The organism is Streptomyces sp. NPDC088745 (assembly GCF_044751045.1).
Taxonomy (GTDB): domain Bacteria; phylum Actinomycetota; class Actinomycetes; order Streptomycetales; family Streptomycetaceae; genus Streptomyces; species Streptomyces cremeus.
The window spans coordinates 330,893-388,563 of the sequence record NZ_JBIVLB010000006.1 but is presented as its reverse complement, the minus strand read 5'-3'; the positions used below and the strand labels follow the sequence as shown (position 1 = coordinate 388,563).

General features: G+C 72.6%; 38 protein-coding genes, 1 tRNA gene and 1 pseudogene (2 of these 40 running past the window's edge). 15 read left to right on the top strand and 25 right to left on the bottom strand.

What is annotated here, in order from left to right:
- The 10 genes from ACIP93_RS19150 to ACIP93_RS19105 all read right to left on the bottom strand — a co-directional run.
- Positions 1-608: the 5' portion of a 4'-phosphopantetheinyl transferase family protein gene (locus ACIP93_RS19150; protein ID WP_401760443.1), read on the bottom strand. Its footprint begins 79 nt before the window's first position; only the first 608 of its 687 coding nucleotides appear in the window; its start codon is at positions 606-608; the stop codon falls past the left edge of the window.
- Positions 605-1,723, bottom strand: coding sequence for an acyl-CoA dehydrogenase family protein (locus ACIP93_RS19145; protein WP_401760441.1), 1,119 nt, complete (start codon positions 1,721-1,723; stop codon positions 605-607). Before ACIP93_RS19145 ends, ACIP93_RS19150 begins: the two co-directional genes overlap by 4 nt.
- On the bottom strand, positions 1,716-2,912 hold the full coding sequence (locus tag ACIP93_RS19140; protein ID WP_401760439.1) for an acyl-CoA dehydrogenase family protein: 1,197 nt from the start codon (positions 2,910-2,912) through the stop codon (positions 1,716-1,718). Before ACIP93_RS19140 ends, ACIP93_RS19145 begins: the two co-directional genes overlap by 8 nt.
- Complete coding sequence (locus tag ACIP93_RS19135; RefSeq protein WP_345219741.1) at positions 2,909-3,157, bottom strand: phosphopantetheine-binding protein; 249 nt, start codon at positions 3,155-3,157, stop codon at positions 2,909-2,911. Before ACIP93_RS19135 ends, ACIP93_RS19140 begins: the two co-directional genes overlap by 4 nt.
- A gap of 6 nt (positions 3,158-3,163) precedes the next feature.
- Positions 3,164-4,450: a type III PLP-dependent enzyme gene (locus tag ACIP93_RS19130; RefSeq protein WP_401760436.1), complete on the bottom strand. Its 1,287-nt coding sequence runs from the start codon at positions 4,448-4,450 to the stop codon at positions 3,164-3,166.
- A complete protein-coding gene (locus ACIP93_RS19125; protein WP_401760433.1) occupies positions 4,443-5,978 on the bottom strand; it encodes a class I adenylate-forming enzyme family protein in 1,536 nt (511 codons plus the stop codon). Before ACIP93_RS19125 ends, ACIP93_RS19130 begins: the two co-directional genes overlap by 8 nt.
- Positions 5,975-7,153 carry a hypothetical protein gene (locus ACIP93_RS19120; protein WP_401760430.1) on the bottom strand — a complete coding sequence of 393 codons (1,179 nt, stop codon included), beginning with the start codon at positions 7,151-7,153 and terminating at the stop codon, positions 5,975-5,977. The genes ACIP93_RS19125 and ACIP93_RS19120 overlap by 4 nt, the downstream gene beginning before the upstream one ends.
- Complete coding sequence (locus ACIP93_RS19115; RefSeq protein WP_401760429.1) at positions 7,150-8,580, bottom strand: TrpB-like pyridoxal phosphate-dependent enzyme; 1,431 nt, start codon at positions 8,578-8,580, stop codon at positions 7,150-7,152. The genes ACIP93_RS19120 and ACIP93_RS19115 overlap by 4 nt, the downstream gene beginning before the upstream one ends.
- Entirely contained in the window at positions 8,577-8,858 is a 282-nt protein-coding gene (locus ACIP93_RS19110) for an acyl carrier protein (RefSeq protein ID WP_401760426.1), read from the bottom strand. The genes ACIP93_RS19115 and ACIP93_RS19110 overlap by 4 nt, the downstream gene beginning before the upstream one ends.
- A 235-nt stretch (positions 8,859-9,093) precedes the next feature.
- Positions 9,094-9,885: an alpha/beta fold hydrolase gene (locus tag ACIP93_RS19105; RefSeq protein ID WP_401760424.1), complete on the bottom strand. Its 792-nt coding sequence runs from the start codon at positions 9,883-9,885 to the stop codon at positions 9,094-9,096.
- Positions 9,886-10,294: 409 nt separating this feature from the next.
- On the opposite strand from ACIP93_RS19105, the gene ACIP93_RS19100 reads away from it, so the two are divergent.
- A complete protein-coding gene (locus ACIP93_RS19100) occupies positions 10,295-11,599 on the top strand; it encodes an acetyl-CoA carboxylase biotin carboxylase subunit family protein (protein WP_401760421.1) in 1,305 nt (434 codons plus the stop codon).
- A 278-nt stretch (positions 11,600-11,877) separates the two neighbouring features.
- The gene (locus ACIP93_RS19095; protein ID WP_401760418.1) at positions 11,878-13,077 is read left to right on the top strand and encodes an MFS transporter; all 1,200 of its coding nucleotides are present in this window, start codon (positions 11,878-11,880) and stop codon (positions 13,075-13,077) included.
- 209 nt (positions 13,078-13,286) lie between these two features.
- On the opposite strand, the gene ACIP93_RS19090 is transcribed toward ACIP93_RS19095, so the two are convergent.
- Positions 13,287-13,360 (bottom strand) — tRNA-Ala (locus ACIP93_RS19090).
- 630 nt (positions 13,361-13,990) lie between these two features.
- Between ACIP93_RS19090 and ACIP93_RS19085 the strand changes: the two are divergent.
- The 6 genes and pseudogenes from ACIP93_RS19085 (at position 13,991) to ACIP93_RS19060 (ending at position 22,217) form a co-directional block, all read left to right on the top strand.
- Positions 13,991-14,879 (top strand): annotated as a pseudogene (locus tag ACIP93_RS19085) (4Fe-4S domain-containing protein).
- 666 nt (positions 14,880-15,545) lie between these two features.
- Positions 15,546-17,585 (top strand): ATP-binding cassette domain-containing protein, encoded by a 2,040-nt coding sequence (locus tag ACIP93_RS19080; protein ID WP_401760416.1) that lies wholly within the window; start codon positions 15,546-15,548, stop codon positions 17,583-17,585.
- 68 nt (positions 17,586-17,653) lie between these two features.
- Positions 17,654-19,117: an NUDIX hydrolase gene (locus ACIP93_RS19075; protein ID WP_401760413.1), complete on the top strand. Its 1,464-nt coding sequence runs from the start codon at positions 17,654-17,656 to the stop codon at positions 19,115-19,117.
- Positions 19,118-19,450: 333 nt separating this feature from the next.
- Positions 19,451-20,773, top strand: a complete 1,323-nt coding sequence (locus ACIP93_RS19070) for a methyltransferase domain-containing protein (protein WP_401760410.1) — start codon at positions 19,451-19,453, stop codon at positions 20,771-20,773.
- Complete coding sequence (locus ACIP93_RS19065) at positions 20,770-21,609, top strand: class I SAM-dependent methyltransferase (protein ID WP_401760408.1); 840 nt, start codon at positions 20,770-20,772, stop codon at positions 21,607-21,609. The genes ACIP93_RS19070 and ACIP93_RS19065 overlap by 4 nt, the downstream gene beginning before the upstream one ends.
- A complete protein-coding gene (locus ACIP93_RS19060) occupies positions 21,606-22,217 on the top strand; it encodes an NUDIX domain-containing protein (RefSeq protein WP_401760405.1) in 612 nt (203 codons plus the stop codon). The genes ACIP93_RS19065 and ACIP93_RS19060 overlap by 4 nt, the downstream gene beginning before the upstream one ends.
- Before the next feature lie 197 nt (positions 22,218-22,414).
- Here the strand turns inward: ACIP93_RS19060 and ACIP93_RS19055 are convergent, their stop codons facing one another.
- Positions 22,415-23,185, bottom strand: coding sequence for a response regulator (locus ACIP93_RS19055; RefSeq protein WP_345219728.1), 771 nt, complete (start codon positions 23,183-23,185; stop codon positions 22,415-22,417).
- A gap of 108 nt (positions 23,186-23,293) precedes the next feature.
- Between ACIP93_RS19055 and ACIP93_RS19050 the strand changes: the two genes are divergently transcribed.
- The 3 genes from ACIP93_RS19050 to ACIP93_RS19040 all read left to right on the top strand — a co-directional run bounded on the left by ACIP93_RS19050 (position 23,294) and on the right by ACIP93_RS19040 (position 27,498).
- A complete protein-coding gene (locus tag ACIP93_RS19050) occupies positions 23,294-25,027 on the top strand; it encodes an ATP-binding protein (RefSeq protein WP_401760403.1) in 1,734 nt (577 codons plus the stop codon).
- Positions 25,028-25,035: 8 nt separating this feature from the next.
- Positions 25,036-26,232: a SpoIIE family protein phosphatase gene (locus tag ACIP93_RS19045; protein WP_345219866.1), complete on the top strand. Its 1,197-nt coding sequence runs from the start codon at positions 25,036-25,038 to the stop codon at positions 26,230-26,232.
- A gap of 789 nt (positions 26,233-27,021) precedes the next feature.
- Positions 27,022-27,498 (top strand): GNAT family N-acetyltransferase, encoded by a 477-nt coding sequence (locus ACIP93_RS19040; RefSeq protein ID WP_401760400.1) that lies wholly within the window; start codon positions 27,022-27,024, stop codon positions 27,496-27,498.
- Positions 27,499-28,412: 914 nt separating this feature from the next.
- Here the strand turns inward: ACIP93_RS19040 and ACIP93_RS19035 are convergent.
- A complete protein-coding gene (locus ACIP93_RS19035; RefSeq protein WP_345219723.1) occupies positions 28,413-29,915 on the bottom strand; it encodes a phosphatidylinositol-specific phospholipase C domain-containing protein in 1,503 nt (500 codons plus the stop codon).
- Positions 29,916-30,648: 733 nt separating this feature from the next.
- On the opposite strand from ACIP93_RS19035, the gene ACIP93_RS19030 reads away from it, so the two are divergent.
- Together ACIP93_RS19030 and ACIP93_RS19025 are read left to right on the top strand one after the other, a co-directional pair.
- Positions 30,649-31,386: a VOC family protein gene (locus ACIP93_RS19030; RefSeq protein WP_401760397.1), complete on the top strand. Its 738-nt coding sequence runs from the start codon at positions 30,649-30,651 to the stop codon at positions 31,384-31,386.
- Positions 31,387-31,649: 263 nt separating this feature from the next.
- Positions 31,650-32,483, top strand: coding sequence for a sugar nucleotide-binding protein (locus tag ACIP93_RS19025; protein WP_401760394.1), 834 nt, complete (start codon positions 31,650-31,652; stop codon positions 32,481-32,483).
- A gap of 1,014 nt (positions 32,484-33,497) precedes the next feature.
- Here the strand turns inward: ACIP93_RS19025 and ACIP93_RS19020 are convergent.
- The 10 genes from ACIP93_RS19020 to ACIP93_RS18975 form a co-directional block, all read right to left on the bottom strand.
- Positions 33,498-34,709 (bottom strand): acetyl-CoA carboxylase biotin carboxylase subunit family protein, encoded by a 1,212-nt coding sequence (locus ACIP93_RS19020; RefSeq protein WP_401760391.1) that lies wholly within the window; start codon positions 34,707-34,709, stop codon positions 33,498-33,500.
- Entirely contained in the window at positions 34,706-37,474 is a 2,769-nt protein-coding gene (locus ACIP93_RS19015; protein ID WP_401760388.1) for an amino acid adenylation domain-containing protein, read from the bottom strand. The genes ACIP93_RS19020 and ACIP93_RS19015 overlap by 4 nt, the downstream gene beginning before the upstream one ends.
- A gap of 26 nt (positions 37,475-37,500) precedes the next feature.
- A complete protein-coding gene (locus ACIP93_RS19010; RefSeq protein ID WP_401760386.1) occupies positions 37,501-38,379 on the bottom strand; it encodes an SDR family oxidoreductase in 879 nt (292 codons plus the stop codon).
- A complete protein-coding gene (locus ACIP93_RS19005; RefSeq protein ID WP_345219717.1) occupies positions 38,376-39,089 on the bottom strand; it encodes an alpha/beta fold hydrolase in 714 nt (237 codons plus the stop codon). The genes ACIP93_RS19010 and ACIP93_RS19005 overlap by 4 nt, the downstream gene beginning before the upstream one ends.
- Position 39,090: 1 nt before the next feature.
- Entirely contained in the window at positions 39,091-44,127 is a 5,037-nt protein-coding gene (locus ACIP93_RS19000) for an amino acid adenylation domain-containing protein (RefSeq protein WP_401760383.1), read from the bottom strand.
- A 226-nt stretch (positions 44,128-44,353) separates the two neighbouring features.
- Positions 44,354-48,142 carry an amino acid adenylation domain-containing protein gene (locus ACIP93_RS18995; protein WP_401760382.1) on the bottom strand — a complete coding sequence of 1,263 codons (3,789 nt, stop codon included), beginning with the start codon at positions 48,140-48,142 and terminating at the stop codon, positions 44,354-44,356.
- Positions 48,081-49,370, bottom strand: coding sequence for an MFS transporter (locus ACIP93_RS18990; protein ID WP_345219714.1), 1,290 nt, complete (start codon positions 49,368-49,370; stop codon positions 48,081-48,083). Before ACIP93_RS18990 ends, ACIP93_RS18995 begins: the two co-directional genes overlap by 62 nt.
- Before the next feature lie 1,442 nt (positions 49,371-50,812).
- On the bottom strand, positions 50,813-50,977 hold the full coding sequence (locus ACIP93_RS18985) for a hypothetical protein (RefSeq protein ID WP_401760379.1): 165 nt from the start codon (positions 50,975-50,977) through the stop codon (positions 50,813-50,815).
- A 177-nt stretch (positions 50,978-51,154) separates the two neighbouring features.
- A complete protein-coding gene (locus tag ACIP93_RS18980; RefSeq protein ID WP_401760377.1) occupies positions 51,155-51,394 on the bottom strand; it encodes a hypothetical protein in 240 nt (79 codons plus the stop codon).
- Between the two features lie 570 nt (positions 51,395-51,964).
- Entirely contained in the window at positions 51,965-52,870 is a 906-nt protein-coding gene (locus tag ACIP93_RS18975) for a glycoside hydrolase family 19 protein (RefSeq protein ID WP_380837499.1), read from the bottom strand.
- 586 nt (positions 52,871-53,456) lie between these two features.
- On the opposite strand from ACIP93_RS18975, the gene ACIP93_RS18970 reads away from it, so the two are divergent.
- Positions 53,457-55,298 carry a chitinase gene (locus ACIP93_RS18970; protein ID WP_401760375.1) on the top strand — a complete coding sequence of 614 codons (1,842 nt, stop codon included), beginning with the start codon at positions 53,457-53,459 and terminating at the stop codon, positions 55,296-55,298.
- Between the two features lie 120 nt (positions 55,299-55,418).
- On the opposite strand, the gene ACIP93_RS18965 is transcribed toward ACIP93_RS18970, so the two are convergent.
- Positions 55,419-55,562: a hypothetical protein gene (locus tag ACIP93_RS18965; RefSeq protein WP_401760373.1), complete on the bottom strand. Its 144-nt coding sequence runs from the start codon at positions 55,560-55,562 to the stop codon at positions 55,419-55,421.
- 473 nt (positions 55,563-56,035) lie between these two features.
- Here ACIP93_RS18965 and dps point away from each other — a divergent pair, with 473 nt between their 5' ends.
- Complete coding sequence (gene dps, locus ACIP93_RS18960) at positions 56,036-56,593, top strand: DNA starvation/stationary phase protection protein Dps (RefSeq protein WP_345219711.1); 558 nt, start codon at positions 56,036-56,038, stop codon at positions 56,591-56,593.
- A gap of 614 nt (positions 56,594-57,207) precedes the next feature.
- Here the strand turns inward: dps and ACIP93_RS18955 are convergent.
- Positions 57,208-57,671, bottom strand: partial view of a MarR family winged helix-turn-helix transcriptional regulator gene (locus tag ACIP93_RS18955; protein WP_401760371.1) — the 3' portion only. It continues 37 nt past the right edge of the window; only the last 464 of its 501 coding nucleotides appear in the window; its start codon lies off the right edge, out of view — the gene reads right to left on this strand; it ends in the stop codon at positions 57,208-57,210.

Below are 57,671 nucleotides of genomic sequence, written 5' to 3'. Positions count from 1 at the left end.
CCGACGGTGCCGGTGCCGGGTCGCACCGGGACGTCGAGGGACCACGGGCGGCCGGCGATGCCGGTGCCGTCGGCCTTCACGCAGGCCTCCTGCACGGTCCACACCCAGGCGAACTCCAGGGCGCGGCGATCGGCCGGCAGCGCGGACAGTTCCGCGGCGCGTGCGCGCAGGCACCGGCGGACCAGGCCGGGTGAGAGGTCCGGGCCGGGAGGGAGCTGGACGTCCACGCCCACCCGTCGGCCGGGGGCCACGGCGGCGGCCACCAGGTCACCGCCCCCGGTGTCGTCCGCCGCGTCGTGGGAGAGGCTGATTCCCAGACCGGGCAGCCCCTCCAGCAGGGGACGGCCGCGGGCACCGGCGATCAGCGGGACGTCCTGGGCCGCGGGGCACACCTCGGCGAGCAGGGCGCGCAGCAGTCCCCTGGCGGCGAGGGACTGGCGCCGCCGCCACCGGGGCCGTCCGCCCACGTCCGCGAGGTCGGCGGGGTGGGTGCTCGGGGCGGCCGCGCGCGTCCAGGCCACCCATACGCCGGTCGCCGCCTCGACGACATCGAAACCGGGCTGCCGGGCTGCCGGGCCGGGGAGCGCCGGGGCGGTGGCGGCGCTCACGGTGCCGTCCCGCCGGGCGGGGACAGCAGTGCTTCCGCCTGTTGGGCGACGGCGGCGAGGACGGTCTCGGTGCTGCCGCCGGCGATGCCGAACAAGGCGGCCTCCGCGCGCCGGTGCTGCATGCCCGCGGCGGCGAAGCCGTCCGCACCGCACAGGTGCGCGCAGACGTCGAGGACGTGGTCGGCCGTCTCCCCGGCCGCCGCCTTCACCAGCGCCGCACCGGTGTGGTCGTGCTCGGCGGCGACAGCGGGTCCCAACGTCTCGACCAGCACCTCCAGTTGACGGGTGCGGACCAAGGCGGCGGCGAGCCGCTGGCGGATCGCGGGCTGCTCCCACAGGCCGCGTTCCGCCAGCCGCTTCCGGGTGTCGGCCAGCGCCCGGCGGCAGGCCGCCACCGCCCACAGGCCGCCCGCGAGGCGTTCCACCGCGATGTGCCGGGCGAACAGGGCCAATCCGCGTCCCGCGCCGCCGACCGGTCCGTCCGCGAGCACCGGTACGCCATCGAGGTGGACGTGACCGGTGCCCGATCCCGTGAAGTAGGGACTCGGTGCCGCTTCGACGCGTACGTGCGGGTCGTCGGCGGGCACGAGGTACCAGGCGAAGTTGGTGAAGTGGGGGCCGGGGCGGCGGCGGGCCAGGACGAGCAGCAGGTCGGCGTGGACCGCGTTGGTGATCCAGCGCTTGGTGCCGTGCAGCACCGTTCCGGCGGCCGTCTCCTCGGCGTGTGTCGCCAGGAGGGCGAGGTCGGAGCCGGGGCCGCTGTCGGTGGCGGCCAGGGCTACGACAGAGCGGCCGTCGAGCATCCGCCGTGCGACGTCCGCCGCGGCGGGCCCGCGCCGGCCGGCCTCCGCGAGCAGCGGCAGCACGGTGGCGGCCTGGACGCAGACCGACAGCAGGGGTCCGGCGCCCTCGTCCGCCTCGGCGCGGACGATCAGGTCGCGGAGCCGGTCGGGGACGATCCCGTGTTCGGGCAGCTCCTCCCGGTAGAGCCCGCGCAGCGTGCCCGCCGCGCCCAAGCGGGCCCACAGCTCGCGTCCGGACGCCGCGTCGGCCGGTGCGGGCCGTGCCGTCGGGGCGGGGCGCCCGCGCTGGAGGAGTTCCACGGCCTCAGGCAAGGCGCACCTCCGCGTCGAGGAGGGTGAGCTTGCCGTCGGCCAGCAGCAGTCGGTCGTTGCTGAAGTTGAGACTCGCCGACCGCAGGTCGCGCAGGGCCCGTTCCAGCGCGAGGGGTGAGTCCCTCAGGTAGCCGTGGCGCAGCCCGACGATCTCCACGAGTTCGTGCACCGCCGCGTGGCATTGTTCGGATGCGGTCACCTTCAGTCCGTTGACCAGGAGCTGGACGCGGGGCCGGGAGACGTCCTCGTGCGTGACGGTGTCGAGGGTGTGGGCCAGCAGCGCGGCGACGGCCTCCAGCCGGTGCCGTACCCGGGCGATCCGGGTGAGCAGCAGCTCGGAGTCGAGGGAGAGGCTGCCGCGGGTCCGGGCGGAGCGGAGCATGCCGACGGTGCGTGCCAGGGCGCCCTCGGCTGTGCCCAGCCAGGCGGCGCTCCAGCCGAGGTGGGCGAGGGGGCCGAAGGTGCGGGTGACGATGTCGCGGAAACGGCCGTGCTCCCCCACGACCTGGTGCTCGGGGACGGTGCCGCGCAGGTGGAGCGCGCCGCTGTGGCTGGCTCGCATGCCGTGCGGGTCCCAGCGGCCGGCGGAGGCCACCTCGAGCTGGCTGCGGTCGGCGTACACGAGCGAGACGTCGTTCTCGTTATCGGAGTCCGGACTGCGCATGGTGACGAGGAAGCCGTCCGCGTGGGCGCCGCCGGTGACGATGGGCGCGAAGCGGTCCAGGAGCAGGTGGCCCTCGCGCTGCCGGAGGGGCGCGGTGGCGGTGAGGAGTGCGCCGCCCTTGCCCGCTTCGGTGGTGACTGAGGCCAGGTACGTCTCGCCCCTTCCGATCCGGGGCAGGAGGTCGTCGCGCAGCTTGCCGTCGGCGTGCCGCACCAGGGCGGCCACCTGCTGGCAGTGCATCGCGAAGATCATGGCGAGTGACATGTCCTCGCGGCCCAGCCGGCGGGTGGCGGTGAGCACGTCGCCCAGGTCGCCGCCGAGGCCGCCCTCGGCGGCCGGCACGAGCAGGCCGAGCAGCCGGGTGCGGCGCAACGAGTCCAGCGCCTCGGCGGGGAAGGCCGCTTCGGTGTCGGTGCGCCGCGCGTGCACCGCGGTCACCTCGGCGGCTTCCTCGACCAGTGCGGCGAACGGGAGCGGAGCCCCGCCCCGGCCGGCCGCGGCGGGCGCGGTGGAGGTGGCGGTCACGCGATCGCCTCGGAGCTGCGCGCGGCGTCCACGGCCCGCCACAGCGAACCGGCGGTCGCGAAGGTCTCCTCGTTGAGGTCGTCGTCGGACAGCGAGACGTCCATCTCGTCCTCGATGGCGAACAGCAGGTCGACGGACTTCATGGAGTCGAGCCCCAGGTCGTGCAGCCGGGTGTCGTCGGTGAGGGGCTGCTCCTGGAGGCGGGGCAGGTGGTCGCGGAGCACTTTCTCGAACACGGCGTCCATGGGGGTTCAGTCCTTCCGGGTGAGGGTGAGGCGGGTGATGTGCGGTGCGGCGTCGCCGTCGACGGCGATTTCGAGCGGGGCCGGATGGCCGAGGAAGGCGAGCAGGCTGGCGGACAGCCCGTAGGCGCCGACGTTGGGGACGGCGAGCAGGTCGCCGGGGCGCAGCGGAGGCAGTGGTGCTTGGCGCGCCCAGGTGTCGAGCGGGGTGCACAGGGGGCCGGTGACCATGGTGGGCCGCGGTGCGCCGCGTTCTGCCCCGCCGGTGAGGAGGGCCGGGTTGAGCGGGGGCAGGCGGCGCAGGCCCGCCATGCCGCCGAGGTGGTTGATGCCGGACTCCAGGACGGCGATGTCCCGGCCGTGCGACCGCTTCACGTCGAGTACGCGGGTGAGCAGGGTTCCGGCGGTGCCCACCAGGTACCGGCCGGACTCGTACGACGGGCGGGGCGCGCCGTCGCGCCAGCCGGGTGCGGAGGCGTCGAGCAGCTCGGCGAGCCCTTCGCGCAGGCCGGTCAGGTCGGCCGCGTCGCCCTCCTTGGCGAAGGGGGCGCCGAAGCCGCCGCCCAGGTCGAGGGCGGTGTCCAGCCCCGCGGTGTGCGGGGCGAGTACGGCGCGGACCCGGGCCGCCGTGGTGAGCGACTGGCGGAACTGCGCCAGCAGGTCGGGTGCGTGGGTGAGGTTGGTGCCCATGTACAGGTGCAGGCCGGTGACCTCGACGTGGGTACGGTCCCCGAAGTGCTCCGGCTCGTCGGTGATCCACCGCGCGTCGGCGCCGAACTGGGAGGCGACCCCGGTCATGGCGAGGCCCTGTCCGGCGGCGGGGCGGTCGTCGTTGACCCGCAGCAGCGTCCGTACTCGCACCCCGGCCCGGCCGGCGAGCCGGTCGAGCTGGTCGAGACCGGTCGGGGAGTCGGTGCAGAACTCGCGCACCCCTGCCCCCAGGGCCCGGTCGATGTCCTGGTCGCGCTTTCCGGGCCCGGTGTAGAGGACCTGCCCGGCGTCCCATCCCGCGGCGAGCGCCGCGTCCAGCTCGCCGGGGGAGCACACCTCGGGCAGGGTCCCGGCCTCCCTGAGGGTGCGCAGCACGCCGGGGTGGGAGTTGGCCTTGAGGGAGTAGTAGAGGTCAGCCGGGTCGGGGAGGGCCTGGCGCAGCCGGGCGGCGTTGTCCCGGACGCGTGCCAGGTCGTACACGTAGGCGGGTGTTTCGGCGCCCGTGTCCAGTGCGGCGGAGACCGCCGCCGGCAGGGCGTCGGGGAGGGCCGGGGCGTCGGGCCGAGCGCTGATCGTCTCAGACAAGGCTGGCCACCTCCCGGGCGAGGGCCTTGCGGTCGACCTTGCCGTTGCGGGTCAGGGGCAGGGCGGGCAGCGGCACGCAGCGGCCGGGCACCTTGAACTCCTCGATCTCCTCGCGCATGGCGTCCAGGACGTCCGCGGGCCCGCGGTCGGAGACCACCACCAGGATCGCGGGCACGCCTTCGGCCGGAGGCAGGACGGCGGCCTGTTCGACGCCCTCCACGCGCCGGGCGGCGGCCTCCAGCTCGGTGGCGCTGACCCGGAATCCGCGCTCCTTGTAGATGTCGTCGCGACGGCCCGCGAAGTGGACGAAGCCGTGTTCGTCGAGCCACCCGTGGTCGCCGGTTCGCAGTTCGGGGAAGAGCCCGTCGCGGCGCGGGAACCGCTGGGCGGTCAGCTCGGGACGGCGCCAGTAGCCCGCCATGACGTGCGGTCCCCGTACCACCAGCTCGCCGGTCTCGCCCGCGGGCAGTCGCCGTCCGTCCGGGTCGGCCGCGTAGATCTCGGTTCCGGGCAGGGCCCGGCCGCAGCTCCCGGGGTGCTCCACGTCCGCGTCCGGCGGGTTGATGGCGGCGCGTTTGCACTCCGTGAGCCCGAACATGAGCTGCACGCGCAGCCCCGGGACGGCGGCCCGGAGGACGGCGAGCGGCTGCGGGGGCATCGCGGCGCCGGTGTTGGTGAGCAGCCGCAGCCGCAGGCCGTGGCCGGGAGAGCGGCGCACCAGCTTGGCCAGGGTCTCGGCGACGGCGGGCACGGAGGCCAGGACGGTGGCGTCCGCGGCCTCGATGTTGCGCAGCAGGGTGGCCCCGGCTTCGGCGGGCAGCCCCAGCCGTACCGTCGCCCCGCTCAGCGCGCCGAGGAAGAGCTGGTAGAGGCCGTAGTCGAAGGAGAGGGGAAGCGGACTGTAGACCACGTCGTCGGGGCGGTACCGCAGTTCGCCCTGGATGGCGCGGACGGCGAACAGCGCCTGCTGGTGGGTGCTCACCACGGCTTTCGGAGCCGCTGTGGTGCCGGAGGTGTAGATCAGGCACACCGGGTCGACCGGGAGCGGGGCGTCCGGGCCGGTCTCGTCGGTGGCCGGTTCCGGCAGGTCCGGGGCCGGGTCCGAACCGCGGGGGGCATCGGAGAGGGCCGGGCCCGAACCGCGGGGGATGTCGGAGAGGGGGGCGGCGGCGATGCCGCGTTCGGCGGCCAGACGCCGGGCCTCCTCGTCGTCGGCGAGCAGCAGGACGGGTTCGGCGTCGTCCAGGACGTGGGCCAGGGCCCGCCCGCGGGTCTGTTCGTGCAGCAGCGCGAAGGGCGCGCCGATCCGGGAGGCGGCGTAGACCACGACGGCGACCTCGACGACCGAGGGAGCCACCACTACGACGCGTTCTCCGCGACGGACGCCGAGGTGGCGCAGCCAGCGGGCGGCCGCCCGGCTGGCGACGGCGAGTTCGCCGTGGGTGAGGCGGTCCTGCGTGGTGGTGACGGCGGGTGTGTCCGGCGTGCGGTGCGCCGCGGTGTCGATGAGGTCGTGCAGCAGGATCACGGCGTCTCCCGGTAGGCGCGGGCGGTGATGCGGCACAGGCCGCTGAGGTCGTGGAGGTTCTCCGGGACGAGATCGTCGGCGTCGAACTCGATGGCCAGCCGTCCCTCGATCCGCTCGACGATGTCGATCATGCGGAAGGAGCTGAAGCCCGGCACCTCGGTCAGCGCACGGCCCGCGAGCAGCTCGGCGGCCGGGACGCGGAGCACGGCGGCGGCCTCCTCGGCGACGGCCGTGCGCAGTGTGTCGGTGTCCGGGGGGCCGGTTTCCGCCGTCCCGGTTCCGCGGGGCGTCTCCCCGGCCGGGGCCGGTGCGGTGAACACCCGGGCGTCGGCGTACAGGAGTTCGGCGAGCCGTTCCAGCGGACCGGTGGGTTCCGGTCGGCCGCGCTGGACGCGGCGGTGGGCGAGGAAGGTCTGTTCCGTCAGCTTTCCCCAGGCCGTCAGGTGCTCTTCGACCGCGGCCCCGGGGCCGGTGGCGGCGGCCCGGTGCGCGGCGTGCAGACGGCGGGCCCGGGCCAACAGCCAGGTTTCCAGGGTGAGTTGGGCGAGGGCCTCCGCACGGTCGGGGTGCTCGCGGTAGGCGCGCACGTACGGCTCGACGGCCGCCGCGGTGGCCGGTACGACCTCGGTGGCGGCCCGCGGGACCCCGGTGTGCGTCGTGCGGTAGACGCGCGCGCCGTCGGGCAGCGCCGCGGCGAGCTCCTCCTCGGTGAGGGTCCAGGCCCCGGGCCGGGCCGGGCCGTGGGGGGTGTCGTTGTGGTAGCCGTCGCGCACCACGGCCCGCCCGGAGTCGTCCCTGGCGAGCAGGAAGCTGTGGTCCATGTGGGTGTGGCCGTGGTAGGGCACCCAGGGCAGGTGATAGGCGTCGGCGATCACGTACACGGTGTCGGGGCCGGTCGGCGGGATCGCGGCGCGGGGCGGGAGGACGTGACGTTCCGTGAGGGACAGACCGAGCGCACCGGCGGTACGCTCCACGTGCGTGTCGGTGTCGGCCTCGACCGTCGGCAGCCGCCCGGAGCCGGTGCGGGGCGCGAACTCCAGACGCGCGCCGAGGACGAGTGGCGACACGCCGTGCTCGGCACGGGCCAGCCAGGCCAGGTTGGTCTGGAGGCAGTCCATGAGTTCGGCGTGCAGATCCGCCGGTGGGGCGGTCCGCGCGACGACGGGGGCGGTCATCGCGCCTCCTCGAGGTCCGCGGCCCTGCCCGCCGCTCGTCCGGCCGTCCCGGCGGTCGGGACCGCGGGCCGGCCGGGTGCCGCGGCGGTGTTCACCGGTGCGTCGATGCGGGCGAGGCCCCCGACGGCTTCGGTGATCGCCGCCGGGTCCGGTGCGCGGTCGGTCAGTTCGCCTTCGAGGAACTGCTGGTAGGCGCCGAGGTCCAGGTAGCCGTGGCCGCTCACGCAGACCAGGACTCCGGTGCGGGCGCGGGGGGCGTCGCCGTCCGCGTCGCCGTCACCCGCCGCGCGGGCGGCGGCGGCCAGGGCGTGCCCGGACTCCGGTGCGGGCAGGGTCATCTCCGTCGTGGTGAAGGCCCGGCCCGCGGCGAGGGCGGCGACCTGGTCGACGGCGGTGGCGGAGACTTGTCCCGCGTGCCGCAGGGCGGAGATCAGTTTGGCGGCGCCGTGGTAGCGCAGGCCCGCCGAGTGGGAGTCGGGGATGGCGTACTCGCTGCCGATGGTGTACATGGCCTCCAGCGGGGACGACCCGGTGGCGTCCGTGCGGTCGTAGGCGTACACGCCGCGGGTGAGCTTCGGGGTCGTGCTGGACTCCGCCGCGATCAGGGCCGGGGGTGCGGTGCCTTCGGCGGCGGCCCGGGCGTGGAAGGGCAGGGCGATGCCGCCGAAGTTGGAGCCCGCCCCGACGCAGCCGACCACGGCGTCGACCTCGCCCCCCTGTTCGGCGAGCTGGTCGATGGCCTCCAGACCGATCACGGACTGGTGCAGGATGCTGTACGTCTCACCGCTGCCGATGCAGAACGCCGCTCCGTCCGTGCGGGCGGCGTACTCCACGGCCTCGCCGATCGCGAGCGCGAGGCTGTTGCCCGCCGACCGGCCGGAGCGGGCGACCTCGGTGAGGGTGCTGGGGCTGGAGATGACGCGCGCGCCGAGCATCCGCATCAGCACGCCCCGGTACGGCTTGCGTTCCAGACTGCCGCCGACCATGAAGACGGTGCACCGGATGCCGAAGCGGGCGCAGGCGGCGGCCAGCGCGGTGCCCCACTGGCCGGCTCCGGTGCCGGTGACCAGCTCCCGCACGCCCGCCCGGTGGTAGTAATAGGCCTGGGCGAGCGCGGTGTTGAGCTTGTGGCTGCCGGAGATGTTGCCGCCTTCGTACTTCACCCAGATCGGCACCCGGGCGCCCACCTCCTTCTCGAAGGCGCGGGCTCGCCACAGCGGTGTGGGGCGGAAGCGCCGGTAGGCGTCCGCGACCTCTTCGGGAATGTCCCAGTACTCGCGTGACTGCACGCTCTGGCGGACGAGTTCCATCGGCAGGTTCGCCTGCACACTGCCGTTGCGGCCGGCGGAGTGCGGGGTGCGGTCGGGCGGCAGCGGCTGTCCGAGGTGCGGAAGGACGCTGCGCCACTGGCGGGGGACATCGGTCATGCGGCGGCCTCGCTGCTCTGCTCGACGATCGCGGTGATGTCGGCGACGGTGGTGAAGGACTTGCCGACGAACAACTCGTCGGCGAGGGCCACGCCGGTCTCCTCCTCGACCTGGACCAGCAGGCTGATGAGGGTGAGGGAGTTGATCCGGAGACGTTCGCCGTTGAGGGGTTCGTCGTTGGTCAGGGCGCGCGGGTCGGCGGGCGGTTCGGAGGCCGCGGCGATCACCTTCTTGACGACGCTCGTGAGGTGGTGCGGCGTGTTCTGTGCGTGCTGCATGCCATTCCTTCGACGGAGTGGGAGAGGGACGCGCCGGGCATCCGGGGACGCCGTGCGCGTGTCCGGGCACGGGAGGTCGCTGCCGGAGGGCAGCCGTGCGGGGCCCGTTCGGGGGCAGCAGGGCGCCCCGCCGGAACGGGAGGGAAGGGGGAGACGGAGGAGGGGGGGCGGTCGCGCCGACCGCGGGCCGGGGCCGCGTGGTGGCGTCGTACGTGCGCCCGGGGAGCGGGAGGGGTCAGCGGACGGGAGCCGCGTCGGCTCTGCACCGTTCCGCGCCAGACGTACGGCACCGTGACCGGTCGCTGTCGAGCGAGGTGGTGAACTCCTGGATGCGCGAGGAGAGTTGCCGCAGGTGCGGGGCGCGCAGGACGCCGAAGTGGTCGGTGTCCAGACAGTGGACGGAAACGTCCGCGAGGTGCGGTGACCACCGCCGGGCCTGCTGCGGGTCGTCACTGCCCGTACAGGTGATCAGCAGAGTGCGGCCGGGATGCCGTCCCTCCGCGCGGTGGCGGGTACGGGCTTCGAGGTGGGCGTCGACGGTGCGCTCCGTCCGGGCGAGGGCGTCCGGGTCCATGTGGACCGCGGCCTCGCTCAGCACCCGGCGGCGGACGGCGGCGTAGGCCCCGGGGCCTTCAGGGGCCGGTGCCGGGCTGCTGTCGACGAGCACCAGGTCCGGCGTGCGCCCGCCGGGCAGCCGTCGCGCCGTCTCGAAGGCGAGCAGTCCGCCGAGCGACCAGCCGACGAACAGGTCGGGGCGGGCGGGGAGGGCGGTCACCGCCTCGGCGTAACGATCGGCCATGTCCGATATGCGGGTGTCGGGTTCCTCGCCCTCTTCCAGGCCGAGCGCCCGTATGCCGTGCACGGGGCCGTGGCGGGAGAGGTGGGCGACGAGGCCCAGATAGGGAAGGAGGCCGCCCCCCAGGGGCGGGAAGAGGACGGCGCTGACGCCGCCGGCCCGCTTCCCCAGCGGTGACAACAGCGGCCTTCCTAAGTCGGCCACCGTTTCGGACTTCGCGCTGCGACTCACAGATTCCTCCGGCTCGGAAGCGCGGTCGGGACCGGTCGGTCTCGACCCGATGGTGCGGGACACCGAAATGCTGCGGGGCCCTTCGGGCGAGGTGCGGCCCATCGGACACTCCGGACGTGCGCGAGCTCCGTTAACTAGTGCCGCGTGCGTCACACCTCAATCAGGAATGTGACCTACCTCTCCTTTTTTGGCGGGGCGAGAACACCTGCTTTCTCCATGGGCTCCCGCATAAGCCCATGTCACGCGCCCCGTCCCGCTCCCGGCGCCCCCGCCCGGCCGTCGGCGGACGCTTCGGGGCTCCGGCCGGCCGGGCATGAATCCCACCCAGCGGGAACACCTAATCCCGTCCCGCGCCACCCCGCATCCGTTCGGATCGACCCCCGCCGCCGTGCGGCGAGGAAGGGCTGCCATGTCTCACCTCCTCTTCGTGGAGACCACCGGCCTGGGTGTTCAAGCACTCGCCCATGCGAAGCGAAGCGGTCACACCGTGACCTACCTGCACTGCCCCCTCTACGACTTCACCGCCTCCCCCGCCCAGCGCCGGGAGGCGATCCAACTCGCCGACCACTCCGCCGCGTTCACCGATCCCCTGGACGGGGACTCGGTGCACGGAGCGCTGCTCGCCTCGGGCGCGGACCCCGAGAGCGTCGACGCGGTGCTCTCCACGCTGAGTTACGGAGCGCAGGCCGCCGCCGACCTCGCCGCCCGCATCGGCGCGCGCGGCACCTCCCCGGCCGGCACCCTCGCGGCCCGGGACAAGGGCGAATGCCGCCGCGTCCTGCGCGAACGCGGGGTGCCCAGCGTCGGCTTCCACGTGGTCACCGACGCCGCCGGGGCGTTGGAAGCCGCGGAGGCGATCGGCTACCCGGTGATCGTGAAGCCCGTCCTCGGCATCGGGAAGGCCGTGACCTCCATCGCCCCCGACCCGGCCGCCGTACGTGCCCACTTCGCCGTCGCGGCGGCGGAGCGCGACGGACTCACCGAGGGCATGGCCCGGCAGCTCGACGAGCGGTACCTGGTCGAGGAACTGGTCTCCGGGGACCTGTACTCCGTGGAGGTCGCCGCGTCCGGGGGACGTCTGGTCCCCCTCGTGTGCGCGAGCCGGAAAGTGAGCCGGGAGAACCCGGTGCTGGAACTGGGGTGCACCGTCCCCTCCGGGCTCACGGCCCCCGACGAGGCCGCGCTCGGCCGCTACGCCGTCGACGTGTGCCGCGCGCTCGGGCTCGACCTGGGCGTCTTCCACGTAGAGGTGATGCACACCCCGTCCGGCTTCCGGCTCATCGAGGTCAACCCGCGGCTGACGGGCGGCTCCCTGCCCGACACCATCAGCAGTGTCGCCGGGGTGGACGTCTTCGCCCTGCTGGTCGACCTGTTCCTCGGCGGGCCGCTGCCCGACGCCCCGCTGCCGCTGCGGGGTTCGGCCTCGCACTCCTTCCTCGCCGCCCCGCGGAAGTCCACCGTGCCCTCCCCTCTTCGCGACGACTGGTTCGCCCCCTTCCTCGCCCGGCTCCACTCCGGCCACGTGCGGGTGGGGGCCGGGGACGTGGTGCCGCCCATGCGCACCAACTTCGACTCCTTCGGCATGCTGCGCGCCCTGGCCCCCACGCCCGCCGAGGCCGAGGCAGCGTGCTCGGCGGTCAAGGCCGACATCGAGGACCTCTTCGGCTTCCCGCTGCTGGCAGAGCGGACGCGCACCCCGGCTGCGGTCGCGTGAGGCGCCGTCACGGCCGACGGACCGCCGCCGACACGAGCGGCGACAGCGCGTCCGCACACCGTGGCCGAAACCCACCGAAAGGAGAGGGCACGGCCGGCCGCCGCGAGCGCGCCGACGACGCGACGTCCGGCACTCCGCGGGCACCGGATCCGACCACCGCGGCGAAGAAGCCGAACCCGGTCGGCGCCGCGCACGCACCCGACCAGGCGGACGGCCCGACGGCGCCCGCACCGCGGGACTCCCCGGGAGAGTCGCGGCGGCGGCGACTGTCACTCACCGTGTACCTCACCTCGGCGACGCTCGTACGCTCGGCGAGCGGCGGCGCTCCCGTCGCGTTCGTCGCGCTGACACTGGCCCGGCCCGGTCACGGCGGGGCCGCGCTCGGCGGCGTCCTGGCAGCCCTGCTCACGCTGCCGAACATCGCCGGGCCCTGGCTGGCGCGCTGGCTGGAGGGGGCCCGCGACCCCCGGCTGCGGCTGGCGGCCGCGTTCACCCTCTTCGGGCTGATGCTCGCCGGCGCCGGGCTGGCACTGGACCATGTGCCCATCGTCGTGGTGGGTTCGCTCGTCGTCATCGGCGGACTCTGCGAGCCGCTGATGACGGGAGGGCTCAGCAGTCGGCTCGCGCTGATCGTCGGGGAGGACACTCGCGCCCAGCGCCGGGCCGAAGGGTGGGATTCGGCGACCTACGGGAGCAGCAACATCCTGGGACCGGCCGCGGTCGCCGCCCTCACCGCCCTGGCGGGGCCCTTGACCGCGGTCGTCGCGCTGGGCGCGGCCGGCGTGGCGGCCGGTCTGCTGATGCTCGCCCTGCCGAAGGAACACCGGACCTCGGCCGCGAGGCAGCGCTCGATGCCCGTACGGGACGCGCTCAAGGTGATCGTCCGGCGGGGCCCGCTGCGGCGCGTCATGGTCGCCACGATGATCACCTCGGTCAGCACCGGCGGCGTGATGGTGATCGCGGTGGTCCTCGGCAACGACCTCCAGGGTTCGGCGGGCGCGGGCGCCGCCCTCGGCGCCGCCTACGGCGTCGGCAACCTCTGCGGGGCACTCCTGACCGGCGCGTTCCCGCTCACCGGGGAACCCGAGCGCTGGGTGCTGCGACTGATCGCCGCGAACGCCGTGGCCGTCGGCCTCTGCGCGCTGGCGCCCGGTTACGTCCTCGCCCTGGTGACCTTCGCCCTGGCGGGAGCGACGAGCGCGATCCTGTTCACCGCGTCCCTGGCCGTGCGGTCGGTGTACTCCCCGCCCAACGCCCGGGCGCAGGTGTTCGTCACGATGGCCGGGCTGAAGATGGCCGCCGGTTCGGCCGGGACGGCGCTGGCGGGCACGCTGGTCGGCGTCGGCCCGCGCCTCGCCCTCTGCCTCAACGCGATCGTGGTCGCCGCGGCCGTCTCCATCGCCGTGACCGACCTCCGGCTGACGCGCCGTCGGTCGTCCAAGGCGGATTCCGAGGACGCTCCGTCGCCGACGGCATGACGAGACCGGACAGCGGCAGGCAGCCCGCGGCAGGCGTCCCGGACGCCTGCCGCGGGTCCGCCTGGCGGGCGCTGGGCTTCATGCCGCCGGTTCTGCCGGGGCATCCCTGCGCGATCCCCCGGCTCCACGTTCCATGGCGTTGTCCCAGGCGTGCGGGCCTCCCCCTCCTGAGGGAAAGGCGCGTCCTGCCGGCACGGGTCGGGATGGGACGGGGCCGGCCGGATTCGAACCGGCGTCCTCCCACATGCGGTGAAGGCGCGACAGCCACTGCGCTACGAGCCCCGTCCCGCCCGCGATCATACGATCGAACCGCGCCCGGCGCTCTGGAATTCGTCCGGGAGGACTGACCACTCAGCACAACGCCATCGCACCACCTGGGCCGCCCCCCGCCTGAGCCAGGACCCCCCGAAGTGGACGAAGCAACTGGCCCCCGCCCACCGGCTCCTCGACGCTTCGACCCGCGCGGGCGGGCCGTCGCCCCTGACGGGCCGCACGATGCGGAAGGCGGCTGCCGGCAGGCGCAACCCGACGTGGCCACGCACACGATCGCGGCCCGTGCCTCCCGTCGCCGTGCCGACGTCGACCACCACCCCACGACGGCCAACCCCACGGCCGCGACGGTGCCGACCCGCTGGAACGGCAGCGGGCCCGCTCACCCCCTCAGACGAGGAACTCGATCCAGCGCCGCTGCCGCCAAGCGTCGCTCCGGACTTCCTCCCCCACGGGTCCACGACGAAGCGCTTCCCTGTCACGAGCAGCCGAAGAGCACGAAGAACCGGGTCTGTGCGGAACCGCAGATGGGCTCGGTGGCACAAGTACAAGATCCGCACCCCCTTCCACTTCTCACGGGCCCAGGGGTACCCCTGGAGGAGAGCGGCCGGACGGCGGGCGCACCGCGAAAGGGGAGTGGACCATGGACGAGCCACGGTTCGAGGACGGCTGGCGAGTGGACGAGCGCTGCATGAACTGCGACGTCTCCCGGCAGCTCGCCCCCGGCCTGATCGGCGAGGAGAACGGCCGCGCGGTCGTCCTGCGCCAACCGCACGGCCAGACCGAGGCCCGGCAGATCCATGCCGCCGCGCACGCCTGCCCCACCCGTTCGATCCGCCCCCCCGGCCGGACGGCTGGAGCCGGGGCTGGACCCCTTCCCGCTGGCCCTGGACGACACCGTGCACCTGTGCGGACACAACTCCCCGCACACCGCGGGGGCCAACTCCTACCTGCTGCGCCGCGCCGACGGCACGTCGATGATGGTGGACACACCCCGCTGGAGCCCCGCGCTGGCCACCCGCTACGAGGCACTGGGCCCCCTCACCGACGTCCTGCTCACCCACCGCGACCACGCCGCGCACGGCCGCCGCTACGCCGACCGGTTCGGCGCACGGCTGTGGATCCACGAGGGCGACCTCGACGCCGCCCCGGACGCCGACCGGGTACTGCGCGGCACCGACCCGACGGAGATCGCCGAAGGGGTGACCGCCCACCCCCTCTCCGGGCACACGCGGGGCAGCGTCCTCTACCTCGCGGACGAGCGGTACTGCTTCAGCGGCGACAGTTTCTACTGGTCGCGCACGACATCCGACATCGAGGTGGCCGAGAACGTCACCTGGTACTCCATCGAAGAACTCGCCGCCTCCCTCGGCAGGACCGCCCACCGGCTGCGCTTCGAATGGCTGCTGCCGGGTCACGGCGACCGTCGGCGCCTCCCCGGCGACGACATGGCCCGACGGTTGCGGCGGCTGACCGTACGCACCCGGGAACTGCGGCCGCGTCCTGTCGACTTCACCGCGACGCGCTGGTGACCCCACTGGCGCGCGCCGCGGATCGCTCCCTGTCTTCTGCGCGTGGCCGGACGCGGTGCGCGGTGCGGCAGGCGCGAGCGCGCTCGGCCCGCTGACGCGGGGACGGGCGGCGGCCGCGGCCCGGTCGAGGTCGTCGGTCCGTGACTCGTACTCCCGGGCCAGCGGCCCGGTGGGCGTCACCCGTCGGCCCGCGGTCTGTGTTCCGGGCCGTTCGGCCTCGGGCCGGAACGTCTCGAACCGCAGAGGGGCGGCGGCGTCCGCGCGGGCCGGGGCCGTGTCGAGGATCGCCTGGGCGCCCGGGCGGGGCCGGTCCAGTGGTGCGTGGTCGCCACGCGTTGCTCCCTTCCCGTCGCCATCGAAGTACGTCGGGCCCAGGCGGAGGGACGCAAGTGCAACGGAAGTACGGGGAGCCAGGGCCAGGTGTGCGGGTCTCCTGCTGACCGCGTACGGCCTGACCGCGCACGGCTTCGACGACCGACCAGCGGAGTTTCGGCCAACTCGCCCGTGCTCGTGCGCTCTTGCGCAGCAAGGGTCGGTGCACTGCGCACCTTCGAACAACCGCGGAATCCCGGTGTGCGAAAGCCGTCCGAAAGAACACGTGCTCGAAATCGCGGCTGCGTCGTTGAGCACGCTGACGGCACTGCCGCACCTCCGGGAGGGAACACATTGACGCAAGTCGAACCAGAAAGCGACGAGGGCGCGCGCCCGCCGAAGGCCGCCGCGTCGGCCACCAGCGGCATCTCGGACGCCGAGCGGGAGCTGTACGGCGGCCGGCTGCGCTACGACCAGTCCTACGTCCGGCACGAGGGGCCGCTGACCCGGCTGGGGTTCGGGCACATGGCGGCGGCACTGCCCCGGATGGTGGGCATGGTGCTGCGTACCGGTTGGGAGGCGGACCGGCGGGCGCTCGCCGGGGTCGTGGTGGCGCAGCTCGGGCAGGGGGTGGCGGCGGGCTGGGGACTCGTGGCGGTCAACAGCGTCCTCACCGAGTTGTTCGCCGACGGTCCGACCGGGGACAAGCTGCGCGAGGCACTGCCGTCGCTGGCGGTGCTCGCGGTCGCGGCGGTGGCCACCGCGGTGCTGTCGGCGTGGTCGACGGCGATGTCGGGCCGGCTGGAGCCGCAGGTGGAGCGGGCGGTCTCCGCCCGGTACTACACCGCCGTCACCCGCGTAGAGGTGGCAGCGACCGAACGGCCGGAGGTCCAGCGGGTTCTGGAGGCGGGAAAGTTCGGCACGGACTCCGCCCGCAGCATGCTCAGGCTGTCGGTCGGCGTGGGCACCGTGGTGATCGGCATGGCGGCGGCCGCCCTCGTGCTGGCGTCGCTGCACTGGGCACTCCTGCCGATGCTGCTGGCCATCGCCCTGCCCAAGGGGTGGGGCGCGGTCCGCTCCGCACGCCGTGAGTACCTCTCCCGTCTCAACTGGATCGACCACCGCCGTGCGATCGCCTCCCTGCTGGCGTACCTGACCCGCCCGCACGCCGCCGGGGAGATCCGCGTGCACGCCGCCGGCACGAAGCTGCTCTCCGGCTACGAGGAGATGTCGAGGCAGACGGAGGCGGAGCAGCGACGCCTGGCCCGGGCGCAGGCCTCCACGGACCTGGTGGCCGGCGGCTTCGCCGGGCTCGCGTCGCTGGCCTGCTACGGGGTGCTGTGGTGGCTGCTCGCGTCCGGTGGTCTGCCGCTCGCCGTCGGCGGGACCGCGGTGATCGCCATCCGCACCTCGACGGCGCGGCTCACGTCGCTGGTGCAGCAGGTCAACCGGCTGTACGAGGAGCTGCTGTTCCTCACCGACACCAAGGACGCCATCAAGATCGCCGGGGAGAACGCCATCCCGTCCTCCGGCGCTCCGCTGCCCGCGCCGGTGCGGGAGGTGCGGGCGGAGGCGGTGTCGTTCACCTACCCGGGCGCGGACTCCCCGTCCCTGAGCGGTGTCAGCGTACGGGTGCCGCGCGGGAAGGTGACGGCCCTGGTCGGGGCGAACGGCTCGGGGAAGACCACGCTCACGAAGGTGCTGGCCGGGCTGCTGCTGCCCGCCGGGGGACAGGTCTGGTGGGTGGGCGAGTCAGGTGAGCGGGTCGAGCTCCGGGAGGCGGACCGCGCCCAGGTGTTCGCCGCGGTCGGGGTGCTGGCGCAGGACTTCCCGCGCTGGGAGATGACGGCGGCCGCGAACGTGGCCATCGGCGCCGGCGACCGGCCCCGGGACACGGACCGCGTCCGCCGATCCGCCGAGGAGGCGGGTGTGCTCGGCCTGATCGAAGGCCTGCCGCACGGCTGGAACTCGATCGTCTTCAAGGGCTACGAGCGAGGCGTCCAGCTCTCGGGCGGGCAGTGGCAGAAGCTGGGAGACGCTCGGACAAGGTACCGGCAGGCGCCGTTCCTGCTGGTCGACGAGCCGACATCGGCCCTGGACCCGCACGCGGAGATCGCCTCGTTCCAGGGGCTGTGGTCCCTGGCCGAGCAGGGGCACGCGGTCGTCCTCGTCACCCACCGGCTCGCCGCGACCATGCACGCCGACCACATCTACGTCCTCGACCAGGGGCGCGTCGTCGAGGACGGCACCCACGAGGACCTGATGGGCCGCGAAGGCGGCCTGTACCAGGGGATGTTCACCGCCCAGGCCGCCCAGTACGGCCTCGCGCCGACGACCGACATGCTTCCCGGTCCCCGCGGTGCCCAGCCGTCCGACCACGAGGCGGCGGGCTGACCTTCAGCAGCGCCACTTCCACCAGCCCGGCCCCACACCCGGCCCACGTCGAAGGCGAGACGACACCCGTGCCCCTCAGCTCCTCCTCGATCCGCAAGACCGTCCAGACGTACCTCGGCCGCCACCCGGGCGAGCGTGACTCCCTGGCCGGGCTGCTCGCCGCGCTGGACCGGCCCGTCGACGTGACCGCCCGCACGACGCTGCCCGGGCACGTCGCGTGCAGCGCCGTCGTCGTCGACCGCCACGGCCGGGTCCTGCAGGTCCGGCGCCGGGCCACCGGTCTCATGCTCACCCCCGGCGGCCACATCGAGCCCGAGGACCGCACGCTGCTCGCCGCGGCGCTGCGTGAGGTGGCGGAGGAGGCCGGGATCCGTCCCGGGTCCCTGTGCCTGAGCCGGCAGATGCTCGGCTCCCCGGTCGACATCGACGTCCACGACATCGACGCCGACCCCTCGAAGGCCGAACCGGCCCACCAGCACTACGACTTCCGCTACGTGTTCTGTCTCGCCGGCGAGGAGCCGCCGGCGATCACCTCGCAGGACGAGGAGGTGTCCGGCGCCCGGTGGGTTCCGTTGGCGGAGGTCGCCTCGCCGACGCTGCGCGAGAAGCTTCTCCGGGCACGGCTGGACGGGCGGCCGGAGCCGGTGAACGCCTCCGCGCTCATCCACGACGGCCGGGGCCGGTACCTGCTCCATCTGCGCGACCACAAGCCCGGCATCTGGCAGCCGGGGGCGTTCGACCTCCTCGGCGGCGGCCGCAGCCACGAGGACCGGAGCCTTGAGGACACGTTGCTGCGGGAGCTGTCCGAGGAGGTCCCCGACCTCCGGCTGGAGGACCTGGAGCCGTACACCGTGGAGACGGCCACCGGCGTCGACGGCCTCAGCGTCCCGATCCAGGTGTTCACGGGCCGGTGGCGCGGAAACCCCGACCGGCTCCGGCTGCACGAGGGCGTGCTGCTGAGGTGGTTCACCCCCGACGTACTGGACCGGCTCCGCCTGAGCCCCGGCACACGCGACCTCATTCGGCGGCATGCGGCGAGGAACTCCCCGCACAACGAGCAGGGCACGGTTCCCGCCGTGTGGGGCGGGGGCAGCCGGGCGGTGCTGCAAGGCATCGGAGTCCACCTCCACCTCGAAGACGCCGAAGGCCGGGTGCTTCTCGGGCTGCGTCACCCCGACTCGCAGTACGCGGGCGGCACCTGGCACTACCTGGCCGGCCGGTGCGAGCAGGAATCCGCCCTCGGCTGCCTGGTCCGCGAGGCGGAGGAGGAGGCCGGTCTCGTCATCGACCCCGTGGACGCGGAGCTGGCGCACGTCGTCCACGTGGTCGACAGCCCAGGCGCGCTGCCGTTGGTGCAGCTCGTGTTCCGCGCCCGCCGTTGGAAGGGGGAGCTGGAGGTCCTTGAGTCCGACAAGTGCCTGGCCTGGAAGTGGTGGCCGCGGGATGAGCTGCCGGACCGGATCGTCCCCTACACCCGAACGGCCATCGCCGCGATCGCCGAAGGCCGCCCCTACTCCCAGATGGGGTGGTGAACACGGTGGGCACACCCGCCGGGAACCAGCCCGAGCAGCATGCGCCGTCCGTCCGCAGGCCGGCACCGTCGGGGGTGGCGGGGTGAGCGCCCAGTCCGACGTCATGGTCGCAGCCGGGATCCTGGCGCTGCTGTACCGGATCACGCCAACCGTGGTCAGCGAGGGTCCGGAGGGACCTTCCTGCTGCTCGTCCCCTCGTGGTCCTCGCCCGCTCCCCCCGCGCGCGCTGCGGCACGTGCCGCCGCTCGTACTGCGGACGGCCCACGCGGCCGCGCCCACGCCCGCCCGTACGGAAGACGCCCGTCACGACCGCTCGCCCGGAGGAGATTCCACATGAACACGGTGCCGAACACGGCGGCGGTGCCGCCCGCTGTGCCTGCCCCGTCCGAGCCCTTCGAGTGCGACGGGCGCAGTGACCCCGGCCCGTCCGTCGCGTCCTTCCTGCTGCCGCAGCCCGCTGGTGACACGGCCGGGGCCGCGGCCGCCCGGGCGGCGATGGTCGCCCGGCTTGAAGAGAGCGGAGAGCTGCGCCCCGGGCCGGTGCGCGAGGCCCTGCTCGCGCTGCCCCGCCAGATTCTGATGCCCCAGGCGTACGTGCGGCGCAGCGCCCCGGACGAGACCCCGCCGCACTGGGATCTGCTGGACTGGACGCGTCCGGCCGACCGAGAGGAACTGCTGGAGCGGCTGCACAGCGGGGACAGCGTCGCGATCCAGCACGACGGCGAGCCGGTCCTCGGCCGCGCCGCCGGGCCGCGCCGCGGCGGCGCCATGACCGCGATGTCGAGCACCATGGGCATGACCGCCGACCTGCTCCAGCTCCTGGACCTGCGGCCCGGGCAGCGCGTACTGGACGTCGGGACCGGCGCCGGGGTGACCGCGGCGGTGGCCTGTTTCGTCTGCGGCGACGCGGGCGTCGTTACGCTCGACATCGACCCGCACGTCACCGCGGCCGCCCGTGAGCGTCTGTCCGCCCTCGGCCACCAGCCGACCGCGGTGACCGGGGAGGGCACCGCAGGCCGGCCCGACGCGGGCCCGTACGACCGGATCTTCGTCTCCTTCGCCGTCCGCCGCGTGCCACCAGCCCTGGTCGAGCAGCTCGCGCCGGGCGGGCGCGCGCTGATGACGCTCGGCACGTCGTCGCCGTCGTGGCCGGGCCTGGCCGTGGTCGACAAACGACCGGACGGGACCGTGGAGGCGGAGCTGTGCGCGGTCGAGTCCGGACACCGCGCCGGCGCCGGCTTCGACCGGCTGTTCCTGTCCGCCTCCTTCCGCGACACCCTCACCACAGCCGACGGGCCGACGCGGCGCACCCGCCTCGCGCCGCCGGCGGACACGGCGCGCGGCATGTGGCTCGCCCTGGACGCCCTGCACCCAGGGCTGGTACGCCACTTCGGCGCCGAACACCTGACGATCGGCGCGCCCGAGTGCGGGTCGTGGATGCGCGTACGAGCCGCCGGTGACCACAGCTGGGACGTGACGACCCGCGGCCCCCGGGACATCTGGGCGGAGGTCCAAGACGCCGCCGCCCGCTGGCGGGCGGCCGGTGAACCGGCCGCCTACCGGATCCATCTCGACACCGACGACGTCCAGCGGGTCACCGGTCCGCACGACGTCCTGACCTGGCAACTCCCCCACGCCCCCGGAGATTCACGATGACCCGCCCCGACCAGCCGGTCTCGGCCGACGCCCTGTTCGGGTCTGGGGCTGCGGACTACGCCCGCTACCGGCCCGGCCTACCCGACGCCGCAGTCCACCTCCTGGCCGCCACCCAGCACGGCGTACCCGGCCCCGTCCTGCTGGACCTCGGCACCGGAACCGGCCAGGTGCCCCGCGCGCTGCTGCCCGTCCTGCGCCGACTGGTTCACGTCGACCTGGTCGACGTGAACCGGCACATGCTCAAGACGGCCCTCACCACCCTCGAACCGGTCCGCGGGGCCTGCTCAATGAGCACCTTCACCGGCGAAGCGCACGCCTTCACACCCACCGCGCCCGGCCGAGCACCCACCTTGATCACCAGTTGCCGGTCCTTCCACTGGATGTCCCGCCCCGAGGTCCTGGCCATGGCCGATCGGGTAGCCGCGCCGAACGCCATCGTGGCGGTCATGGGGGACGGCAGCCTGTGGACACACGGATCGGACTGGACCGCGGCCCTCCGGGGACTGATCCAGACCTACCTCGGAGAGGAGCGCCGCGCGGGCACCCGCGGTACGTACGCCGGCCCGGACCGTTCCTACGAGGACGACCTCGCCGACTCGGCCTTCAGCGACGTGACCGAGCGGCGCTTCCCCGTCACCCGCTCCTGGTTCCCCGAGGACGTCGTCGGCCATCTGCGCACCACCAGCTTCGCCCGCCCCGCCCTCTTCGCCGACCGGCGCCACGAGTTCGAAGCCGAGGCGCTCGGTCTCCTCCGCCGCCATGCGCGGGGCGGGGTCCTGACGGAGGACGCGGTGTTCACGGTGCTGCTCGCCCGCCGCCCCGGGGGTGCCGCGTGACCGGCGGCCGGCGGCACACCGAGCCGCTCGACGTCCACCTGATCGCCGTTCGCGACGGTGCGGCCGGGCCCGAGGTGCTGCTGTCGCGACGGGCCGGCGACGTGTACGCGGCGGGATGCTGGCACCTGGTCAGCGGGCACCTGGACGGGCCGTGGGAAGACGTGGTCACGGCCTTGGTACGCGAGACGCGGGAAGAGGCCGGCGTCGTGGTCGACCCGGCCGACGTCCGCGCGGCCGTCACCGTGCACCACCGCTCCCCCGCCGGCGGCGCCCGCCTCGGGGTGTTCTTCGAGGTGAAGCGCTGGCAGGGCACCCCGGAAGTCATGGAACACCGGGTCTGCGACGCCATGGACTGGTTCCCGTTCGGCAGCCTGCCGGAGCCGATGGTCGCGTACTGCCGGGCCGGACTGGACGCCTACCGGGCCGGCGCACGGTTGGCCGTGCACTTCCAGGAGCCCGGCGATCCGATCGCCTACGACCCGGACGCCGACCGGACGGTCCTGGTCCCCGGCCCCGGCCCCGGCAGCCGAGAAGACGTCCCAGAGGAAGTGCGTGCCTTCGCCGAGCAGGCGGTGGACCGGATCACCGACTGGACGGACGCGTCCTGAGCTCGTGAGGAGAGCCGTGGCTGGAGGGCGAGCGGTGCCGAGGACGCCACCTGGCTGCCCGGCGAGCGCTCTGAGGGGCGGGCCGGCGCGCTGGGACAGTGCTTCCTGGAGGTCTTGAGGCAGCGAACCAGTCCCCGCCGTGCCGACCGTCCTACGCCATGGGGTCGTTCTGTCGGACTGTCTCCCACCGGGCGGTCTCAGGGGCGGGCCCGGGTGGCGGTGTCCAGGTAGAAGGCGTCGATGCTCTGCACGGCCTGTTCGAACTCGGCCAGGTTGACCGGCTTGGTCACGTACGCGTTGGCGTGGCTGCTGTAGGCGTCGGTGACGTCGTCCGGGGCGGTGGAGGTGGTCAGAACGACCACGGGGATGGATTGGAGCTCGGCGTCGGCCTTGAGGATCTTGAGCAGCTCGCGGCCGTTCATCCGGGGCATGTTGAGGTCCAGGACGATGAGGTCGGGGCGCGGAGCGCCGTCGGCCCGCAGGTGTTCCAGTGCGGCCACGCCGTCGGTGACCTGGACCAGGTTGCGGGCGCCCCGCTCGGACAGGGCCTCCTCGATGAGCATGGCGTCGGCGATGTCGTCCTCGACGAGCAGGACTTCGTACGGGCGGGCGAGTGTGGCGGTCATCGGTTGCTCCGTGGGTTTCGGTGTCGAGTGGTCGTAGAGCCCGGGCCAGCGACGCCGGGCGCCCTGCCGGGTGAGGCCGCATGCGGCTCCGATTTGCGGGTACCCGGCTCCCGCACGGGCGGCGGTCGCGGCGGCTTCCCGCTGGAGGAGTTCGGTGGCCCGCTGGAAGTGCTCCAGAACCCGGAGCACGGCCAGCGCCTGGTCGGGCTGCTCCGCCTCCCGCGACGCGGGGTGGGGGCTTGCGTCCCGTACGAGATGGTGCGCGAGGTCCTTCAGGGCCGACTCCGCGAGGTCGCTGACCTGCGGGTCCGCGGTCCATGGTGAGGAATTCTTGCCTGGCACGCCGGTCACCCTACGGGGCCGGGACCCACTGTGACAACAAGTGTTGTCACGTTTTAGGATGCGCTCGCCGCACCACGACGGACGGCCCTTCACTCAAGGAGTCCGCAGATGAGCGGCGACCAACAGCAGGACGCGGTGCGCCGCCACCGCCCCGGCAGGCTTTCCACGTGGACCACGCGACGTTGGCTTCACGTGGGAGCGGGACTTTCCCTGATGCTCCTGGCCGTGCTGGGCGTCGCGGGCAGCTGGATCCTGGCGCGCACCGAATCGATCAGCACCGACCTCGCGGACGTACGGTCGCCCGCCCTGACCAGTGCGATACGGCTGGAGACCGCCGTCCTCAACCAGGAGACGGGCACCCGTGGGTACGAACTCACCGGCAGGCCGGAATTCCTGGCTCCGTACCGGCAGGGACTCCAGGAGGAACGGAAGCACCGCTCCGAGCTCGCCCGGCTGTTGAGCGGCGACGACGTCCGCATGAGCGATCTGCGGAGCGTGCAGCAGGCGGTGGGGACGTGGCAGGAACGTTACGCCGGGCCGGTCACCGCCGTCGCCCCCGGTACCGCCGCCGACCCGGCCGCCGAGCGGACGACACGGGGCAAGAAGCTCTTCGACGCCGCCCGTTCGACGATGCGGGAACAGCAGGACCTGCTGCGCGCGGACCGCGACACCGCCCGGGAGGACCTGCGGGAGGTGATACGGCTGCGCAACTGGGTGTTCACCGCCATCGCCCTGGTCATCGTCGTCCTCACGGCCTGCGTCTTCGAAGGCATGAGGCGCGGCATCAACCGCCCCCTGGAACGCCTCGGCCGCGACGCCCGTACCATCGCCGCAGGCGACTTCGGGCACCCCATCACCCCCACCGGCCCCGCCGATCTGCGCAGGCTCAGCGCGGAGATCGACTCCATGCGCCGACGGCTCGTCCAGGAGCTGGCCTTCAGCGAAGAGGCCCGGCTGCGCCTGGACGCGCAGGCCGCCAACCTCCAGCGGTCCAACGCCGAACTGGAGCAGTTCGCCTACGTGGCCTCGCACGACCTCCAGGAACCCCTGCGCAAGGTTTCCAGCTTCACCCAGCTCCTCCAGCGGCGCTACGGGGGCCAACTCGACTCCCGGGCCGACCAGTACATCGACTTCGCGGTCGACGGAGCCAACCGCATGCAGGTACTCATCAACGACCTGCTCGACTTCTCCCGCGTCGGGCGCGTCCACCACTCGTACGAGCGGGTGGAACTGGACGGCGTGCTCGACCGCACGCTCTCCGCTCTGAGCATCGCCATCGAGGAGGCCGACGCCACCATCACCTGCGATCCGCTGCCGGGCCTCGTCGCCGATCCCACGCAGATGGGCATGCTCTGGCAGAACCTCATCGCCAACGCCGTGAAGTTCCGCCGCCCGGACGTGGCGCCGCGCGTGCACGTCACGGCGGCCCGGGAGGGCGCGCTGTGGCGGTTCACCGTCACCGACAACGGCATCGGCATCGCGCCCGAGTACGCCGACAAGGTGTTCGTCATTTTCCAGCGGCTGCACACCAAGGACACCTACAGCGGCAGCGGCATCGGCCTCGCCATGTGCAAGAAGATCGTCGAGTTCCACGGCGGCACGATCCACGTCGACACGGAGTACCGCGACGGGGCCCGGATCAGCTTCACGCTGCCGCCCGAGCAACCGGAGAGCACCGTGCCGGCCGACTCCGGGCAGCAGGACACCGCCCCGGCCGCGGCGCCCGCCGTGTCGCCGGTCGCCCCGGACGCCGTCCCGGCCTCCGCTTCCGCGGCTCCGGACGTCCAAGGCGCGGCGCGGCGGACGGTCACCGTGTCCGCGAAGCCGGAGGTCTCACCGTGACCCAGGCCATGCCCACGGTCTCCGTCATCCCTTCCACGCCGCCGTCCTACCGGATCCTCCTCGTCGAGGACGACGAGGGCGACGCCCTCCTCGTCGAGGAGTTGCTCCTCGACACCGGGCTGCCCTTCACGCTGACCGTGTGCACGAGCCTCGCCCAGGTCCGTACGCAGCTCCTCGCGACCGGGGCCGCCTTCGACTGCATCCTTCTCGACCTGCACCTGCCCGACGTGTCGGGCACCGACGCGGTCACGGCCGTACGCGCGCTCGCCCCGCACGTCGCCGTGATCGTGCTGACCGGGCTCGCCGAGGCCCAGGCCGGGCCCGAAGCCATGACCGCCGGCGCGCAGGACTACCTCGTCAAGGGAAAGGTCGACGGCGACCTCCTGCACCGCACTCTGCGCTACGCCGTCTACCGCAGCCAGACCGAGCGCATGAACGCCGACGCCCAGGCCGCCCGGCTCAGGGCGGAGGAGAACGCACGGCTGGAACGCGGTCTGCTGCCCCGCCCGCTCCTCGACCTCTCCACCGTGAAGATCACCACCCGTTACCTGCCCGGCGTCGAGATGGCGCTGCTCGGCGGTGACTTCCTCGACGTCGTCGAGGGCGACGACGGCCTGCTGCACGCCGTCGTCGGCGACGTCAGCGGACACGGGCCCGAGGCCGCGGCGCTCGGCGTCTGCCTGCGCATCGCCTGGCGCTCCCTCGTGCTCGGCGGACACCGCGACAACGACCTGCTGCACCTGATGGAACGCATCCTGGTCGCCGAACGCGACGACCCGCAGCTCTTCGCCACCTGCTCCCTGCTGACCTTGGACCAGGCCGCCGGCACCGCGACCCTCCACCTCGCCGGGCACCACAGCCCGCTGCTCTCCGCCCCGGGCGCCACCAGCGAGGTGACGGCCGCCCACGGAATCGCCCTCGGCATCATGCCCGGCCTGCGCAACTGGCCCCGTACGGTCGTCCCGCTGCCGCCTCAGGGCGCACTGACCCTCTACACCGACGGTCTGACCGAGGGCCACAACGGGGCCACCGGCGAACGCCTCGGCATCGAGGGGCTGCTCACCCTGATCGACAACCTGCCCGCCACGGACCCGGCTCTCCATGTCGACCAGCTCATCGAGAGGACCAATTCCTTGAACGCGGGCCGCCACTCCGACGACCTGGCCGTCCTGCGCCTCGACTGGACTTCCGGCAGCGACCGCTGAATCGGGCCTCGGAAACTGGGAGAACAATCAGAGAGCCGGGTGTCAGGAGGACCGGACGCGCACCGCCCGAGGCTGAGGGATGCATGCCTTGCGTGGCCGCCTACGGGCGGCCGAAGCGGGCGACCCGCGTCGCGGGTGTCACTCGGTCTCGCACCGGCAGGGTGTGCGGACGCCATGCATAACGGGAGCACCCCAGACTTGCAGGAGACGGAACACCCTGTTGGCGCTCATGGGTTCGCTTCCGGACCCTGACACCGTCACATCCCGCGCAGTCGACGCGGACGGAGCGGACGGATTCGCCCAGTGCCAGGGGCGCGGATTCACGGAATCCTGATCGTCGACGCCGAGCGGCCTCCCCGTGCTGCCGCTGCCCGTCGTGCAGCGGAGGGCGACCAGGGGCTGTGCCGCAGAAGCCGGCGGCGACCAACCGCGATTCGCACTTCACGCCTGCGGCAGCCCGCCGTCATCCAAACAGATGCACGACTGCGGAGCCTGCGGCGGCCGTGGGAAAAGAAGGCCGAGCCGACCAAGTTCACCCGGCCAGAGTCCGCCGGGGTTTCCGGAACCGCCATGGAAAGGCCCCTTCACCGGCGCGTGCGCCGAAACCCACCACTCCCGGTCCCACCCGCCCGGTTCCAAGAGCTGCCGCTCGGCGCCACTCCACGACGTGGGACGCGTCCTGGCCACCGGCGAGGCTCATACTCGCCCCACTCACCATATGAAGGGCACCAAGCCCCGCGAACGCAATAGACGAGCAGCCCGGCACATCGTGCTGCCACGATGGACCCCATGGATTTCGAGAACCCCGACAGACTGGTGATACGCCACGCGGATGCCTCGGACTGGCTCGGATTGGCCGGCATCGACGCCGTCGCGGCGTCGGGCGACGATGCGCGGCGCGCGAGTATCCGACGCTGGTGCGAACAAGGCTCGGTCCTCCTGGCCGAGGACGCATCCGGCCCCTTGGGCTACAGCGTCCTGGAGTACACCTTCTTCGAGCAGGGCTTCATCACCATGGTGATGGTCGCGCCCACCGCCCGCCGACGAGGCGTGGGCGCACGTCTCCTCAAGGCCACCGAAGCCGCGTGCACCAGCCCGAAACTGTTCACCTCGACCAACGTCTCCAACCACCCCATGCAACTGCTGCTGCAGCGTGTCGGCTACAGCCCCGTCGGCCTCCTCCACGGCTTGGACGAAGGCGACCCCGAACTCTTCTACCTCTGCTCAAATGCCCAACCACCCGGCCCGGCCAAAACCGAAGATTGAACGAAAAGTTCGGCGGTCGTCTTTCATCCTGGAGACTGGCCACAGCTCAGGTCTGTCAGTGGGGGCCGTTACTTTCGCCTTCATGACGACACATTCCAAGCCGCTGACGGTGCTGTTGACCGACCCCGTGGGCGGAAGCCCGGGTCTTAGCCTGCCACCGGGTTCACTGGTGACCGAGACCAACGATGGCCCTTGGCCTGAGCCGCTGCTCTGGAGGGCCGACGAGGTCGCATCGGCCGGTACGTGGGCAAAGTACCTGTTGGCTCGGGAAGCGGCGGGCGTGAGGGAGTCCGGCTTGCCCCGTCTGGGCCGCCTGCCGGTGCGTCGAAGCGTGGCTGAAGGTCGTGGTCACGTACAACCGTGAACTCGCCCTCGGTGGCTTTCTGCTCTCCGAGGAGCTGCCTCTGCGGCACATGTCCTCGCCGGGGGTGGACCGCGTCCTTGTCGCGTCGCGTCGTATCGCGTGGCAAAGGCGATGCGCGAGGCGGCACCCGGTGCGGTCATCGAGGACCACCCCGTCCCCGAGCTCCTCGGGCCGGAGGAGCAGGTGCTCGGCGAAGTGGTCACCGTCGCTCGCTGCGGTCGGCGGCTTCACCGTCCTGAGCACCCTGTCCTCATCGGCGTCGGATGGCGCCCCGAATTGTCCCTGCTGCGCTTGCCGGGGCCGGGCGGTGGCAGTTGGCGGCGCGTGCTCCGGCTGAAGGCGGCGGTCGTGGCCCCGATCCCGCTCCTCGCCTTCAGGCCGGCCCTGGCGCGCGCCCTGCCGTACCTCGCGGTGGCACAGGCGGCGCTGATCACACCGACGGTGGCCGTGCCCGCGGGGGGATGGTATTTCAGTGCGGTTCAGGTGGACGCGAACAGGCCGCCCCTCCGGGAAGGAAGGGCGGCCTGGAAGCGGAGAGTGTGCTGCGGCATTACTTGCTCGGGCAGGTCTCCTGGGTCACCTTGCCGCCCGACTTGTCGGCGGTGGCCGGGTCCATCGACAGGCACAGGCCCGTCCAGTTGTTGACGAACTTGTAGGCCTGCTGTTCACCGTTCGAGGTGGTGACCTTGACCGGGACGATGTTCCACATCTGGCTGCCGGAGAACCAGCGGGTCTCGCAGTCCCACCAGAACATCTGGGTGCCGGAGCCGGGCGGGGTGCCGTTGTTGTAGGGCACGGTCAGGCACTTGCCGTTGCTCGCCTTGATCCAGAAGTGGCCCTTGTCGTCGAACGAGGAGGGCTTCTCGGCCCCCCACTGGTGGCTGCTGGGCGGGCTCGACTGGCACTCGCGCTGGGTGACCGAACCGCCGGACTTGGAGTCGTCGAACTCGGGGCCCCGCACCATGCAACGGCCGTACAGCGTGTTCACGTAGGTCTTGTCGCCCTTGACCTGCCAGACCATTCGGTTGCCGCTGCTGCGCGCATCGCCCTTGTTGTGGTCGATGATCGCGTTCACCAGGCCCCAGCCGGGAAAGTCCATCATGATGATGCCGACGCGGCCCTGTGTCTTGTTGAGGTACTTCATCAGGTGGTAGTTCACACCCGGGACCTCCTCGGTGGTCCCGTTGTCCCAGACCTTCGTGTAACCGCCGGCGTAGTGGCGCGGCGACCCCCCGGCGGGGACCTTGTTCGCGGACGTGTACGTCACGTACATGTTGGAGGCGGCGGACATGGCCTCGTCGACGTTCTTCTTGACGTAGTTCCACTTCTCCGTGATGTCCGAAGCCTTGTAGTGGTCCTCGTTGCGGTCGTTGAAGCCCGCGAGCCCGTAGTTCGAGTTCTCGACGCTGTCGAAGCTGCCCAGGACCAGCTTGCCGCGGACCTCCCCGAGCTTGGGGATCGTCGCCGGGCGGCTGCCCGTGATGGAGGGCGCCCAGAACAGGTTGGCGTATTTCTCCTTTTTCGCGTAGGCGGCGAAGATGTCCCTGACGTTCTGCGGGGTCGTCGTGCCCGGAACGTGCTTGCACTCGTGCAGTTGGGCACCCGAGTAGGGGCACTCGGACTTCAGTCGCATCACGACCGTCTCGGTCGGATGCTTCTTGAGGAAGGACTGCGTCTTTTCCAGGACGTCGTCGAAGTTGGCGTTCTGGTAGAACGCGGCGTGGTGGATCGCGAAGTCCTGCCCGTCGTTGACGACGCGGACCCGGATGTCGAGGGCACGGATCCCGCGTTCGTACTGTGCCGCCAGCGTCTGCGCGCTGTCGCCGTAGTCCTCCTGCGTCTGCACGGCCGCCCCGCCGTGGAGGGAGAGCGTGTCATGGGTGCCGGGGATGGACATCGCCGACAGCCTGGTCTCGCTGGCGACGCCCGACATCCACTCGGCCCGGTCCGGCTGCCCGAGGTTGTCGAAGGCGTCCCTGTTGGTCGACCCGGCCGCCCCCGCGGCCGTGGGCATGAGAAGCGCCGCGCCCAGCGCGAGACTGACCGTTGTCAAACCTGCAAGCGTGCGGGACCGCCTGCGCGATCCCGCACCGACGGCGCGGGGGGTGGGGCTGGGCATGGGACTCCTGTCCAGAGCGGGGCAATATGTGCTCAGCTTCGGTCCTGCCGCTTACGCTTCTCTCACGTTTCCCTTACGTTCCACTTACGTCCGCCTTTGGAGGTCCTGACAAAGGCGTTAGACGTGTCTGTGTGCGGTGAGGCAGGTGGCGAGGCCGAGGAATGCCTCGTGGCGTCCGGCCGTCGTCGCGGTCGGGCCACGGCGGTGGCCACGGGCGGAGCCTTGTCGAGCAGAGGCAGCGGCTCGGTGACGTCGTTGCGGTTGCCGCCGGTCAGAGACGCTGCGAAAAGGTCGCCCCGGGCATGGTGAGGGCGTGTGCTTGCTGCCCGGACCCGCGCGGTTGATCGGGCTGGGGCCGCTTCTGGGACTCTGCGGGCCGCCCGCACGTGGGAGGAGTCGATCACCGCCCGGAACCGGTCCGCCTTCTTCGCCGACACGGGCTTCTTCAACAGGGTGATTCGCGGGACGAGCCGCGCGTCGTAAACAGAAGTGCCCATGCCCTGCTGGCACTGGAGTGCGTGGCACTCTGAGCGCAGCGCGGCGCCCTTCGGGCGATGCGGCGGGGGGCCGTCCAGTCCGTGGCCGGGACTGCAGAAGCCGGACGCGGCGGGCAAGGCACACTGTCGGTGGCACGATCCCCACCCACGGAACCTTCCAGGAGCCTGAAGTGCTGCCCGAATCAACGGAGTTCGACCATCTCCTCCACTGTGTTCCGGACGTCGATTCGGCCACCGCGGCCTACACGGCGAGCGGCCTTCCGGCGCACGCCAACCCGCCGTATCTGGGCTTCCGGAACGGTGCCTGGCGGCTCGACGCCCGCTATGTCGAGATCCTCACCGTGGTGGACCGCGCCGAGTTCGCCGGCTCGCCCTTCGGGCAGGCCATGACCGCCTGGATGCCGTACGTCGACGCACTGCTCGCCGCGGGCGGGGGTGCGCTCAACTTTGCCGTGCACGTGACGGACGTGCACGCCACCGCGGAGCGGCTCCGCCGCGCCGGGCACGAGGTGGACCTGCATGTCTTCGCCCGTGAGGGCTCACCGGTGTCGTTCACCGAGGCCGTGCTGCGGGACGCCCCCGCATGGGCCCCCTTCTTCATCACGTACACCCCGGACCGGCAGGTCGTACTCGACCGGTACAGCGCGGGACGGGTCGCCCGCGGACCGCACGATCTGGCCGGCTTCGTCGTCGAGACCCCCGAACCGGCGGCGTCGGCCGCATGGTTGGGCGAGATACTCGGTCTACCGGTCGACCGGGAGAGGACCGTGGTGCCGTTGCCCGGCGGGGAAGTGCACTTCGCGCCCGGTCCGGCTGACGCGATCACCACGCTGTTGCTGGCGGAGGGAACTCCGCCCTCGACGTCCGTCGCGGGCTTGGAACTCCGCCCCCGCGCGGAGCTCCGCTGAACCTCAGCCGCGCCGCCCCGGGGCGCCCGCGCGCAGTCCGTCCGCGACGAAGGCCGTCGGTCTCTTCCGGCGAGTGAGGGACGTCCGTGTCGGTCGACAGCACCGCTGGTGGGGTCCCAGTCGAAGCACTGGAAGGGCTCGTCCAGCAGCAGCACTTGCGGGTCGTGCAGGCGGGCCGGAGCCGGGTCCACCCCGTGGTGCAGGGTGCGCCCCTTGTCACGGCTCCCCCGCGCGCGGCCCATTGCGGTCCTAGAGTGAGGTGCATGCGTGTGCTGATCGTCGGTGGTTCCGGCTTTCTGGGAGCGGAGTTGGTACGGCAGGCCACAGCGGCCGGGTACGCCACCGCAGCGACCCACGCCCGCAGCCGGCCCGAGGGGCCCGCGGAAACCGAATGGCATGCCCTCGATCTGCGGCATCCGCACCAGGTGGCCGCAGTCGTGGGTGCGGTGCGTCCGGAGGTCGTCGTCAACACGTCCAGCGGCGGCCCGGACTGGGCGGCGACGGCGGAGGGGCCGGTACTCCTGGCGCAGTCGGCGGTGCGGATCGGCTGCCGGTTGGTGCACGTGTCCAGTGACGCGGTGTTCTCCGGGGCTTCCCGCATCCCGTACGACGAGGCCTGTCTGCCTGATCCTGTCACCGCGTACGGGGCAGCGAAGGCGGCGGCGGAGACGGGGGTGCGGCTGGTGCATCCGGATGCTGTGGTTGCCCGGACCTCACTGATCATCGGTGGAGGGCGGTCCGAGCACGAGCGTCTCGTCCATGCGCTTGCCGGAGGGGCCCGGGCCGGCGCGCTGTACACCGACGACATCCGCTGTCCCGTCCATGTAAGCGACCTGGCCTCCGCGCTCCTGGAACTCGCGCTCGGAGATGCCCGCGGCATGCACCACCTCGGTGGGAGCGAGGCGCTCAGCCGGTACGAGCTCGGCGTTCTGATCGCCCGCCGGGACAGCCTCGATGCTGCACGGCTGCCCTCCGCCCTGCGGGCCCACAGCGGGACACCGGGCCCGCTGAACGTACGGCTTGACAGCCGGGCAACCCAGCGACGGCTGCGCACCACGCTGCGCGGCGCCCGGCAGTTCCTCCGCCCGGTTTCTTGAGGTTGCGGACATCATCGCCGCTGGGAGTCATTGACCGCGCCCCGGACGTCGGGGTGTCCGGTCTGGCTTGTACACGACGGGCCGGCTGCCGCACCTGCGTGCGCTGCGAGGGCGGGGGCGTCGTCGCCCCGGTCGGCACCAAGCATCCGTGGGCGGGACCGCGGTGAGTGCCGGGTGGGGCAGCGGGTAAGAGCTTCGCAGCATCGTGCAGCCCGATGTCGTCGCCAAGGTGCGCCCCGACGCCGCAGTGGGCGGCGGCGGTACATCGTGCTGGCTCGGGCTCGTGGTACAGATCCCGGCCGACGCCCCCCGATACGCCCGGGTCACCGTGGCCCGGGCGAGGGTCTGACCGATCGGGCCAACGGCTTCCGGGGTACGGGCGTCTTCTTGACGGGTTTCGTGGTCTTCTCCGCCGGGGCCTTCTGGACAGCCGGTTTTGTTTTCACGTAGGCCCCCAGGCCGTAAGCCTTGGTGTCGTTGTCCGTGCCTTCCAGCGGGAGGTGCGGACGGACTTCACCGGTGTTGCGGGGCCGCATCCTCGTGGTGCTGCACGGCCTGCCGTACCGATACCGGGAAGCCGTGCGCGCGGACGATCCGCAGCACCGCCGGACGCGTACACCAGGCGGCGACGAAGGGCCCGCTCGGACCGTGGCGGCGCCGGTGGGGGCCGGGGGGGGCGTCCTCGGCGAAGACGCGTCGCCGAGGACGTCGGGCCCACCGGTTGCCCGTTCGCCCAGTGGTGGCTGCCCGCTCGTGGCGCGTGCGCGGCGAGCGGAGCCGGTGGAGGGTGACGTGCGGGCCGCGAGCGTCTCGGGTCGGCCGGTGGGCCCACCCAGCCGATGCGGTTCGTTGCCGAAGACGGCCGACAGGACGACAGGAAGGGACGACGGTGCCGCTGCCGCCGGGGTGGGCCGGGTGGCGAGAGCCGTGAGTACGGCCGCCCCGTCCGGGGGCCGAGCCGGCGGGGTCTTCGCCGGCTCGGCGTCTCGGGACAGGGCGGGTCCGCGGATTGCCTCAGAGCTTCTTGAGCACCTCCAGCCGCACCGCCCCCGCTGCCTTGTCCAGCGCCGCCCGGCACTCGGCCTCCGTCGCCGCGGCCGCTGTCACCAGTGCGTAGCGGCTGGAGACGTGGCCGTGCGGCGGCAGGCGCAGTTCCTGGCCGGGGAGGGCGATGGCGAGGGCCGTCTCCACCGGGGCGGGCAGGGCGCGGGCGTCGATCACCACCTGGCGGGCGATGCAGTCCGCCTCCGGGTAGTGGAAGCGGACGCCTGCCACCCGGTGGCGGTCCGGGGCGAGGTCGGGGGCGGTGCCGCACGCCACCCGGGCCGCGACCAGGGCCGCGTCGACGCCCAGGGCGAGGCGTCCGATGTCGGGGATGCGGTCCCCGCCGATCCGCGCGTTGATCTCGACGACCTTGGGGCCCTGCGCCGTCAGGCGCAGTTCGGTGTGCGTCCAGCCCGTGGTGAAGCCGACCGCCGCGTGGGCGGCGGCCACCACGTCCAGGACGGCGGGGTCGGTGAGGAGGGGGTCGCCCGCGTCGACGAGGTGGCCCGTCTCCTCGAAGTACGGGGAAAAGCCGCACTCCTTGCGGGCGACGAACGCCGGGTGCATGCGGCCCTCGTGCCAGGCGGCGTCGAAGCTGATCTCCGGCCCGTCCAGGTACTCCTCGACCAGTACGTCGCCCGGCGCCACCTCGACCGCGCCGGGCGCCTTCGCCCCGCGGGCCAGCCGGAACCCGGCAGAGAGCCGGTCGGGGGCGTCCACCTTCACCACGCCCGTGCTCGCGTTCAGCGCCCGGGGTTTGAGGACCAGCGGGTAGCCCACCAGGGCGGCCGCCGCCCGCGCCTGCGGAAGCGAGGCGGCCAGCTCGGAGCGGGCCTGTGGCACTCCGGCCTCGCGCAGCGCCTCGCGGGTGGCCCGCTTGTCGCGGCAGCGGAGCATGGCTTCGGGCTCACTGCCGGGCAGCCCCAGCAGACGGGCCAGTTCGGCGGTGTGCACGACCCTGGTGTCGTCCCAGGTCATCACGCCCTGGCAGGTCAGGTGCCGGACGGCGGAGGCCATCGCGGCGACGTCCGTGGTGTCCAGGACGGTGTGCCCGGTCAGGTAGGGGGTCTCCCACAGGGGTTCCCGGTCGGCCAGGAGGTGGATCTCGTACTGTGCGGCGACGGACCGCAGCAAATACTCGCGGTACGCCTGGGATCCCGCACCGACCAGCAGCAGCGTCATGACCGGGCCCCCAGGGTGTCCAGGTGCGCGGCGAGCGCGCGCACGGTGCGGTGCAGGTAGAGCTGCGGAAGCGGGAAGGGGGGCAGGCCCGCCGCCCGTACCGCGGCCAGCAGCCGCACGCTCAGCAGCGAGTTGCCGCCCAGGGTGAAGAAGTCGTCCTCCGGAGTGACCCGGAAGCCGAACACCTTCTCCCACACCGCGCGCAGCCGAGAGACGGTGTCGTCGCCGATGGGCAGGTCCGCTGCCGCGTCGTCGCGGGTGAGCGGCTCAGGCAGGCGTGCCGTGTCGACCTTGCCGTTGGGAGTGAGCGGGAGCGCGGGCAGAGCGGTGAGGGTGGCGGGCAGCATGTGCTCGGGCAGGAAGCGGGCGGCGTGCCGCCGCACCTCCTCGGTGTCGCCGGCCGAGGGGTCGCCGAACACGACGTACCCGTCCAGGCGCGCGCCCGCCGTGTCGTCCGTGTCGGCGCCCTGGCGCAGGACGACCGCGGCGGCCCCCACGCCCGGCGCGTCGAGCAGCCGGGCCCGGATCTCGTCCAGCTCGATGCGGAAGCCGCGCAGCTTGACCTGGTTGTCGAGACGGCCCAGGTGTTCCAGGCGGCCGTCGGGCAGCAGCCGCCCGCGGTCGCCGCTGCGGTACATCAGGCCCGCCGCGTGCGGGTCGGGCAGGAAGCGCTGGGCGGTCAGCTCCGGGCGGCCCAGGTACTGCCCGGCCACCCCGAGGCCGCCGACGTAGATCTCGCCGGCGACGCCGGGGGGCACCTCGCGGCCCTCGGGGTCCAGGACGTACAGGTGCCAGCCCGGCAGCGGGGCGCCGACCGAGCGCGAGCCCTGGAGGGCCTCGCGGCGGGTGACGGTCTGCGCGGTGACGTGGACGGTCGTCTCGGTGATCCCGAACATGTTGACCAGGCGGCACACACTCTCGGGGTGCCGGTCCAGCCACAGCCGCAGCGGGCGGGTGTCCAGCGGTTCCCCGCCGAAGACCACCAGGCGCACCGAGTCCGACACCCGCTTCTCCGCGTCGGTGGCGGCCAGTTGGGCGAACGCGCTGGGTGTCTGGCTGAGGACGGTGACCTGCTCGGCGTCGAGCAGAGCGGCGAACTGTGCGGGATCGCGCGAGGCCCAGTACGGGACCACGACCAGGCGTCCGCCGGTCATCAGGCAGCCCCAGATCTCCCACACGGAGAAGTCGAAGGCGCTGGAGTGGAAGAGCGTCCAGGTGTCGTCGCCGCCGAGGCCGAAGTCCTCGCGCGTGGCCTCCAGCAGTGCGCCCACGTTGCGGTGCGGGACGACGACACCCTTGGGCCGGCCGGTGGAGCCGGAGGTGTAGATGACGTACGCCGCCGCGTCGGAGCGCAGGTCGGCCGGGACGAAGGCGGCCCGGTCCCCCGCCGCGAGCGCGTCGGGGCGTACCGTGCGCACGCCCTCGCGTCGCGGGAAGTCCGGTGAGTCGGTGACCACCAGGGTGAGTTCGGCGTCCTCGCTGGTGTACGCGAGGCGTTCGGCCGGGTAGGCCGGGTCCATCGGCACATAAGTGCCTCCGGCGGTCAGGACCGCGAGAAGCACCACCACCAGGTCGAGCGAGCGGTCCAGGCAGACGCCCACCCGGTCACCGGGCACGACCCCCAGGTCACGCAGGGAAGCCGCGAACTGGTCTGCCCAGTCCACGAGTTGACGATAGGTCAGCTCGTTGCCGTCGTACGAGACGGCCGGTGCGTCCGGAGTACGGTCGGCCCGTGCCCGTACCACCTGCTCGATGCGTTCGTCCGGCACCTCGGGCGCACGCCCGAGGCCGCCCAGCGCGGCCAGTGCGCGCACCTGCTCGGCGTCGAAGAGCGGGACCGAGGCGAGCGGGGCCGCCGGGTCCGCGGTGGTCAGTGCGCGGTGTGCGGTGACCAGCATGCCGGTCAGCCAGGCGACCGCCTCGTCACCGAACGCGGCGTGCCGGTGGTGGACCAGACCCTCCAGGACCGTGGAGCCGTCGTCGGCCACGTGCACCGACAGGGCGTGCACCGGGTCCAGGAACGCCAGGTGGGCCAGCGGTTCGGCCTTCAGCCCCTCCCCCGTCAGCGCCTCGGGCGCCTGGGTGGTGACCAGGCCCGCCAGCGGCGCCCGGCCGGTGACGGGCGCGGCCCGCGCCACCTGCTCCAGGTAGTGCGCCACCGTCGCCGACGGGTCGACCGTGAAGGTGAGCGTGGTCAGCGCGTCCACACCGACGCTCACCTCCTCGCGGCCCGTGCAGCGGGCGAGGACCAGGCCGAGCGCCGCTGTGAGCGTGAGCGACGCGGGTGCGCCGCCGGCGGCCGGCACCGAGAAGCGGTGCCGGCCGGACGTCGTGGCACCCGGGGTGCCGAGCCCCCACGCGGGGGCGTCGGCGCGGTCGAGCGCGGAGAGCGCGGTGCGCAGACGCTCACCGAGCTCCTCCGGCACGGGGGCGGGCCTGGCCGGTTCCACCAGCAGCGCCTGCACCAGGTCGTAGGGGTCGGCCAGCACCGCCCGGTGGGCGACCACCACCAGGTCCGCCGCCCCGTCGTCGTAGCGCAGCAGCACCGTCCGCAGGCCGGGGCCGGTGCGCGGGTCGGCGGGCCGGGACAGCTCCTGCTCCCGGCGGCGTGCGGCGGCCCGGGAGTCGGCCGCGGCGGGCACGTCCTCCACCCACAGCCGCAGCCCCTCCACGCTCCGCGCCAGGTTCCGGCGCAGCCGATCGGGGTCGGCGCCGGTGTGCACCCGCAGCGCGAGTGCCTGGCACAGTCTTCCCGTGTCGTTCATCGTCTTCCCCTCGTGCACTCGGGCGCTCATCGGCTCGTGAACCCGCCGTCGACGGTGACGGTGGAGCCCGTCACCTGGCGGGAGGTGTCCGAGGCGAGCCACACGGCTGCTCCCGCGACGTCCTCGGGCTCGATCAGCCGGTTCATCGGCTGGGCGGCCACGAAGGTCTCCTCGTGCTCCTCCACGGGCACCTCCAGCGACCGGGCGATCTCGGTGAGCATCCGCCCCTCGGCCGCGTCGTCGTCCCGCACCGAACCGGGGCACAGGGCGTTGACCCGCACCCCGAAAGGAGCGAGGTCCAGGGCCGCCGCCTTCGTGAGGCCGACCAGGGCGTGCTTGGCGGTGACGTAGCCGGCGAAGTGCCGGTAACCGACCAGCCCCGCGGTGGACGCCACGTTGATGACGCTGCCCGCCCGCTGCACGGTCATCGCCGCGCCCACGGCACGGATCATCCGCCACGCGCCGGAGACGTCCACGTCGAGCATCAGGTCCCACTCGTCGGGCGAGATGTCATGGACCGTCCGGCCGGAGGGAGCGGCGATCCCGGCGTTGTTGAGCAGCACGTCCACGCGGCCGAACCGGTCGAGCGCACCGTCCACCACGGCGCGTACCTCGGCGAGGTCACGGACGTCGGCGGTGACCGTGAGGACCGAGCCGTCCCCCTCCTCGCGGCACAGCCGGGCGGTGTGCTCCAACTGCCCGGCCGTGCCCAGCGGGTAGGGGACGCCGTCGAGGTCCGCGCCGATGTCGGTCAGCACCAGATCGGCCCCGGCACGGGCGAACGCCACAGCGCACGCCCGGCCGATGCCACGGGCCGCACCCGTGACGAGCGCCGTCCGGCCCGCGAGAGGCGCGGCGGTGAGCGGGGGCGAGCCGTACGGAGCGGGGCTGAGCAGGGTGCTCATCGGCCCACCCCCTGCGCGGCCAGCTCCTGGTCGAGGAGACGGACGAGGTCGGCGGGCGAGTCCACGAGGTACATGTGCCCGCCGGGCAACTCCACCTGACGCACCCCGGCGGTGGTCGCGGCGTCCCACTCGCGGGCCTGGGCGCGGTCCACGAGCTCGTCGACCTCGCCGCGGATGGAGACGACCGGCACACCGAGCGGCACCTCGGACGGGGCGCGGTAGGCCTCGTGCATCTCCACGTCGGCACGCAGCGGGGGCAGCAGCATCTCCCGCAGGTCGGGGTGCTCCAGGGCGGGGTGGGTGTACCCGGCGAACTCCTGCACCTGCTTGAGGAACGCGTCGTCGGACAGGCCGCCGGCCCGGATCTCGCGCTGCGTCCAAGGCCCGGGCGAGCCGCTGACGAAGAGCTTGACGACCTCGGGGGCGCCGAGCGCGCTGATCCGGTGGGCCATCTCGTACGCCAGGACCGCGCCGAGGCTGTGCCCGAACAGGGCGACGGACGGGCTGCCCGCGACCTGGTCGAGGACGGTGGGCAGCAGGTCGTCGACGGCGGTGACGACGTCGGTGTACAGCGGCTCGCCGAACCGCTCCTCACGGCCCGGGAGCTGTACGGGGACGATCTGGACGGTGTCGCTGCCGTACTCCTGGCAGCGGCGGAACGCGGAGGCTCCGGCTCCGGCGAACGGGAAGCACAGGACGGGGATCTGCATGTCAGCCCTCCAACTCGGCGGCGGACGCCCACGCCCGCACGATCAGTTCACCGGTGCCGGCGGGGTTGCCGCGCACGAAGTAGTGGCCGCCGCCGTCGAGTTCGAGGTAGTTCACCTGCGCGGCGACGCGCTCCCAGCAGCGGAACTCGTCCTTGGCGTGGGCGAGGCCCTTGTCGTCGGCGGCGACGACGGCCGTGACGGGCGCCTGGATCCGCCAGTCGGGCTCGTCCTCGGTCACGCCGATGAAGTAGCGGTAACCGCCGCAGACGTCGTGCCGGAAGAGGCGGCCCATGAACGCGGTGTAGCGGTGGTCGAGGCCGTCCAGCTCGCTGTAGCCGGTCTCCTCGACCATGTAGGAGATGATCTGGTCGTCCGACCAGGTCTCGATCATGTCGATCGACTCCTGCATGTCCGTGGCGGGCGGCAGCAGCTTGGAGCCGATGAACACGTGCCGCAGGTCGAAGCCCCGGTCCTCCAGCACCCGGGCCAGTTCCACGGTGACGGCCGCGCCGCCGCAGTGTCCCCACAGGATCAGCGGCAGGTCGGCCTTGCGCTCGATCTCGTCGGCGGTGCGCGCCGCCGTCTCCCGTACGTCCGTGAACTCCGCGGAGCTGCCGGGGGCGTGGCCGGGCGGCTCAAGGCCGTACACCGCCAGCGTCGGGTCGAGTTTCTCGATCTGCTCGGCGAGCGGCTTGAAGTTCACCGGGTGCCCGCAGGGGTAGGGCACGCACACCACGGCCGCCCTGGCGCCCTCGGCCCGGGAGCTGAGCAGGTGCAGCAGTTCCTCGGGGGCCTCGTCCTGGCCGCGTGCCTCGACGAGCGCGGCGAGTGCGGTGAGCCGGGAGACCCGGGTGAGGTCGGAGAGGGTGACCAGGCCGTCCAGTTCCAGGACGACGCGCAGCGCGGACAGCGAGTTGCCACCGAGCGCGAAGAAGTCGTCGTCCGCGCCGATGTCCTGGGCGGCGAGACCGAGCACGCTCTGCCAGGCGGTGCGGATGCGGGCGACGGTCTCCTCCGATGCCGTTCCCGCACTGCCCGCCACCGGGGCCGCGGGCTCCTCGGCCGGGGTGCGGCCGAGCAGTGCCAGGTCCTCGTCGGCGAGCAGTTGCCGGGCCTCGTGCGGGGAGTCGGGTTCGCTCGCCATCAGCTCCAGTACGCGCACGAAGTAGCCGCCGATGCGGTCGATCTGCTCTTCGTCGTAGAGGTGCGTGTGGTAGTGCAGGCACAGCCGCACCTCGTCGTCGAAGAAGTGCCGGGAGAACTCGGTACGGAAGGGGAACTCCGTCTCGGAGTCGACCCGCATGTCCAGCAGCGAGAACTCGGGCAGTTCCTGGAGGTTCTTCAGCAGGTAGAAGTGGGTGAAGTTGAACGTCGTCTCGAACAGGGTGCGCTGCGTGGCGAGGTCCTGCTTCATCTTCGCCATCGGGTAGCGGCGGTGCGGCAGCAGGTCGAGCTCGGCGCGGTAGACCCGGCGGACGAGGTCCGCCCAGCTCCCGCCGCTCAGGTCGATCCGGAACGGCACGGAGTTCAGGTGCAGGCCCAGCGTCGTCTCCGCGCCCGGCAGTTCGGGGCGCCCGCTGTGCTCGTAGCCGGTCATCACCCGCTGCCGGCCGGAGACCAGCCCCAGCACCTTCATGTGCGCGGCCAGCAGGACGTCCTTGAACGGCACCGACAGGGCGTCGGCGGTCGCCATGACACGCTCGGTCAGCCCCGCCGGCAGGGGTACGTCGCGCAGCACGACCTTGAAGTCGTCGGTGGCCACCGCACCCGGCTTCGGCGGTACGTCGGCGGGGTCGGCGTCCGCCAGCACGTCCAGCCAGAAGTCCCGGGAGGCGGGCGAGCGCAGTGCCTCGGTCTCCAGGCCGACGAAGTTGCGCAGGTGGTTGTCGACGGCGGGCCGGGTGGTGTCGCGGCCCTCGCGCACCTGGTGGTACAGCTCGAAGAGCTGGGTGTGCAGCAGGGAGATCGACCAGCCGTCGAGCGCGGAGTTGTGCTGGCTGACGGTGTACCGGTACAGGTCGTCGCTGAGCACCTGCACGTGCAGGGTGACCAGGCCGCCCTCCTCCCACACGAAGCGGCGGGCCTTCTCGGCCGCCAGCCAGTCCTCGTGCCAGGCCTCCTGCGCGTCGGCGTCGAGGTGGCGCAGGTCGTCGACGGTCAGCGGGGTGGGCACCTCCTTGTGCACGATCTGGAGGAACTCGCTGTAGCCGGTGAGGTGGTAGGTGGTGCGCAGGATCGGGTGCCGGCGCGTCAGCAGCCGCGCCGCCTCGGTGAACGCCTCGGCGTCGAAGCCGCCGGTGATCGAGTAGCTGAGTACGTCGTGGTACTGGCCGAGGCCGCCGGTGACCTCCGTCTGGAAGATCAGGCCGGCCTGGAGCATCGACAGCGGGTAGGCGTCCTCCGCGTCCTCGGGGAGCAGGGCCCGGTCGGCGTCGCCGATCAGCTCGAACGGCTGGAACGCGCCGCGTGCGGCGACGTCCTCGGCGACCGTCGCGCTCTCCTGTTCGGCTGCGATCGAGTCGGCGAGGAGGGCGATCGTCTGGTGCTTGAAGAGCTGCTGGAAGGTGAAGTCCAGTCCTGCCGCGCGGGACTTGGCGAGTACGGAGACGAAGTGGATGGAGTTGCCGCCCAGGGCGAAGAAGTTGTCGTGGACGCCGACCTTCTCGCGGCCCAGCACCGCCTTCCAGATCTCCGCCAGGGTCTCCTCGCGGGCGTTGCGCGGGGCGACGTGCGCGGGGGCCTGCTTGCGCAGTGCCTCGGGGCGGCGCAGGGCGGCCCGGTCCAGCTTGCCGTTCGGGGTGAGCGGCAGTGCGGCCACGGACACCACCCGGCCCGGCACCATGTACTCCGGCAGTGCGGCCCGTACGTGGTCCTTGAGCTGTGCCTCACTCGCCTCGCCGTCCAGGACGACGAAACCGCGCAGCGAGGTCTGCCAGCCGTCGTCCACGGCGACCACCGCCGTCTCCCGCACCGCGTCGTGGGTGCGCAGCCGCTCCTCGATCTCGCCCGGCTCCACGCGGAAGCCGCGCACCTTGACCTGGAGGTCGACCCGGCCCAGGTAGTCGATCGTGCCGTCGGGCAGCCGGCGCGCCCGGTCACCGGTGCGGTACAGCCGCTCCTCGCCGGTCGCCTCGCGCACCGCGTCGCCGGTGACGAACTTCTCGGCGGTCAGCTCGGGGCGGCCCAGGTAGCCGCGGGCCACGCCCACCCCCGCGACGTGGAGTTCGCCGGGAATGCCGACGGGGGTCTGTCGTCCGGCCGCGTCCAGGACGTACAGCCGGATGTTGTCGATCGGCCGTCCGATGGGCAGCCGGGCCACGGCGTCCAGGTTCTCGACGGGCTGGTGGGTGACGTCGACGGTGGCCTCGGTCGGGCCGTAGAGGTTGATCAGGCGTGCCTGCGGGAGGAGTTCGCCGAACTTCTGCGCCTGCGCGGTGCCCAGTGCCTCGCCGCTGGCGAAGACCTGGCGCAGCGCGCCGGGCGCGGTGCCGTCGCCGAAGCGGGCGAGGTGGCCGAGGAACATGGTGAGCATCGACGGCACGAAGTGCGTGGTGGTGACCTTGTGCCGGTCCAGGGCGGCGACGAGCGCTGCCGGGTCCTTCTCCACGCCGGGCGCGGGCAGGGCGAGCGCCGCACCGGTGAACGACCACCAGAACAGCTCCCACACCGACACGTCGAAGGAGATCGACGTCTTCTGCAGGATCACGTCCCGGGGGCCGATCGGGTAGGCGCGCTGCATCCAGGTGAGCCGGTTGACCGCGCTGCGGTGCTCCACCAGGACGCCCTTGGGGCGGCCCGTCGAACCCGAGGTGTAGATGACGTAGGCGGTGTCCGTGGGGCCGGAGTCCGCCGCGGGTGCCGGTGCGGGGGCGGTGGAGTCGGCCGCGTACGACGCCGCGTCGTCGAGGTCGAGGCCGGGGACCTCGCCGAGCAGGCCGGCGAAGCGGGCCTGGTGGAGGACGAGGGAGGCCGCGCTGTCGGTGAGCAGGTAGTCGATGCGGGCCTGCGGGTACGACGGGTCGATGGGCAGGTAGGCGCCGCCCGCCTTCAGGACGGCCAGGATCGCCGTGATCATCTCCGGGGAGCGTTCGGCCACCAGGGCGACGATCGTGTCCCGGCCGACGCCGCGTGCGCGCAGAGTGCGGGCCAACTGATTGGCGCGGGCGTCGAGTTGCGCGTACGAGAGGGTCAGTTCGTCGGTGAGCAGGGCGGGCGCGTCGGGGGTGCGCGCGGCCTGTGCGGCGAACAGGCCGTGCAGGGTGGCCTCGGCGTCGAAGGGGTGTGCGGTGGCGTTGCTCGCGGCGGTCACCGCCTCGTCGTCGGCCGTCAGCAGGTCGAGCCCGGCGAGGTCGGCGTCCGGGGCGTTCGCGGACTTCTCCAGGAGCAGGGCGTAGTGCGCGCCGATGCGCTCGGCGGAGGCGGCGGCGTAGCGGGTGGTGTCGTAGGAGACGGTGACGATCAGTTCCGCGCCGTCGCGGGAGGCGGTGAGGCGGATGCCGTCGCGGGTGGTGTCGGGGGTGTCGTGGTACCCGTCGAGGTTCACCGCGACGGCGAAGGCGTCGGTGTGGCCCAGTTCGGCGGCGAGGGCCGCGACCGCGTGGTTCTGGTGCTGCTCCGCCGTGCGGGCGGCGGCCGCCACCCGGCCCAGGAGTTCCTTCAGGGTGCCGCCCGCGGTGACGTGCAGCGGCAGCGGGCCGCCCGCGAACTCGGGGGCGGCGCCCCGGGTCGGCCGGCACACCGTCACGTCGTCCTCGCCGGTGTACCGGGCGAGCAGGGCCACGAGGGCGGCGGTGAGGACGACGGAGAGCAGCTCGGGCTGGTCGCGGCTGATCCGGTCGAGCCGTTCGGTGAGCGTGGTGCCGAGGCGTACGGCATGGGTGCCGTGCTCCGGACGCGCCGGGTGGTCGGCGGCGGTGCGGGGCGGCCGCAGGTCGGGGAGGAAGCCGGGCGTCTGCGTGAGGGAGGCCAACTGGGATCGCCAGTACGTGGCCGCGGAGGGGGAAGCGGAGCTGGTCGCCTCGGAGTCGAGCAGTGGCATCTGTTTCTCCTGCACTGAGCTGTGAGCCGTTCGGATGGAGCCGTTCGGATGTGGCCGGGCCGCCGACGTGGCGGGGCGTGCGCGCGAGGCGTGCGCCCCGTGACGTGCGGGCGGGGGGTGCGGGTGATGCGTACGGGTACGACGTGCGGGGGTCCGTGCACGGGCTTGAGGTGTCCCGGCGCGGGGGGTGTGCGGGTGAGCGGTGGAAGGGGGCGCCGGCCGGGGTTCAGAAGTCGAAGTCGAGTACCGGTCCGGGCGCGGCTTGCGCGCGGAGCAGTGCGGGCAGAAGGGTGCCGAGCGTGACCGAGGGGTCCTCGGCGACCGTCTCCAGCAGCCGGAGGAAGTCGTCGCGCCAGGCGTCCACGGTGTCCGGACGCAGCAGCCGGCGGGAGTACCGCCAGGCCGTGCGCAGCGATCCGGCGACTTCGTAGATCTGGAGGTCCAGGTCGAAGACGGCCTGGCCGGTCTGTTCCAGGCGCACCGGGACCCGGGCGCCGTGGAAGTCGACCGCGAGGTAGCGGCCGCTGTGCAGCGCGACGAACGCGTCGAACAGCGGGGTGCGGCTGTAGTCGCGCACCGGGGCCGCCCCGGCGACCAGGTCCTCGAAGGGGAAGTCCTGGTGTTCGAAGGCCGACTCGGCGACGTCCGCGAGGTGGCGCAGGTAGGCGGCGAAGGACAGGTCGGGCGTGGCGGCGGTGCGCAGCACGACCGTGTTGGCGAACATGCCGACCGTGCGGTGCAGCCCGGGGGCGGTGCGGCCGGAGACGGGGGTGCCGACGGTGATGTCCTCGGCGCCCTTGAGCGAGGCGAGCAGGGCGCTGTACGCGGCGGCGAGCACCGCGAACAGCGTCACTCCCTCCTGCCGCGCCAGCCGACGGAGCCCGGCGGTGAGCCCTGGGCCGATCCCGGACTCGGTCACGGCGCCGTCGAGTGCGCGCAGGGCGGGCCTGGCGGTGTCGGACGGCAGGTCAGCCGGGTCGACGGGCGTGGCCAGGACCTGCTGCCAGTGCGGCTCCTGGGCCTCCCTCAGGGCGGTGCCGGCCGGGCCGGTCAGCCATGCCGCGTAGTCCCGGTAGCGGGTGGCCACGGGCTGCGGCGCTCCTCCCCCGTACAGGGTCGCCAGGTCCTCCAGCAGGGGCGCGAGCGAGAACCCGTCCACCACGATGTGGTGCAGGTCGAGCCGCAGCACGACCGCGGACGGCGTGCGGTGCACGTCGGCCCGCCAGAGCGGTGCGCGTCCCAGGTCGAAGGGGCGTACGAACTCCGCGACGGGGCCGGGGGGTTCGTCGCTGACCCGCACCTCGGCGTCCACGTGCGGCTCGACGCGTTGGCGCACCTCGCCGTCCTCGACGACGAACCGGGTGCGCAGCGCCTCGTGGTGCGCGGCCAGGCCGGCCAGGGCCCGCGCCAGTCGCTGCGGGTCGGTGTCGGCGGGCAGCTCCAGGCTGAGCGGCACGTTGTAGTGCACCGCCCGGCCGTCCTTGACCTGTTCGAAGTAGAGCTGGCGCTGCTGCGGGGTCAGCGGGTACGTCTCCTGCTCCGGTGCGGGCGGCAGCCGGTGGCCGAGTCCGGGCGGGGTCTGCCGGAGCAGTTCCGCGAGCCGGGCGGGGGTGCCGGCGCGCAGTACGACGCTGACCGGGCAGGGCCGGCCGAGCCGTTCCTGCACGCCCGCCGCGATCAGGGTGGCGGTGAGCGAGTCCGCGCCGAGTTCGCGCAGGTCGTGGCCGACGCCGATGCCGGTGATGCCCAGGGCCCGTTCGGCGAGGTCGACGACCGCGCGCTCGGTCTCGTCCGAGGGCGCCCGGTAGTCGGCCCCCGCGAGCAGGTGCCCGCCGTCGGGGTCGGGCAGCCGGGCCCTGTCCACCTTGCCGGTGTGGTTGAGCGGCAGAGCGGGCAGGGGCACGAGGTAGGAGGGCACCATGTGCCCCGGCAGCTCGGCCGTGAGCAGGTCGCGCAGGTGGCGCGGATCGGGCGGGCAGGGGCCCGCGTAGTAGCCGACCAGGTACTTGTCCCCGCCGCTCGGCCGGGTCCTGGCGACGACGACGGCCTCCGCCACGTCGGGGTGGGCGAGCAGGGCCGTCTCGATCTCGGCGGGCTCGACCCGGAAACCGCGCACCTTGACCTGGTGGTCGCGCCGGCCCAGGAACTCGATCACCCCGTCGGGGCGCCAGCGCGCCAGGTCGCCGCTGCGGTAGAGCCGGGCTCCCGGGGGCCCGAAGGGGTCCGGGACGAAACGTTCCTTCGTCAGTTCCGGACGCCCCAGGTAGCCGCGGGCGACGCCGTCCCCGCCGAGCCACAGCTCGCCGGGCACTCCGACCGGGCAGGGCCGGCCCCGCACGTCCAGGACGTACGCGGTGGAGTTGGTGACCGGCCGCCCGATCGGAATGCGCCCGAGGTCCCCGTGTGCCAGCCGGTGCGTCACGGAGAACGTGGTGTTCTCCGTGGGCCCGTACCCGTTGACGAGCGTCACGCCGGGGCAGGCGTCCATCGCCTTCCGCACGTGCACCGGCGACAGCGCGTCCCCGCCCACCACCAGTTCGCGCAGCGGGGCGAAGAGGCCCGCGTCCTGTTCCACCAACTGGTTGAACAGGGGCGAGGTGAGCCACAGCGTCGTGACGCGGTGTTCGGCCAGCTCCCGTCCCAGTGCGCGGGCGTCGAGGACGACGTCGCTGTCCACCAGGCGCAGCGATCCGCCGTTGAGCAGGGCTCCCCAGATCTCGAAGGTGTTCGCGTCGAAGGCGGTCGAGCCGGTGGGCAGGATCCTGACGTCCGGACCGAGGTGCACGTACTCGGCGTTCTTCACCAGGCGCACGACGTTGCGGTGGACGACCTCGACGCCCTTGGGCTTGCCGGTGGTGCCCGAGGTGTAGCAGACGTACGCCAGGTCGTGCGCGGTCACCGGCACCCCGGCGCCGCCGGGGCGGGCGGTCCCGTCGACGGTCTCGGAGGCGGGAGTGAGGACCGTGCCGTCGAAGGGGAGGTCCACCGGCAGGTCGCCGGCCGTGACCAGGATCCGCACGGACGCGTCCGACAGCAGCCAGGCGACGCGTTCGGCGGGGAGGTCGGGCTCCAGCGACACATAGGCGCAGCCCGCCTTGAGGATGCCCAGGGCGCCGGTCACGAAATCGGGCGTGCGCCCGGTGCGCAGCCCCACCCGGTCACCGGGCCGCGCCCCGGAGGCCATGATGCTCCGCGCCAACTCATCGGACAAAAGGTCGAGTTGACGGTACGTCAACTGCCCTGACCGCCAGCTGACGGCCATGGCGCCGGGGGTCCGTGCGGCCTGCTCGGTGAACAGACCGTGCACCGTGGCGGAGTCGGGGTAGGGGCGCGCGGTGTCGTTGAAGGCTTTGAGCGCCTGTTCCCGCTCGTCCTCGTCCAACAGGTCCACGTCACCGGTCGCGCCCAGCGGATCCTCCGTCAGGAAAGCGGTGATCAACAGGAGTTGCCGTGCGAGGCGAGCGGCGGTGTCCTCCTCGAAGAGGGAGGTGCGGTAGCCGAGGAGCAGATCGCGGCCGTCGCACGTCACGAGCAGTTCGTACGGTCCCTCAGGGGTTTCGTACGAGCCGTCGGCACCGGTGCGCGGAGCCTGCTCGAACCGTACGGGGGCGCCGGCGGCGGCCCCCTGCGGCCGGGCCTGGACCGTCCTGGCCAGCAGGGCGGCGACGGGCTCGTCCGGGTCCACCGTCAGGGTCAGCGCGCCCCCGTCGCCCCGGTCCGTACCGATGTCGAGGAGCAGCCGGGACTGCCCGGTGTGGCGGTGCAGCAGGATCGCGAGAGCCGCGAGGGCCGTCGGTCCACCCGCGCCGGGCACCCGCAGGGTGGCGAGGGGGCCCGGGGCGGACTTCCGGGTACGGGGACGGTCGGCGATCAGGAACGCGGCGTCGCCTTCGGTGTCCGGCCGGAGTCCGGGAACCCGCTGTCCGGGGATCCGGACGTCCGGGGCCCGGGTGTCAGGACGTGGCGCGGACGGCGTCGGTGTCGGGGTCGGAGTCCCGCTGGGCGCGCTGGTCATCTGCTGCAGTCACCCCCAGCCGGAACGGCGTGTTGCGGAAGAGGACGACGGTCAGCACGCCGGGGGCCGCGGCGAGTGCGGAGACCACGAGGATCAGGGCGCTGTAGTGGCTGCCCGCCAGCAGCATGCCGCCGAGTGCCGAACCGGCGGGCAGGGAGCCGGCCATCACCGTGCGCATCAGCGTCATGGCGCGGCCGCGCATCGCGTTGGGCACCCGGGTCATGCGCACCACGCCGCCGAGCACCGTCATCGGCGCGGAGAGGATGCCGTTGAGCGCGAGGCCGAGCAGGATCCACGGCAGGGCGGTCGGCAGGAGCAGGAACAGCACCGCACCGGAGAGGAGTTGGAGCACGCCGATGCGGAGCATCTGCCGTTCGGAGGTCTGCACCGCACCCGAGACGAGGGAGCCGATCAGCTCGCCCGCCGCCATGACGGCCAGCATCAGGCCGAGGATTCCGGGGCCGCCGCCGAACTCGAACTTCGCGAGCCAGGGCAGCGCCACGATGAGCGCGCCCGCCGACACGTTGAAGGCGCCGAAGGCCAGGGTGAGCACGAGAAGGAAGCGGTCGCGCACGATGAGGCGGAACACCGGGCCCCAGCCGGGCCTGGCGTCCTTGGCGCCGGGCTCGGCCACCGGTTCGGGCCGGCCCATCGGGGCCTTGATGCGGCTGATCAGGAAGGCGAAGACCAGATAGGTCACGGCGTCCAGGATGAGCACCTGGGGCGCGCCGAAGGCGGTGATCAGCAGGGCGCCGAGGGCCGGGCCGACGACGTTGGCGGCGCCCATGGCGGTGGCCTCCAGGCCGGAGGCGGCCTGCAGCTTGTCCTCGGGAACGATCTCGGGCAGCACGGCGGGGGTGCCCGCCAGAGGAATGATCTTGAGCAGCCCGTAGACCAGCGCCACCACGTACAGGTGCCAGGTCTGGAGCGCGTCCATCAGTGCGAGCAGCGGGATCAGCGCGACCACGAAGCCGCGGAACACCGAGTCGTAGATGAAGAGCTTGCGCCGGGAGAACCGGTCGAGAAGAGGTCCGACGACGGCCCCGCCCAGGATCACCGGGAGGGTGAGACACACGCCGAGAACGCCGAGCCCCGCGGCCCCGGCCTTCTCCAGCGTGATCCACGCGAGAGCGGCGTAGGTGGCGCCGTCCCCGAGGAGATTCAGGACGAGGGCCGACCAGAGCAACCGGTAGTCACCGATGCGCAGGATGGCCAAATATGCTTTCACGTTCCACACCGTTCAGTAGGCCGGAATTGGCGAGCAGAGCGGGCGGGGCAGCGCACAGAACACGCCACATCCGCGCTGGGTGTGCGAAATAAGTAGGCCTTTTCTCCGACCTGCCTCCAGGCGTGCCCGTCACTTCCGAGAGCAACGGAGAAAATGGCTTCAATGCGTTTGGTCTGCAAATTCACACGTCCGGTCGGCAGGAATTGCCGACGACTCCCGTACGTGTCCCCCAGGAAGTGCCCCCACTTCTCTTCTGCGGCCACCAGTGGCGACGCAGGTTTTCCGCCGCTTGTTCTAACAGCTCCCCCAGGGGGCGTCAAGCAGGGTTTATGAGAGGTTCCGGTTGGCTGGATTCGCCCTTGAAGAGAGCCGGAGGAGCCCTTCGGGGCGTGCCTCACCGCCCGGCGAAGGCCCCTCTGGGGGACCTGAGGGTGGGGTATCGCATGACGTAGGCTCCCAAAAACGGACATCCACCGGAGTGGATTCCGGATGACCGCCTCTGGCCGAAAGAGAGAAAGTCGGCCTTCCGTCGGCCGAGGGATCCGATTGGCGTGTTGACCGCTCTTTCGGCGACGGAAAGGTGCCCTCCACACCCATCTCCGGGCGGACGGCGGGGCAATACCGAGACGGTCGAATCGGCAGGCGGACTCCCGGGTTGACGCGGAGGTGTGTCCGCGTCGGAACGATTGCTGACACCGCCCTCCAGGAATGCGCATACGGACTCCCGGACCGGCGCACGGACGCCCTGCGTCGATCTTTACGATGTCGCGCCTGCGAAGGGTGACGGCGAAGGAATTCGCCCGGCGGGGCCGGTTCCTTTCCGTGACGAAGCCGCACTGCCGCCGTCGCGCCGCACGGGGCGGCCGGCGTCGTTCGGCCGCGGTGGCGGCCGACACCGAAAGTGACGCCCGCACGCCGTGACACCGCGTTTTGCGGGAAGTCGACAGCGGAACGTCAGAGTGGGCCGACCGGGCGTCCGGCAAGCGGACGCCCACCCGGGCCGGGACGGGCCCCGAGGCCGGCGCGGGCAGCCGGGAGGAGCCGGGGCGCCGGGCCCTTTCGTCGCTCTTCGTGAGTTCGCCGCCCCGGTACGAGCGGACCAGCACCGGTTGCCGGGAGCCGGGGGGCGTTTGCGTTTCCCGTATCGGTACGGGGAACCGGCGGCACGCGGGCCAACATGCCACAGGGCAAAGGCGGTTGACGCGGACGGCACGACCCGGTGCTTCACTGCGCCCGGGACGGGTGCGGCGGCGCGGCGGGGGACGAAGCGCGGCGGGCCGGCGGACGGCGCGGCGTCGCGCACCCGCCAGGAGTACGGCTCCTCCGTGGTGCCCGAAGCGTCGCCGATCGCGTCGTCCGGGCCGCCGCCGGGGGTGGGTGACCACCCGGTTCCCGTGGAATTCAGGCCCGTTCACCGGGGCGACACGCCCGGCAACACGACTTCACAGAGCCTCCGGGCCCGACTCGTGCCGCCCCGGGCGCGCCCGGTCGGGGGCCTCGCGGACCGGAAGTCGGGCCGCGACGACGACCCGCAGCACGATGGGAGCGCTCCCTCCGACCGGCCCCGCGACCTGGGGCGGAACGCCGGACGCGGTGCGGGCCGTCACGAGAGGTGCCTCGTGGCGCGTACTCGCGAAATGCGGGCACGGAAAGAACTGGTGCGCGAATCGGTACGTGAGGGCGGCTCACGGATGACCGGGCAGCCGATTAGCGCAGTCTTCCGACGAAACCGGAGATTCACCATTCGCCTCTTCACCTCTTCACCATCCCGCGTTCCCATCTCTTCACCCCTTGACCATTCTCTCGACGCCTCCTGCGAGGGAGCCGGGCCGTGCGGCGTCGGGGGCAGGGGTGTCGGACAGGGCGGTGCGCAGCGCGAAGACGCCGAGTGGGAGCAGCCGCGTCCGGGCCCGGCCCGCCCGTGCGTCCACGAACTGCGGCAGCAGCGCGGCGTACAGGGGAGCGAGCTTGGGGTCGGGCAGCTTGGTGAGGAGGCCCATCGAGAACAGGCGGGCGTCGGACACCGGCGGCAGGTCCCGCTGAGGGGGGCAGCCGAGCGGCCACCGGGCTTCAGGAGGCCCCGGGCCAGGGAGGCCGGACAGGCGGCTCCCGCGAGTTTCACGACCGTACGGGCCGACGGTACGGCCGCGAACAGGGCGGGCGGGCCTGCCGCCGCGGCCAACGGGTGGCACAGGAAGCCCGCCCTGTGGTGACCGCACCGCCCGCTCGCCCTGTGCTGTGCCCGCTCGGCGGCTCAGGGCACCCGTGCACAGCGCATGCCGGCACATGCGGTGTGCGGAACGTCGGGCGACCGCCGGGAAGAGGAGGCCGGCCGATGTCCGGGTTCGGCGGACGGGGCGCAGTTCTGTGTGTAAACCGCCCGTGCACCCGGGTGTTCGGCGGCTGCACGAGGTCCAGGCCGGGACTCGGCGGCGGGTCGTGACGAGTTCGTGTTCGTGTTCGTATTTCGCGCACGGCACGTCGATCGGCGCCGCCGGAACACGAAGCGCGCGGTGCGGACTTCGTGTTCCGGCGGCGCCGGTTGTTTCATGGGACCTGTCGCTGCGGGCGTCGCGTCGGCGCCGCCCGTGCGGTCAGCAGCTCAGGTTGGAACCCGGGGCGACACCCAGGATCTGCGTGAAGCTCTGGTAGCTGTTGACGCGGCTCTGGACCTGCGCAGGGTTGCGTCCGTCGCACTCCAGGGAGCCGTTGATCGAGCGGATGGTCTCGCCGAAGCCGCGCCCGTTGACGATCGCGTCGTGCGGCGTCATGGTGCCCGGTCCGTTCTGCGTGTTCCAGTACCACAGGCCGGTCCGCCAGGCGATGGACGGGTTCTGCTCGACGAGGTACGGGTTGCGCAGCAGGTCGATCCCCAGGGCGTCGCCCGCCGCCTTGTAGTTGAAGTTCCAGCTCAGCTGGATCGGGCCGCGGCCGTAGTAGGCGGCCTGTCCGGCGGGGCAGCCGTAAGGCTGGGCCGCGTCGCAGTAGTGCGGGTAGTTCGCGGTGTTCTGCTCCACGACGTACCGCAGACCGCCGGTCTCGTGGTTGACGTTGGCGAGGAAGGCCGCGGCCTCCTGTCGTCGGACGGTGTCGCTGCCGGTCTTGGTGAACGCGGGGAAGGCCTTCAGCGCGTCGACCAGACCCGCGTAGGTGTAGAAGCTGTTCCGGTTCGGGAACATCTGGTTGAACTGGCTCTCGGAGACGATGAATCCGGACGGGTCGGGGTCCTGTCCGCCTCCGCCGCCGCAGGCGCCCTGGTCGGCCCAGACGCCCCATTGGCCGGTGGAGCCGGGCGTTTCGCCCTGGGTCCACCACTTGGCCTGGTAGTTGTGACCGCCGTGCGAGACGGTCGCGCCCTGGGTGTAGACCGCGCCTGAGCTCCAGGCCGCGGCGCAGCTCGCGGCTGCCGCGGTGGTCGCGGCGAAGAGGGGGAAGAGCACCGCGAGCAGGGCTGCGGCGAGGAGGGAGGCGACGAGTCGGGGGAAGCGCCTCGCGGAGATCGGCGTGCGTAACACGGCATCACGTCCTCAGTGGGGGGAGAGTGGCCCCGAGCCTTCCGCAATGGTCTGGACCTGTCAAGGTCCAGACCATTGCGGAAAGAGGGTCGCCGCATGCGGTGTCCGCCCGGTGCGCCGCCGGAAGCGGTGACGCGACAGGAGCCCGGCACGTGGGCGACGTCGACGCGGGGCGTGCCGCGGTACGGCCGTCGAGCGCGGACGGCGCCGGTCGCACGCCGGGTGCCGGCGACGCGTACGGTCTCGCGGCGGGCACGGAAACGCACCCGCGTCACGGCGGTTCGGCGCGCGGTCCCCGCCGCGCGGAGCCGTGCAGAGCCGTGCGGAGAAATGCAGAGCCGTGCGGAGCCCGGGCATCCGGCCCCAGGCCCCTCGCCCACGTCCGACGCGCCACCCGCCCACCGGATCGGGGGCGGACACGCACGCACCGGGCCCAGCGGAATGCGCAGGCCGGTTAGCCCGCTGCGGGCACCCCCTCACCTATGACGCCGAGAACCTTGACAACCTTATTGGTCTGGACCAAATTGGGCGGCCCTCGCACCCGCCATCTCCCCCCACACCGGAGGCAGTTGTGGATCGTTCCCGCCGAGACCGCTTCTCCAGACGCCGCCGTTCCGCCCGGCCCCTCGCCCTCGTCGTCACCGCTCTCGCGCTCGCCGCCTCCGGGCTGACCGCCGCCGCCCCCGCCGTCGCAGCCGATGCCGAACTCGCCCGCAACGGCGGCTTCGAGGCCGGGCTCGCCGGCTGGAGCTGCACCGCGGGAGCGGTGGTCACCGCTCCGGTCCGCAGCGGCACCTCCGCCCTGAAGGCCACGCCCGCGGGCAGTGACCATGCCAAATGCGCCCAGACCGTCACGGTCGAACCCAACTCGACGTACACACTCAGCGGTTGGGTGCGCGGCGCGTACGTCTACCTCGGCGCGAGCGGCACCGGCACCACGGACGTGTCCACCTGGACGCAGTCCGCCGACGCCTACAAGCAGCTCAGCACCACCTTCAAGACCGGCGCGAACACCACCCGGGTGCAGATCTACACCCACGGCTGGTACGGAACCCCCGCCTACCACGCCGACGACCTGAGCCTCATCGGCCCCGGCGGCCCCTCGCAGCCGCAGCCGCCCGCCGCCCCGGCCGGGCTCGCGGCGGGCACCGTCACCTCGACCACCGCCGCCCTGAGCTGGTCGGCCTCCGCCGGAGCCACGTCGTACGCGGTCTACCGCGACGGCGTCAGGGCGGCCACCGTCACCGGCACCTCGGCCACCCTCACCGGGCTCGCCCCCGCCACCGCCTACCGTGTCCAGGTCGCCGCTCTCAACGACGACGGCGAATCGGCGAAGTCGGCTGCCGTCACCGTGACCACTCCCCCGGGCGGCGGCGGCCCCGGCCCCGGTGACGGCCTTCCCGCCCACGCGCTGATCGGGTATCTGCACTCGAGCTTCGCCAACGGCTCCGGATACGTGCGGATGGCCGACGTTCCCGCTTCCTGGGACGTCATCAACCTGGCCTTCGGCGAGCCGACTTCCGTGACCAGCGGCGACATCCGGTTCGCGCTGTGCCCGGTCGCCGAGTGCCCGAATGTGGAGTCCGGGGCCGAGTTCAAGGCGGCGATCAAGGCGAAGCAGGCCCAGGGCAAGAAGGTGCTGATCTCCATCGGCGGGCAGAACGGGCAGGTACGGCTCACGACGGCAGCCGCCCGTGACGCCTTCGTCGCGTCCGTCTCGAAGATCATCGACGAGTACGGGCTGAACGGCCTCGACATCGACTTCGAGGGCCACTCGCTCTCCCTGGACACCGCCGACACCGACTTCAAGAACCCGACGACCCCGGTCGTGGTCAACCTCATCTCCGCGGTGAAGGCCCTGAAGGCGAAGTACGGCAAGGACTTCGTCCTGACCATGGCGCCCGAGACGTTCTTCGTGCAGCTGGGCTACCAGTTCTACGGTGTGGGCAAGTGGGGCGGGCAGGACCCCCGGGCGGGCGCCTACCTCCCGGTCATCCACGCGCTGCGCGACGAACTGACCCTGCTGCACGTCCAGGACTACAACTCGGGCCCGATCATGGGCCTGGACAACCAGTACCACTCCATGGGCGGCGCCGACTTCCACATCGCGATGACCGACATGCTGCTCACCGGCTTTCCCGTCGCGGGCGACGCGAACAACGTGTTCCCGCCGCTGCGCCCCAAGCAGGTCGCCATCGGGATGCCGGCCTCCACGCAGGCCGGAAACGGGTGGGTGTCCTCCGCCGAGGTCAACAAGGCGCTGGACTGCCTGACGAAGAGGACCAACTGCGGCAGCTACGCGACCCACGGCACCTGGCCGTCCCTGCGGGGCCTGATGACCTGGTCGATCAACTGGGACCGCTTCAACAACCAGGAGTTCAGCCGCAACTTCGACGCGTACTTCGGGAGCTGACGGGGAGCGCTCCGCGCGGGTGTGGCTCCTCACGCCCGCGCGGAGCGCACCCCTGCGCAGGCAGGACTTCACGGGTGATACCGATGCCGGTGCCGGTGCCCGGGAGAGGCCATAGATCCGTCAACGCCGTGCGGACGGTCCGGTGGCAGCGACGGGGGCTCCCACCTGAGCGTGCACCTCACCGGCCACCAGGAGCACGCCCTGGTGCTCGTCCTCAGCAGCGGCCCCGACGCCGAACGCCCCGATACGGACTTCCTGCTGCATGCCGTCGCAGCCCAGGGCGCAGCGGACCGCAGAACGGAATCCCCTGCGGACGGCCGCCGCCGGTGGGCATCCCTTCCCCTTACGCCTCCACCACTCACGCGGCTCCCCCGTCACCGCAGAACGGGCGAGCTGAAGCACAGCGCCGCCGTGTCCGCCCCAGGCAGTGTCCGACTCCGCGGCGGGCGGCGCGCGGCTCCAGGGCCTCGCGACATCCGGAGGAGTCGTCGGCCGTTCGTCTGCTCCAGCAGCTTCGCCACCCGGCCGGACGTGTCGTCTCCGGCTGTGATGGGGGTGCCGTCCTCGGTCGCCGCCACGACGGCGGCCCGGGGCGTCGCCGGCGGACGACGCGACCCGGGCCCCGACCCCTGGGCGCGCAAGCCATCTGGCACGCCCGAAAGAGTGACCCGCGGTGGCACAGAACCGCGAACGGGTACCGGCAAGGTGAACCCTTTCCCTGACGCGGAGGCTCCGCCATGTCCACGCAAGACACTCCGAAGTACACCGTCCCCGGGCTCTCGACGGACGAGGCCCGCTCGCTCATCGGCCTTCTGCAGATGCGCCTGCACGCGCTCAACGACCTGCACCTCACGCTCAAGCACATCCACTGGAATGTGGTGGGCCCGCACTTCATCGCGGTGCACGAGATGCTGGACCCGCAGGTCGACCGCGTACGGGAGATGGCCGACGACGTGGCCGAACGCCTCGCCACACTGGGCGGCGTCGCCCAAGGCACCCCTGGCGCCCTGGTCGAGGCGCGCGCCTGGCAGGACTACAGCGTGGGCCGCGCCGACGCCATCGCGCACCTGGGCGCACTGGACCTCGTCTACACCGGGGTCATCGAGAGCGTCCGGCAAGCGGTGGCTCAGGCAGGAGAGACCGACCCGGCGACAGAGGACCTGCTGATCGAACAACTGCGAGACCTGGAGCAGTACCAGTGGTTCGTCCGCGCCCACCTGGAGACGGCGGGCGGAAGCCTGAGCACAGCAGGCGCCACGTCAGAGACCGAGGCCGCGCAGGCAGCCGAGCAGTGACCCGTCCTCCTGGTGGCACGCCGGGCGACGGAAAGCGCGGCCGATGACGCCCTCGTCATTCGAGGCGCGCCGTCTCCCGGACGCAGCGGTCGCCGCGCCTCCTGTTCCCCGCCGTCGTGGCCCGTACCACCCGGCGTGAACTCGCAAGGGTGCCGACCGGAGCGTTCACAGGCAGCGTGGCGCCGCTGGACGCCGGTGGACGAGCCGGCTTGAGGTTCCGTGGTTACTAAAGGGGCCAACACACAGCCTCCACCGTGACCGGCCTTCGCTGCGGCCCGGGCCTGCCCTCAGCGGGCATGCCTTCCCGTCCCACGTCATCACTCCCTCCGAACCGGTCCGGATCGACACCACTTCGACGGCAGGTCTCTCCGGAACCTTCTCTGACGGCGGGAAGCAGCACCTGATCGGCACGGATCAGCACCGGGTGCGCCCTCCCGAACTTGCGCATCGCGACGCCAGGAGGGCGACCGTGACCTGCACTGCGCCGAAGGCACAAGACTCAGAGGTGACAGAGGGCGTCCTGGCGGAGATGGGACTCCGCCAGGACGCCCTGCTCGCGCCTCGGATCAGAGATCACTGATGCAGCGCAGGCACGGCCCGGCGGCCCGCCGCCCTCACGAGCGGCGGGCCGCTGCGCCCCCCTTGCGCTGATGACCGTGGGCTGCCGCGTTCCGGATCTCCTCGGTGGCCGCACGGAATGCAGGGGCTGCGTGAGCGAAGTAGTCGAAGAGAACAGCGCGTTGGTCCGGTGTGTACAGGTCGAGAACCTCAGCGATCTGGCGGCGGGCAGGCCCGACCACCTTCTCGATCCGGTCGAGGGAGTCGGCCACCGGCTCGACGACGACCTTGCGTCGATCGTCAGGATCGGCAGCCCGGCGGACGAATCCGGCTCGCTCCAGGCGGTCGATCAGGCGAGTGGTCGCCCCGGTGGTGAGACCGGTGCGGGCGGCCAGTTCTCCCGAGGTGAGCGTGCCTTCCAAAGTGATCTGGCTGAGCGCGTACCACTCGGAGGCACTGAGCCCCACCGCTTCCGCCCCAGCCATGCCGTGGAGTCCCACAGCGTCGAGGTACTGACGGA

What these genes read in the sequence shown, in the direction of transcription:
- ACIP93_RS19135 (WP_345219741.1), bottom strand. Translation starts at nt 3,157, where the DNA reads ATGGACGCCGTGTTCGAGAAAGTGCTCCGCGACCACCTGCCCCGCCTC.
- ACIP93_RS19120 (WP_401760430.1), bottom strand. Translation starts at nt 7,153, where the DNA reads ATGACCGCCCCCGTCGTCGCGCGGACCGCCCCACCGGCGGATCTGCAC.
- ACIP93_RS19115 (WP_401760429.1), bottom strand. Translation starts at nt 8,580, where the DNA reads ATGACCGATGTCCCCCGCCAGTGGCGCAGCGTCCTTCCGCACCTCGGA.
- ACIP93_RS19110 (WP_401760426.1), bottom strand. Translation starts at nt 8,858, where the DNA reads ATGCAGCACGCACAGAACACGCCGCACCACCTCACGAGCGTCGTCAAG.
- ACIP93_RS19100 (WP_401760421.1), top strand. Translation starts at nt 10,295, where the DNA reads ATGTCTCACCTCCTCTTCGTGGAGACCACCGGCCTGGGTGTTCAAGCA.
- ACIP93_RS19070 (WP_401760410.1), top strand. Translation starts at nt 19,451, where the DNA reads ATGAACACGGTGCCGAACACGGCGGCGGTGCCGCCCGCTGTGCCTGCC.
- ACIP93_RS19065 (WP_401760408.1), top strand. Translation starts at nt 20,770, where the DNA reads ATGACCCGCCCCGACCAGCCGGTCTCGGCCGACGCCCTGTTCGGGTCT.
- ACIP93_RS19050 (WP_401760403.1), top strand. Translation starts at nt 23,294, where the DNA reads ATGAGCGGCGACCAACAGCAGGACGCGGTGCGCCGCCACCGCCCCGGC.
- ACIP93_RS19045 (WP_345219866.1), top strand. Translation starts at nt 25,036, where the DNA reads ATGCCCACGGTCTCCGTCATCCCTTCCACGCCGCCGTCCTACCGGATC.
- ACIP93_RS19040 (WP_401760400.1), top strand. Translation starts at nt 27,022, where the DNA reads ATGGATTTCGAGAACCCCGACAGACTGGTGATACGCCACGCGGATGCC.
- ACIP93_RS19025 (WP_401760394.1), top strand. Translation starts at nt 31,650, where the DNA reads ATGCGTGTGCTGATCGTCGGTGGTTCCGGCTTTCTGGGAGCGGAGTTG.
- ACIP93_RS19020 (WP_401760391.1), bottom strand. Translation starts at nt 34,709, where the DNA reads ATGACGCTGCTGCTGGTCGGTGCGGGATCCCAGGCGTACCGCGAGTAT.
- ACIP93_RS19015 (WP_401760388.1), bottom strand. Translation starts at nt 37,474, where the DNA reads ATGAACGACACGGGAAGACTGTGCCAGGCACTCGCGCTGCGGGTGCAC.
- ACIP93_RS19010 (WP_401760386.1), bottom strand. Translation starts at nt 38,379, where the DNA reads ATGAGCACCCTGCTCAGCCCCGCTCCGTACGGCTCGCCCCCGCTCACC.
- ACIP93_RS19005 (WP_345219717.1), bottom strand. Translation starts at nt 39,089, where the DNA reads ATGCAGATCCCCGTCCTGTGCTTCCCGTTCGCCGGAGCCGGAGCCTCC.
- ACIP93_RS19000 (WP_401760383.1), bottom strand. Translation starts at nt 44,127, where the DNA reads ATGCCACTGCTCGACTCCGAGGCGACCAGCTCCGCTTCCCCCTCCGCG.
- ACIP93_RS18995 (WP_401760382.1), bottom strand. Translation starts at nt 48,142, where the DNA reads ATGACCAGCGCGCCCAGCGGGACTCCGACCCCGACACCGACGCCGTCC.
- ACIP93_RS18965 (WP_401760373.1), bottom strand. Translation starts at nt 55,562, where the DNA reads ATGCAGCAGGAAGTCCGTATCGGGGCGTTCGGCGTCGGGGCCGCTGCT.
- dps (WP_345219711.1), top strand. Translation starts at nt 56,036, where the DNA reads ATGTCCACGCAAGACACTCCGAAGTACACCGTCCCCGGGCTCTCGACG.